Consider the following 57,671-nt stretch of genomic DNA (forward strand, 5'->3'; position numbering starts at 1 on the left):
ACGATGGCGCTGCCGAGGAAGGGCAGGAAGGTCAGCGGCAGGGGCGCGTTGCTGGCCGACTCCGGGGTCCTGGCCACCAGGCCCATTCCGGCGGCGAGCCAGGTCAGGGCGAGGATGAGCACGGTCAGCAGGCCGATGGCGGCGAGCCATTCGACGGGTGAGGCGTTGGGCCGGAAGCCGATGGCGAGGGCGACGCCGATGACCAGGGCGACGGCGATCAGGGTCTGGATGACGCTGCCGACGACGTGCCCGGTGAGGAACGCGGCGCGGGATATCGACATCGTGCGGAAGCGGTTGACGATGCCCTCGGTCATGTCGACGCAGACGCCGACCGCCGTGGCGACCGCGCCGGCGGTGGCGGCCATCAGGATGATGCCGGGCGCGACGTAGTCGATGTAGGCGCCGCCTCCGGCGCCGGAGATCCCGGCGCCGGAGATCCCGGCGCCGATGGCCCCGCCGAAGGCGTAGTTGAACAGCAGCAGCATCATCACGGGCATGATGACGGTGGAGATCGTCATCGACGGGTAGCGCTGCGCGTGCTTGAGGTTGCGTCGCAGCATGGTCAGGGAGTCGCTGACCGCGTACGTGAGGGTGCTCATCGGGCCATCTCCGTCGTGGAGTCGGGCGTCCCGTGACCGGTGAGGGTCAGGAAGACGTCGTCGAGGTCGGGCGTGTGCACGGTGAGGGACTCGGCGGCCAGCGCCGCGCCGTCGAGGACGTCGAGGACGGCCCGCAGGGTCGGCAGGGTGCCGTCGCCGGCGATGCGGAGGGTGAGCTCCTCGGGGTCGCGGGCGGCGGCGCCGAAGTGACGGGCGGCGGCGTCGAGTTCGGCGACGGAGCCGAAGCGCAGCCGGATGTGTCCGCCGGGTATCAGGGCCTTCAGCTCGTCCGGGGTGCCCTCGGCGACCAGCCGGCCCTTGTCGAGGACGGCGATGCGGTCGGCGAGCTGGTCGGCCTCCTCCAGGTACTGGGTGGTCAGGAAGATGGTGACGCCGTCGTCGGCGACCAGCCCGCGGATGATCTCCCACATGGTGCGCCGGCTGCGCGGGTCGAGCCCGGTGGTCGGTTCGTCGAGGAAGATGATCCGGGGGTCGCCGACCAGGGTCATCGCCAGGTCCAGCTTGCGGCGCATGCCGCCGGAGAGGGTGGAGACCGGCTTGCGGGCGGCCTCGGCGAGTTCGAACCGCTCCAGGAGCGCGGCGGCCCGGCGACGGCCCTCGGGCCGGGGAAGGTGCCGCAGGTCCGCCATCAGGTGGAGGTTCTCCTCCGCGGTCAGGAGGTTGTCGACGGCGGCGAACTGGCCGGTGACGCCGATCGCGGCGCGGACGCCGTCGGGCCGTTCGGCGAGGTCGTGGCCGGCGATCCTGGCCCGCCCGGCGTCGGGCCGGACGAGCGTCGAGAGGATCTCGACGGTGGTGGTCTTGCCGGCCCCGTTGGGGCCGAGGAGGGCGAAGACCGAGCCCTCGGGGATGGTGAGGTCGATGCCGTCGAGGACGATCTTGTCGCCGTACGACTTGTGCAGGCCGAGAGCGGAGATGGCGGGCGGGGCCGTGGTGCCGGCCCTGTCCGTGGTGGTCGCGGTCATGGGCTGCGCTCTCCCTTCCGGGGAGGTCAGGCGCGGCGGATCACGATGTCGCCGACGCTGGTACGGGCGTGGATCTCGACGGTCTCGTCGGAGGTGCCGGGGTTGTCGGCGGCGTCGAGGGAGTTGCGGAGCGTGCCGAACTTGGAGTGCGCGTCGAGCCAGGCGGCGGTGGACGCGCGGATGCCGACCTCCAGGTCGCCGACGGCGGTCTGGAGGTTGATCACACCGCGGGCCACCTGCTGCACGCCGATGGCGCCGTTGGCGGACTTGGCGTCGACGGAGGCGTGCGCGACGCCGATGGTGATGCGCCCGTTGGACGCGTTGGCCTTGAGGTCGCCGGTGATCTCGCCGATCACGGTCTCGCCGTTCCCGTTCTTGACGGTCGCGGCTCCGTCGATCTCGCCGATGTCGACGCGGCCGGCGCCGTGGATCTCGGCGTCGCCCACGGCCCGGTCGATCCGGATGTCACCGAAGCCGGTGCGCAGGCTCACGGCGGCGGCCTCGTCGATCCGGATGTCGCCGAACGAGACCTTGATCCGGCACTCGCCGAGCGGTCCCTCCGCGACGTAGTCGCCCATGGGCGCGGTGCTGCGCAGGTGGGAGCCGGCGGGGAGTTCGACCGTCACGTCGATCGAGCCCTGCCTGCCGAACAGGCCGCGCTTCTTGGGGCCCTTGAGGCTCAGGACACCGTTGGCGTACCCGACCGTGGTCTGCTGGGCGGCCCGGGCGTCGGCGTCGTCGGCGCCGTTGCTCGGCTGCACCTCGACGACCGTGGTCCCGCGCTTGCTCGCGGTGAGCCGCACGTTGGCGACCTCGAACTCGAGGACCGCGGTGATGGGCTCGGGGGTCTCGTAAGAAGGCATGGCTGTCCCGTCCTCTTGACTCTGGTGGGTGTTTCCGCAGGTGGGGCGCTGTGCGTGGGGGAGGGTCGGGGGCTGCTGCTAGCGGACCCAGCCCTGGTAGCTCTGTCCGTGACCCGAGGGGCGCGGGGTCGGCCTGGCCGGGGCGGCCCCCGGCTCCAGGGCGGCGCCCACCGCCCGCACGAGCCACGCGTTGACGGACAGGCCGTCGCGGCCGGCCGCCTCCTCGACGCGGGCCTTCAGCGGTGCCGGGAGCCGGAAGTTGATCCGGGCCGTGGCCCCGTCCTCGCCGTCCGCCAGGGATGGCGCCACTGGCGCCATCGGCGCCACGGGTGGCGCCATCGGTGTCGTCAGGCTCGCGGGCTCCACGGCGATGTTCTCGGTGGCCGGCGGTGCCGTCACCACGAACTCGGGGTCGAGCCCCCGCAGCCGCACGTCCACCGAGCCCGGGGCGAGGTCGCGGGTGATCTCGTCCGAGGCCGCGGACAGCGCGTTCAGCAGGGTCAGCCGGGCGGCCGACTCCAGCGGCGCGGTCAGCCGCTCGGCCAGGGCGCGGGCCTCGTCCCCGCCGGCGCTCGCGGCGACCGCGAGCTCTCGGCGGAGGTGATCGACGAAGGGGGTCAGGTCCATGTGCACCATAGTGGCACCAGAATGGCGCCATGGCAAGCCTCTGTGGCGCCACATGGCTCCGAGTGGCGCGAGATGGTGCGCGAGTGGCGCGCGGATGGCGCACTGGCGGTGCAGAGGCGGCGCCTGTGTGGCGCCACCCGCGCCCGTGTGGCGCCACACAGGCGCGCTTGGCGTCACCCCTGCAACGCCGTGACCCCGTGGGACGCACGCTTGGCGCCACCCGTGCGACGCCGTGATCCCGCGTGACGCGGTCCCACCGGTGCGCCGAGTGCCCCGGTACCACCGTGCCCCGTCAGGCCGCAGGTCTCCCGGGCTGGTCGTGGGTGGCGCAGTGGATGCCGCCGCCGCCCGAGGCGATGGTGTCGATCTGCAACGGCACGACCTCGCGCTCGGGGAAGTGCTCCTGGAGGATCGACTGGGCCCGGGCGTCCGCCTGCGCGTCGCCGAAGCGGGGCAGGAAGACCGAGTCGTTGGCGACGTAGAAGTTGGCGTAGCTGGACACGAAGTCGTCGCCCTCGCCGGTGATCCTGTCCAGGTCGGGCTGGGGCAGGTCGACGATCTCGAAGCGCCGGCCCCGGGCGTCGGTCGCCTTCGAGAGCACCGAGCGGGCCTGGTCGGCCGAGCGGGACCAGGAGTCCGGGGGCGTGCCCGGGAACGCCTGGTCCAGGAGGACGACACCGGGGGCGACGAACCGTACGAGACTGTCCACGTGGGCGTCGGTGATGTCCTCGCCGCGGACGCCCGCCAGCCAGACCACCGTGTCCACGCCCAGCGTCTCGACGAGTTCGTCCTCGATCCGGTCCCGGCTCTTCCCCGGGTTGCGGTTGACGTTGACGATCGAGCTCTCGGTGACGAGCAGGGTGCCCTCGCCGTCGGTCTCGAAGGAGCCGCCCTCGGCGACGAGCGGGGCCTGCTCGCGGGGGATGTGGTACCGGGCCGGCAGCTTGCGGCCCACCTGGGCGTCGTTGGCGTGTTCCTGCTTGTCGCCCCAGCCGTTGAAGTCGAAGTCGACGCCGACGAGCCGGCGTCCGTCCTCCACGAAGACGGGGACGGTGTCGCGGGCCCAGAGGTCGTCGACGGGCAGCGGGATGACCTCGACCTGCGAGCCGCAGGCCCGCTGGGCCGCCGCCACCTGCTCCGGGCGGGCCGTCATCACCACGGCCTCGAACTCCCCGACGGCGCGGGCGATGCGCGCGATGTCCTCCCGTACGGACGGCAGCTCGTCCCCCCAGACGGAGGCCAGGGCCGGCCAGGACATGAAGGTGCGGGTGTGGCCCTCCCACTCGGCACCGAACCGCCGCCCGCCGCCCGCTCCGGAGGGCACGGTCGAGCCGCTCGGCCCGGTCGTGGCCCCGGAGTCGGCGGAGCCCTCGGGCCCGCAGGCCGTGGCGCCGAGGGCGACGGCCCCGCCGAGTCCGGCGAGGGTGCGCAGGGCGCCGCGCCGGGTGGGGGAGGGAGGGGACATCGGTGCTCCGATCATGGGACCGCGAGGCTAGCCGAGGCCGCCGGCCGGGGGCGCGGGGGCGCGCGCGACGGCCGGCGCCACGGGAGCCGGCTTCACACGGGCGGCGGCGTCGCCGGCGCCCTGCCGACGTCTCCGGCCCCCGCCCCTCCACCGGCCGCGTCATCGGGATTTCATCGCCCCTCCGTAGCCTGACCGCGTTCGGACGCAGGCCGCGAGGGCGCAACCCAGGGGAAGGACGGCTCGATGGCGCGGAGGAGATCAAGGACGAGGCTGCCGCTGGCGGTCATGGCCGCGGTGGCGGTGATGGGCACGACGGCGGTCGCCGGGCCGTCCGCCGCCGAGGCGGCGCCGGACAAGCCGACGATCCGTTACACCGAGTACGGGATCCCGCACATCGTCGCCTCGACCTGGGAGGGCCTGGGGACGGGCTACGGCTACGCGGCGGCCAAGGACAACATCTGCACCCTGGCCGACACGTACCTGATGGTCAACGCCCAGCGGTCCCGCTATCTGGGACCCACGGGGAAGGCGAGCCCCGGCCAGAGCCAGAACAGCACCACCAATCTCAACAGCGACCTGTACTTCCAGCGGATCAACGACAACCGGGTCGTGGAGCGGCTGCTCGAACAGCCCGCGCCCAACGGGCCGGAGCCGGAGGTCAAGGAGGCCATCCGAGGCTACGTCCAGGGGTACAACCGGTACCTGGCCGAGACGGGCGTCGGCAACATCACCGACCCCGCCTGCCGGGGCGCTGCCTGGGTGCGGCCCATCACCGAGCTCGACGTCTACCGGCACGCGCACGCCGAGATCATCATGGGCACCGCCGACCCCCTCCTCGACGGCCTGGTCAACGCCGTTCCTCCCGGGGCCTCGGCCGCCGCCGCGGCCGCGGCGAAGCCGCCCACCGCCGCGCAGCGCGCCAAGAGCGCGAAGGAGACCGGGCGGAGGATCCGCGAGGCGATGGCGGCGAGCCGGCGCGACGGCATGGGCAGCAACGCGCTGGCGGTCGGCGCGCAGGGCGTGTCCGGCGGCACGAGCATGCTGCTCGCCAACCCCCACTTCCCGTGGCAGGGCAAGAACCGCATGTGGCAGAGCCAGCTGACGATCCCGGGCAAGGTCAACGTCACCGGAGCCAGCCTGCTCGGACTGCCCGCGGTGAACATCGGGCACAACGACGACGTCGCCTGGAGCCACACGGTCGCCACGGTCGCTCCGTTCGGTCTCTTCGACGTCCAGGTCGACCCGCTGAACCCGACCATGTACCTGGTCGACGGGGCCTGGGAGAAGATGACCTCCCAGCAGGTCTCCGTCGACGTCCTCGGCGCGGACGGCTCCGTCGGCAAGGTCAGCAGGACCATGTGGTCCACCCGCTACGGCCCGGTCACCGCCTCGGTCCAGGGCATCGGGCTGCCCTGGCTGGTGAGCGCCCACGCCGTACGCGACGTGAACATGGACAACCTGCGCGCCCTGAACACCTGGTTCCACCTGGACCAGGCGAAGGACGTCCACGACGTGGTGAACACCCTGGAGACCACCCAGGGCGTCCCCTTCTTCAACACCATCGCCTCCGACCGCAAGGGCGACGCGCTCTACGCGGACATCCAGGCCACCCCCAACATCACCGACGAGCACGCCCGGTCGTGCCTCACCGAGACCGGCAAGATCCTCTTCAACCAGACGCTCCGGCTGCCCAACATCCCGCCGGTCTCCATCTTCGACGGCAAGCGCAGCGCCTGCGACTGGCCCGCCGACCCCAACGCGGTCGCGCCGGGCCTGCTGGACCCCCGCAAGCAGCCGCGCCTGATCCGCTCGGACTTCGTCGGCAACGCCAACGACAGCGCCTGGCTCGCCAACCCCGAGCAGCCGCTGTCCTTCCCCCGCGTCATGGGCGACACGGCGGCGCCCCGGTCGCTGCGCACCCAGGAGCTGATCCTGACCGCGCAGAACCGGATCAACGGCACCGACGGCCTGGCCGGCCGGGGCTTCACGCCGGAGAACATGCGCCAGTTGCTGTTCGCCGACAACAGCAGGGCGGCCGACCTGGCTCTGAACGCCACCGTGAAGGCGTGCCAGGACGTCCTGTTCGGGCTCGTCCTCGTCGACGGCAACCTGGTCAACGTGAGCGAGGCCTGCCCGATCCTGGCCGCCTGGAAGAGCCACGACTTCACGTCGGACAGCCGGGGCTCCTGGCTGTTCGAGAACTACTGGTACCAGCTGGCGGGCGGCAAGGGCGTCGAGTCGCTGCCGTGGAAGGTGCCCTTCGACCCCAAGGACCCGGTGCACACGCCCAACTCGCTCGACCCGGGGAACAACGCCGTGCGCGACTCGCTGGCACGGGCGATATTCGCCATGCGCAACGCGGGCATCCCGCTGAACGCGGCGCTCTCGGACGTCCAGAAGGTCACCCGCAACGGCGAGCAGATCCCCGTCCACGGCTCGATCCACGAGCTGGGCGTCCTGAACGTCGTCACTCCCGGCCTGGTCGACGGAAAGACGGACATCACCTTCGGCTCCAGCTTCATCCAGCAGGTGCGCTTCACCGCCGACGGCCCGCCGCAGGCCTCCACCCTGCTGACCTACTCCCAGTCGGCCGACCCGACCTCGCCCCACTACGCCGACCAGACCCGGCTGTTCTCGGCCGGCCAGTGGGTGACCGAGCGCTTCACCGAGGAACAGATCGCGGCCTCACCGGCCCTGGAGACCAAGGTCCTGGACTGAGCCGGCCGCTCCGCCCGACACCGGCCTCCCGGCCGGTCGACACCCAACGACGCAGCGACCCACGAGGGGGAACACCGTGACGAGGACAGCGAAGAGATGGCGGCTGGTGGTGGCGTGGACGGTCGCGGCCGTCGCCATGATCACCCCGGCGGCCGGTCCGGCTCAGGCCGCCGACGCCACCAGCCCGCCGCCGATCACCAACGGATTCGGACTGACCCAGGTGGAGGCGGCGAGCGGCAGCGCCACCGACTTCCACCTCACCGTGACCACGCCCGAGGTGACGGGCCGGCACCACATCAAGATCATCCTGCCCCGCGGCTACTACGACGACCCGAACCGGCGCTATCCGGTGCTCTACTTCCTGCACGGCTCGCCCGACGACCCGGTCCAGCAGAACTACCCGGCGCTGAGCACGTCGAACGACATGATCACGGTCATCCCCGACGGCGGCGCCCGCGGCTGGTACGCCAACTGGCTCAACCAGAAGACCGTGCTCGGTGCCCAGAACTGGGAGAACTTCCACCTCAAGCAGGTCATCCCGTTCATCGACGCGAACCTGCGGACCATCGCCACCAAGAAGACCCGGGCCGTCGCGGGCGTCTCCATGGGCGGGTTCGGCGCCCTGCACTACGCCCAGGTCCGCCCCGACCTGTTCGGCCAGACCGCGTCCCTGTCGGGCGACATCGACCTGTCGGTCAAGTCCATGGACCTGCGGCTGGCCGTCGTCGCCTCCCTCATCGACGCGACGGGTGCGATCTGCGGCTCCTCGTCCGGCTCCTGCGACCCGAACGACTCCCCGTACAAGCCCGGCGTGGACAGCGACGCCGCGTTCGGCTCGCCGTACCCGATCTTCAACGCCGACTGGCGCTGGAACGAGGTCGACCCGGCGGCCCACATGGACAAGCTCAGGACCGTCGGTGTCTCCATCTACGTCGGCAACGGAGGCGGCTCGCCCACCGAGACCGAGTTCTGGCTCGAAGGCGCGGCCAAGCACGTCAAGGACAGCATGGACGCCCTCGGCATGTCGTACTACTACGTGGACTACGGCGACGGTTCCGCCTGGGGCAGCAACTGCAACGGCGGCCACAACGCCTGGTGCTGGGAGCAGGACCTCAGGGACCTGATCCCGCGCCTTGAGCGGTCCTTCACCTCCTGACAGCACAGCACAGCACAGCACAGCACAGCACGGAACGAGACGGCCCGCGGAGCCGTGCACGCAGCCTCCGCGAGCCGCTCATCCCGCGAGACCCAGCCCGTGACCGAGCCGGAGACTCCGACCGAGCCCGGACTCGTCCCCGCGCAGGATCATCTGGTGCGTCCGCCGCAGCATCCGGCTCGGCGCGACCCCCAGGTCGTCGGCGAGCCGGCGGCGCGCGCGGTCGAACACGGCCGAGGCGTCCGCCCGACGCCCGTCGCGGTACAGCGCGCCCATCAGGAGCGCGGCCACCGGCTCGTTCAGCGGGTGTGCGGCGAACAGGGCGAACAGTTCGGCGAGCGCCTCGGCGGACCGGCCGAGCCGCAGCAGGCCCTCCGCCTTCCGCCGTACGAGGGCGATCCTGCGCTCGGTGAGCCGCAGCCGCTCCCGTTCGGCCCGCGGCCCGGGCAGGCCGGCCAGCGGCTCCTCCCCCCGGAACAGGTCCAGCGCCCGCGAACAGAGCCGGACCGTCTCCGCCGTTTCCCCCGACCGGTCCGCCGTCTCGACCCGGCCCAGCAGCTCCTCCAGGCGGACGACGTCCACGTCGACCACGCCGGGGACCAGCCGGTAGCCGCACCGGTCGTGCGCGATGACCGCGTCCGGGCGCTCTCCCCCACCGAGGGCCTTGCGCAACCGGTACACGTACACCGGTACCACGTTCGCGGCCGGCGGCTCCACGCCCCAGACGCCGTCCAGCAGTTCCCGGCGGCTGACGGTCCGCCCGCCGCCCAGCGCCAGCGCCGCCAGGACGGCCTGCTGACGCAGGTGCCCCAGCCGCAGCGGCCGCCCGTCCTGCCAGGCCTCCAGGGGGCCGAGCACGGAGATCCCGATCCGCGGCGCGGGCTCCCGGCCGACCGCGGCCAGGGTTGCGGGGACCGCCCGCCGGGGGCGCGGGCCGTGGCCGGGGACGACCAGTCCGCAGTCGAAGGCGTGGACGATGGCCGCGGAACGGTCGCGCAGTCCCAGCCGTACGAGGATCCGCGCGAGCTGTTCGGCCACCGAGGCCTCGGGGACCGCAAGCGCGGCGGCGATCTCGTCGTCCCGCAGCCCGCTGCCCACCGCCGAGAGCAGCGCGCGCTCCTGGTCCCCGAGCGTGGTGGCGGTCGTCGGCATCGCTGCTCCCCGGTCTCCAGATCGGTCTCCTGGCGGACGTCGCCGACAAGGTACGGGTGGGGATGCCGGGCGAGGCATCCGGAAGCATCCGGAGTGACACCGGCGGACCGGACCCGCGGACCGGACCCGCGGACCGGACCGTACGGCCCGGCGGATCACTCGGCCGGGCGCGCCCTGCCGTCGCGTCGCGGGCGGACGGCCGGGTTACGGTCGCCGACATGGCGGAGGAGCGGCAAGGCTGGCTGAAGTGTCTGCTCGGCGGCGCGGTGTTCGTCGTGTGCATGGCCGGAACGACCCTGCCGACCCCGCTCTACCCGCTCTATCAGGAGAAGTTCGGCTTCTCCGAGCTCACGGTCACCGTCGTGTTCGCGGTCTACGCGTTCGGCGTGATCGGCGTGCTGCTCCTCGCGGGCAACGCCTCCGACACCATCGGACGGCGCCCGACGCTCTGGTGGGGCCTGGCGTTCGCGGCGGCGAGCGCCGTCTGCTTCCTCGCCGCCGACTCCCTGGGCTGGCTGTACGCGGGCCGGCTCCTGTCGGGCGTGTCGGCCGGCCTGTTCACGGGCGCCGCCAGCGCGTACGTCATGGAGCTCGCCCCGCCCGGCGGCGCGTCGGGAGCCACGCTCGTCGCGACCGCCGCCAACATGGGCGGACTGGGCTGCGGGCCGCTCCTGGCGGGACTGCTCGCGGAGTACGCCCCCGAGCCGCTGCTGCTGCCGTTCGCCGTGCACCTCGGGCTCGTCGTGCTCTCGGCCGTCGTCCTGCTGTTCCTGCCCGAGACGGTGCCGGACCGGCAGCCGCTGACCGCCGTGCGGCCACGGAAGCCCGCGCTCCCGGCCCAGGTGCGGGCCGTCTTCGTGCCGGCGGCGGTCTCCTCCTTCGCGGGGTTCGCCCTGTTCGGAGTCTTCACCTCCGTCAGCCCCGCCTTCCTCGCGCGGTACCTGCACGTGGACGACCACGCCGTCAGCGGAATCGTCGTCGCCCTGGCCTTCTTCGCCTCCACCGGCGGACAGGTGGCCGCCGGCCGCCTCGGCACCGCGCGCTCGCTGCCGCTGGGCTGCGCCGTGCTCTTCGCGGGACTGGTCCTGCTCGGCTGCGCGCTCGCCACGGACCTGCTCGTCTTCGTCGTGCTGGCCGCCCTCGTCGGCGGCGCCGGACAGGGCCTCGCCTTCCGGGCGGCGCTCTCCGCCGTCGCGGCGGCCTCGCCACCGGACCAGCGCGCGGCGGTCATCTCCGCGCTGTTCGTCGTCGCGTACGCGGGCATCTCGGTCCCGGTGATCGGCGTCGGCCTGCTGGCGGATCCGCTCGGCCTGGAGGGGGCCGGGCTCGTGTTCATCGCCTGCATGCTGGTCCTCGTCGCGATCGCCGGCGCCTACCTGCTGCGCCGGATGGCGCCGGCGGACCGCTGACGGCGGCGACGGGCCGCGGCCCGCCCGGGGCGTCACGTGTCCGCCGAGGGCTTCCATCCCCACACGGTCATCATCCCGGCCGACAGGGCGGCGCAGTCGTCCGACTCCAGGTAGCGGACCGCCGCGTCGACGGCGGCGTCGTCGACCAGTCCGGTGGCCAGCATCGCCGCACGGCTCCGCTGCCACGTGTCCGCCCAGAAACGGCTGAGGGGACTGCCCGGCTGCAACGGCGGCACGTGCAGCTCGGCGCCGACCCGCCCGAGCCCCGCCCGGCGCAGCAGCCGGGGGTACGAGGGGACCCAGGTGACGTCCGTGCCGATGGTGGCGCGCAGCCCCTGCCACATCGCCCGCATCGCCTCGGAGTACGGGGTGACCGGCGTCCCGTCGCCGGTCAGGTCGATGGCGTCGCTGAGCACCAGGACGCCGCCGGGCTCCACGAGTGCGGCCAGCTCGGCGACCAGCCGCTCGCGCTCGGGGAGGTGCATCAGCACGAAGCGCGCGTGCACGAGCCGGAACCGGCCGGGGACGGCGCCCGGGGCGGTGATGTCGGCCTCCAGCACGTCCAGCCCGGGCACCGGCCGCTCGGCGAGGAACCGTACGTCCCGGTCGACGGCGAGGACGCCCGCCACCCCGGCCTCGTCGAGCAGCCGGCGGGAGACCGTGCCCGTACCGGCGCCCACGTCGAGGCAGTGCCACCCCGGCCCGGCCCCGAGGGCGCGCAGCCGGGCCAGGGTGATCCCGTCGTAGGCGAGGGCGCCGAAGTCGATCCGCTCGCCCTCGCCGGCCTGTCCGGGCCGGAACACGGCCTCGCCGTAGCGCCCGCCGGACGCCGACCGCTCCGTCCCGTCGAACCGTTCCATGGCCTGACCCCTTCCCACGCCGGCGCGGTGGCGGGCGGCCCGCGGCACGGCACCGCCCCGGTGATCCTGCACCCCGGCGGATCCCGCAGCCCGCCCGCCGGGCCCGGACGCGCCGGACCTGAGCCGATCGGCCCACCGGCCCACCGGCCGGCGGGCCGCGCCCGCGGGCCGCCCGGGGTCAGTCCGCCGCGACCTGCCGGACCCCCGTGACGAGGTCGGGGCGGATGCGGACCACCCGGTCCGACGGGCGGTCCGTCCACGGCCGGATCGCCGCCCGGTAGCGGGCCGCCTCCTCGGGGTCGGTCACCAGTCGGCAGAAGCCGGTGACGACGACGCTCCAGCCGAGGCGCGCCTCCACGTCGATCAGGTCGGCCTCGTACGCGACGACGACGCCGTCGGTGCCGCCGACCCGGGCGAGCAGCGCGAGGGCGGTGTCGTCGTGCGTGCGGACGAGGATGTCGCCACCGTCCACGAGGTGGTTGACGGGGCGGACCGTGGGCAGCGCCCGCTGGGTGAACACGATCCGGCCCAGGGGCACGGAGGCCAGCAGACGCAGCGCCTCCTCGGTGTCCAGGCGGAGGGTGCGCCGCGCACCGGCGCAGGCCGGGGGAGCGGCGGGACGGTGCGGGACCGGAACGGGGGCGAGAGCGGCGTCGTCTTTCACGGTGCCTTCCAGGGGAGGGGACTTCCCCGCAGTACAGACCCCCGGGGGCGGCGCGGAAAGGGCCGTTCGGCCCCTGCCCGTCCCGTCCCTCCCGGGCGGCGGGCGGGTCCTGGACGCACCGGCGCGGCGACGGCCCGGGGGACGGCCGGGCCGTGCCCGGCCGGTGCGTCCCGGGCACGAGGCCGAGTCGATCACGGGCGCGGGGGCGGCGCACAGGGCCGTTCGGCCCTGCGGGACCAGGGCCGAACGGCCCTCGGGGCCCGATGCCATACTGACGCCGCCTCAGCTCCCGCCCCTGCCCAGGAGACCGCTGTGAATTCCGTCCCGCCCCTCCGGGTCTTCCTGCTCGACGACCACGAGGTCGTCCGTCGCGGAGTCCGGGACCTGCTGGAGGCCGAGCCGGACATCGAGGTGGTCGGCGAGGCCGCGACCGCCCGGGAGGTGCTCGCCCGGGTGCCCGCCGTACGGCCGGACGTCGCCGTGCTCGACGTACGGCTCGGCAGCGCGACCGGCGGCGACCACGAGGGGGTCGAGGTCTGCCGGGAACTGCGCGCGGCCATGCCGGAGCTGGCCTGCCTGATGCTGACCTCCTTCGACGACGACGAGGCCCTGTTCGACGCGATCATGGCGGGGGCGGCCGGCTACGTCCTCAAGCAGATCGGCGGCTCCGACCTGGTCCACGCGGTCCGTACGGTGGCCACCGGCAAGTCGCTGCTCGACCCGCGCATGACGAGCCGCGTGATGGCCCGGATCCGGGGCACCGAGCCCGAGCCGGAACCCCGCACCGCCTCGACGGCCGAGCTCGACCGGCTCTCGCCCCGCGAGCGGGAGATCCTGGACCTCATCGGCCTGGGACTGACGAACCGGCAGATCGCCGAGCGCCTGTTCCTCGCCGAGAAGACGGTGAAGAACCGGGTCTCCGCCATCCTCGGCAAGCTGGGCGTCGGCCGCCGCATCCAGGCGGCCATGCTCGCCGAGCGGCTGCGCGACCAGTAGGCGGGCCGGAGGCACGGCGGGGCGGCCCACCCGGGCAGGAGGTCGGCCGGTCCGGCGGGGCGGCCGGTTCCCGTACGGTCCGGCAGCTCGGCCGACACCCTGCCCGACCGGCCGGTGCGGCGGCGAGTCCCGGTCGGCCGGTGCGGCGGGCAGTCCCGACCGGCCGGTCCGTCAGTCCTGCCGCAGCGGCACCGTCCACACCAGTCGGGTGCCGCCGCCCTGCGGGGCCTGGAGCTCCAGCGTCCCGTCGTACTGCTCGGCGCGTGAGCGCATGTTGCGCAGGCCGCCGGTCGGCTCGGCCGACCCCAGGCCGATGCCGTCGTCGGTGATCGTGAGCACGATCCGGTCGCCCGGCTCCGGGACGGAGAGGACGACGTCGGCGCGGCTCGCCCGGGCGTGCCGGGCACTGTTGCTGAGGGACTCGACCGTGACGGCCAGCACGTGGTCGGCGAGGTCCTCCGGGACGGCGGTGTCGACCGCGCCGGCGATGCGCAGCGAGGGCGGGAAGCCCAGGGACTGGGCCGACAGCTGGACGGTCTCCGCCATGCGGCGGCGCAGCGCGGGGCCGCCCCTGTCCTCGGCCGTCGTGCGGAGCTGCAGGATCGTGGAACGGATGATCTGGATGGTGGCGTCGAGGTCGTCGACGGCCCGCGACACCCGCTCGGCCGCGGCCGGCTCGCCGATCAGGCGGGTCGCGCTCTGCAGCGTCATCCCGGTGGCGAAGAGACGCTGGATGGCCAGGTCGTGCAGGTCGCGGGCGATGCGGTCGCGGTCGTGCAGCACGGCCAGCTCCTCGGACTCGGCCCGCCTGCGGGCGAGTTCGAGCGCGATCGCGGCCTGGTCGGCGAAGCCGCTGAGCAACTCCACCTCCGTGGCGTCGAACCCGGGGCGCCCCGCCCGCCGGGCCAGCCGCAGTGCCCCGCACACGGCGTCGTCGACGGGCAGCGGCACGGCCACCACGGGACCGTGCTCCGGCGGGGCGCCGGCGTCCGCGCGCAGCGGCCGGGCCCGGGCGTCGGTGCGGACGTCCGCCGTGACGGCGGGCCGGCGCGTGCGGGCGGCGAGCCCCGTCAGCGAGCCGTCCGCCGGAAGGCGCGCACCGAGCACCGCGCCGGCGGTGTCGCCGTCCGCGACCTGGACCACGAGCTGACCGTCGGGGCCGGCCGGCAGCAGGATGGCGGCGAGATCGGCGTCGGCCACCTCCCGCGCCCGGCGGGCGATCAGCCGCAGCACCCGGTCCGGGTCGGTCCCGGCGAGCAGCGCCCGGGTGATCTCCGCGAGCGCTTCGAGCCGGTGCTCGCGGCGCCTGCTGTCGTGGTAGAGGCGGGCGTTGTCGATGGCGACGCCCGCGGCGGTCGACAGGGTCGTCAGGACCGCCTCGTCGTCGGCGTCGAAGCCGCCGACGCCGCGCTTCTCGGTCAGGTAGATGTTGCCGAACACCTCGTCCCTGACACGGATCGGCGCTCCCAGGAACGTACGCATCGGCGGATGGTGCGCGGGGAAGCCGAAGCTGCTCGGATGCCGGGTGAGGTCGTCCAGGCGCAACGGGACCGGGTTGCGGATGAGTTCGCCGAGGATGCCGTGTCCGCAGGGTGCGGGACCGATGCGCGCGGCCTGCTCGTCGGCCATGCCCACGGGCAGGAACTGCGAGAGCCGGTCCCCGTCGCCGATCACCCCGAGCGCGCCGTACTCGGCGTCGGTGAGGGTGACGGCGGCCTCCACGATGCCGTGCAGGACCTGGGGGAGTTCGAGGTCGCGACCGAGGTCCATGACCGCGGCGAGGAGGGCGTGCATCCGCTCGGGGACGTCGAGCCGCGGCCACGGCGTGCCCGGGGGTTCTGCGGTGTCGGACATGCCTGCCTGCTCTGCCGGTGCGTGCTTCCTGCCGCAGGTTACGTCACGGGGGCGGCAGGACCGCAGGGGCCGTTCGGCCCTGGTGCCGCCCGCCCGCGGGGACTGTTCGACCCTGTCGGGCCCCCGGCGGGGGCGAGGACCATGGGCCGCGGCCGGGAGGCGGCACGCCCATCCCCCGCGTTTGACGTCTCCCGGCCCCTTGGTACCGACGTGGACATGGAGGCCGTCGTCCGGTGGGCGAGGCAAAGAACGTGCGGAGGCGGACCCGGCGCCGCGTGTCGGGACGGGCCGGTGCCGCCCGCATCACCAGGGCCGTCACGCCGCCGACGCAGAAGAAGAACAGCGCCGCCACCAGGCTGGGCCGCCCGGGACGGCCGCGCCACCAGGCTGGGCCGCCCGGGACGGCCGCGCCACCAGGCCGGGCCGTCCTGGACGGCACCCGCCCCGCCCGCGTACGCCGGCGGATCTTTCGGCGACAGGGTCGAACGACCCCGGTCCGGCAGGGCCGTTCGGCCCTCCGCCGGGGCCGGACGGCGGTGGGGGAGCGGTGCGAAACTGACGTGCCTTCAGGTGGACCCAGCAGGGAGAGAGCCGGCACGTGAGCGCCACCACGAGCGACAGCTACGACGAATACCACACACTCCTCGCGCGGCGGGACGCCATGCGGCTGCGTCAACGGCTGCTGGCCCCGTCCGGCGGGGAGCGGCGGGCGCCGGACCCCGCCCGCCCCGTCGAGGGGGCCGGGTCCGGCGACCGGGAGACGATCCTCCGGACGCTGCCGCTCGTCACGCCGTTCGGCACGCTCATCGACCACCTCTACCGGGCGATGTTCGCGCAGCACCCGTACCTGCGCGGGCTGTTCCCCGAGTCGATGGACTTCCAGCGGGCCCATCTGGAGCAGGCGTTCCGCTACCTGATCGCGCACCTGGACCGCCCCGAGGAGGTGACCGCCTTCTGCTCCCGGCTCGGCCGCGACCACCGCAAGCTGGGAGTCCGGCCCGTGCACTTCGCGGTGTTCGAGGCGGCGCTCGCCGAGGGCCTGCGCCGCAGCGCCGGACAGCACTGGTCGCCGGAGCTGGAAGGCGCGTGGCTGCGGATGGTGCGGTTCGCCGTCTCCGCCATGATCGACGGAGCGAACCGGTCCCTGACCGAGCCGGCCTACTGGAACGCGACCGTCACGGACCACGCGCTCCAGGCACCCGGACTCGCCGTCCTCCGGGTCCGCACCGCCGAGCCCTACCCGTACCGGGCGGGCCAGTTCGCCACGATCCAGTCGCCGCTGCTCCCGCACGCCTGGCGGCCGTACTCCGTCGCCCGCGCGCCCCGCCCCGACGGAGAGCTGGAGTTCCACGTCCGCCGCACCGGCCCCGGCGGGGTGAGCGACGCGCTGGTCGCACGGACCCGCGTCGGCGACGAGCTGCGCCTCGGGCCCGCACAGGGGACGATGACCCTCGACGACGCCCCGGGGCGGGACGTCCTGATCGTCGCCGGCGGCACCGGGTGGGCCACCGCCAAGGCGCTCGTCGACGCCCTGGCCCTGCGCCGGCCGCCGCACCGCGCGGCGCACCTGTTCCTCGGCGCCCGCACACCGGCCGACCTGTACGACACGGCCGCCCTCACCGGACTGGAGAAGCGGCACCCCTGGCTGCGCGTCGTCCCGGTCGTCGGCGCGGGCACCGGGACGGAGGGCGACTCGCTGCCCGACGCACTGACCCGGCACGGCGACTGGTCGCGCCACCTCGCCTACGTGAGCGGCCCGCCCGCGATGGTCGGCGCCGTCGTGCGGCGGCTCGTGGAGACGGACCTGCCGGCCGAGCGGGTGCTGCACGACCCGGTCGGCGGGCTCCCCTGGACGTGAGCCGGCCGGCACCCGACCTCCGTCACCCCTCACCCCGGTGGAGGACGCGGAAGCGGGCCGCGTCCCCCGGGTCCCGGTCGACGACCTGGACGGGCGGCCACACCCACTGCCACACGCCGATGCCCGGCGCGCGGGAGAAGCGGATCGGCCCTCGGGAGCCCTCCACCGCCACGTGCGGCCACGCCCCGGCGACGGCCGCGCGGTCCGTTCCGTACGAACGGAACACCTCGGCGAGGACGGCCACGGTGTCCCAGCCCTCGAAGGCCACGAACGACGGTGCCTCGCCCAGCCGCTCGCGGAGCTCCTTGCCGACCCGCTCGCCCAGCGGACCCGGCCGCTCGGGCAGATAGCGCAGGAACGGGATCCCGGCGCCGTCCGCGCCCAGCGCCTCCGCCCAGCCGGCGAACTCCGGCTGTCCGGCCGGGGCGCCGACGAGGAGCTCCGCGAGCCGCGGGTCGCTCCGGACGGCCCGGACGAGCGGCACCGCCGGCTCCGGCTGGCCGACCAGCAGGAGCAGCGCGGTCGCCCCGTGCTCGACGAGCGCGTCGCACAGGGCCTCGGGGCCCAGCGCGTTGGCGTCCAGCTCGACGACGGATCCCCCGTGGGCGGCCAGCTGCTCCCGCAGAAGGCGGGTCCCGGACGCCCAGTAGACGCTCGGCTGGACCGCCACGGCGACCCGGCTCCGGCCGGCGCCGCGCAGGAAGTCCGCGTAGGTCCGCCAGCCGTGGGACTGCGCCGGGGGCAGCCGCGCCACCCAGTCCGTCGGCTCGTCGGTGAGCGCGTCGAGCACCGCCGACGAGCAGAGGAACGGCAGGCCGAGGGCGTCGGCCCGGGTGGCGGCGGCCCGTGCGACGACGCTGTGGTACTCGCCCGCCACGGCGGCCACGCCCAGGCCCGCCAGCTCCTCCACGGCCTTCGAGGCCCGCTCCGGATCGGCCGCGGTGTCCCGGACCAGCAGCTCCAGCGGGCGGCCGCCGATTCCGCCGGCTTCGTTGACCTCGCGCACGCCCAGTTCGAGCCCGGCGAGCAGGTGCCGGCCGGCCTCGGTCCAGCCGGGCGGGGTCAGCGGGACGAGGGCGCCGACACGGAGGGGCGGCGCCCCGTGCGTCCACGCGGCGCCGGACGGCGACGGCCACGGCGATACGGGACCGGACGGCGACGACGGCGATCGCGGCGATGACGGCGATGACGGAGGTGGCGGCGTGGGCATCGGGTGGCGTCCCCCCTGGACGGCGCGGTGCGGTGCGTACCCGGTCCGCACGGCTCGTGCGGCGGGCGGTGCCCGCGTTCGCGATCATCATAGGAGCGCCCGCGAGACGGTCAGGATTCGAGAAGCGCCGGACGGGGGCAGGTCCCTACCTTGGAGTCATGGCAACCACGACTTCCTCCGCAACCGCGTCCCTCACCTCCGTCACCCTCGAGGTGGCCGACCTGGACGCCGCCCAGCGCTTCTACTCCGCCTTCGGCGTGGACACGCGCATCCGCCTGCGGGCCTCCGACGCGCCGTCCAGCGGCTTCCGGGGCTTCGCCATGGCGCTCACCGTCTCCGGGCCCGCGACCGTCGACGCCTTCGTCGACGCCGCCGTGTCCGCCGGCGCCACCGTCCTCAAGCCCGCCGCCAAGTCGATGTGGGGCTACGGCGGCGTCGTCCAGGCTCCGGACGGCACGATCTGGAAGCTGGCGACCTCGGCGAAGAAGGACAACGGCCCGGCCACCCGCGAGATCGACGACACGGTCCTCCTCCTCGGGGTGGCGGACGTGAAGGCGAGCAAGGAGTACTACGTCGGCCAGGGCCTGACCGTGGCCAGGAGCTTCGGCGGCAAGTACACCGAGTTCGCCGCCGGCCCGTCGAGCCCCGTCAAGCTGGCCCTCTACAAGCACCGCGGCCTGGCCAAGGACCTCGGCGTCCCCAGCGACGGCTCCGGCGCGCACCGCATCGCCCTCGGCGGCACGGGGAGCGCCTTCGCCGACCCGGACGGTTTCGTCTGGGAGGCGTAGGACCCCTCGTCCCCCCGCCCTCAGTCCTCGGTGCCCACGCCGGGGGCGCCCCAGAGGGGGAACCAGCGTTCCAGGTCCGGCTCGATCGCGAGGTCACCCGCGAGCAGGGCCCTGACCTGGAGCTCCAGGGCGCTGTCCCGGCGGGTCGTGCCGTCGGCCCGGGGGGCGAACGGGTAGAACGTGCCGCGCTTGTAGAGGTAGACGAGCGCGAGCTCGTGGTCGACCTCCGGTGCGTGGAACGCGGTCAGGGAGCAGAGCAGGTGCGGGCCGAACCCCGACTCCTGGAGCAGGGTGTTGACGGCGTGCAGGTCGTTCACCAGGGAGACGAGGTCGTCGGCGGCGCGCCGGGCACGGAGCCAGGTGTATCCGTACGCGTCCCGGGAGAACGTGACCGGGTCGCCGTCGACCGCGACGTCGAGGAGCTCCCGAACCTCCTCCTTCAGCCGGGTGAACGCACCGCCCTCCACTCCGGCGAAGCAGACCGACCCCTCGCCGGTCGGGACGAACCCGGTGCCCGCCTGGAGGGTGAGCGCCGCCGAGGGAAGGGCGAAGAGCCGGTCGAGATCGGGCCGCACCGGCTTGCTGCGTCCGAGGATGCTGTCGAGGATTCCCACCGGCCCCTCCGATTCCCGTGTCCGATTCCCGTGTCCGATTCCTGTCCGATTCCTGCGTCCGACTCTTGCGTTCGCTTCCCGCCGCTGCTTCACGTGTCCGCGGTCGCGCTCGTCCTCAGACCTGCCCCAGCCGTTCCGAGATCCGGGCGAGCTGGTCGAGACGCTGCTCCAGGGTGGGGTGGGTGGACAGCAGCCGGCCCAGGCTCTCCTTCGAGGAGAAGGCCGGGGCGAACCAGAAGGCGTTGTACGGCTCGGCCTTGCGCAGGTCCTGGGTCGGGATCCGCGCCATCTCCCCGGACACCTTGGTGAGCGCGGAGGCCAGCGCCGAGGGACGGCCGGTGAGCAGCGCCGCGGCCCGGTCGGCGGCCAGCTCGCGGTAGCGGGAGAGCACCCGGGTGAGCAGGAAGCTCAGCACGTACACCGCTCCGCTGATGACGGGTACGAGGATGAGGGCGGCGGCCGCGTTGGCGTCGCGGCTGCGGCCGAGTCCGCTGTACAGCGCGACCCGGGTCATCATCCCGGCGAGGACGCCGAGGAACGAGGCGATCGTCATCACGGCGACGTCCCGGTGCGCCACGTGGGACATCTCGTGGGCGAGGACGCCCTCCAGCTCCTCCGGCTCCAGGCGGCGCAGCAGCCCGGTGGTGACGCAGACCAGCGCCGTCTTCTCGCCCCTGCCGGTGGCGAAGGCGTTGGGCATGTCGCTGTCGGCGATCGCCACCTTCGGCTTGGGCAGGCCGGCCAGGGCGCAGATCCGGTCCACCGTGCCGTGCAGCTCGGGAGCCTGCTCGCGGGTGACCTCGCGGGCGCCCATGCCCAGGGCGGCGATCTTGTCGCTGAACCAGAACTGGCCGACGAACAGGAGGCCGACGATGAGGAGGATGACGGGCCAGGAGCCGCGCAGCAGCACCAGCAGGACGCCGACGAAGACCACGTACAGCAGCCCGATGAGGAACATCGTCGTCGCCATGCGGGCCGAGAGCCCCGGGTCGGGGGCGTAGCGCGACCGGGACCGGTTCCTGGCCATCCGGACACCTTCTTCCGGGCCTGCGGGCGCGCGAGGCGCGCGCCCCCCACAGCCAGTGTGCCGCAGTGCGGAGCCGCGGGAGGGGCCGTGCGGGAGTCGGTGCGGGGAGCCGTGCGGGGGGTGGTGCGACGGGGGTGTCGTTTGGGTCGTGCCACGAGGTCTGGCGGCCGGGATCGGGGGCATAGTAGTGGCGTGATCACCAAAAGTGACGAGTCCGGTGGCGGCCGCGACGGCGGCCGAGGGGGATCCGAAGGTGCCGCCGACGAGGAGGCGCAGGTCATCGTCGTGGGGGCGGGACCGGCGGGTTCCGCGGCCGCGGTGCACCTGGCCCACGCCGGTGTCGACGTGCTGCTCCTGGAGAAGAGCGGCTTCCCCCGCGAGAAGGTGTGCGGGGACGGTCTGACACCGCGCAGCGTCCTCCAGTTGATCCGGATGGGCGTCGACATCGACGCCCCCGGCTGGATGCGCAACAAGGGGATGCGCTGGGTCTGCGGGGGGCATCAGGTGGAGCTGGACTGGCCGCGGCTCGGCGCCCATCCCGACTTCGGGCTCACCCGCAGCCGGCACGACTTCGACGACCTGCTCGCCACCCACGCGCGCGACGCCGGGGCGCGTCTGCGCACCCACGTGAAGGTGACGGGCCCGCTGACCGACCGCTCGGGTCAGGTCGTCGGCGTGGCGGCCGTCCGCGGGCCCGAGGCGGAGCCGGTCCGGTACCGGGCCCCGCTGGTCGTCGCGGCCGACGGCGCCTCCGCGCGCACGGCGCTCGGCCTGGGGCTCGTACGGGACGAGAAGCGGCCCGTGGCGGCGGCGGCCCGGCGCTACTACCGCAGCGAGGCCCGTACCCACGACCCGTACCTGGAGCTCTGGGCCGACCTGCGCTGCCCCCGCACCGGTCTCGACCTGCCCGGCTACGGGTGGGTGTTCCCGCTGGGGGACGGGCGCGTCAACGTGGGCCTCGGCGCCCTGCCGCAGCAGCGCCGGCGCCGGCCCGTGGACCTGCGCGCGGCCCTGGAGCACTGGCTTGCCCGGCTGCCCGAGGAGTGGGGGCTTCGCGAGGAGAACGCCGAGTCCCCCTTGCGCAGCGCCCCGCTGCCGATGGGGCTGAACCGGCGTCCGCAGTACCGGCGGGGTCTGCTGCTGGTGGGGGACAGCGCGGGCATGGTCAGTCCGTGGAGCGGTGAGGGCATCGCGCAGGCGATGGAGGCCGCCGAAGTGGCCGCGGAGACCATCGCCTTGGCACTGGCCCGCCCGGCCGGGCCGCGCAGGGAGCACGCCCTGCACCAGTACCCGGTCGAGATCCAGCGGCGTTGGGCGCGGTACTTCCGGCTCGGCAACCTCGCGGGGGACCTGCTCTTCTCGCGGTTCGGCTACCGGCCGGTGCTGCATCCCCGGGTGATGGCCTCGCCGCAGCTGCTGAAGGTCCTCGCCCGGCTCCTGACGCACGTGAGCGACGAGCCCGCGCAGGACCGGGTCGACGCCGTCCTCCACGGACTCCTGCGCCTCGTTCCCGTGCCGCGCCGGTGAACCGGCACCCGCGCCGTGAACGCGGGTGCGGGTGCGGGTGCGTCGGGGTCGGGTCTCGGGTCGGTCGGGGTGGGGCCGGTGCGGAAGGGCTCAGCGGCGGGCGCGGCGGCGGTAGGCCATGAACATGCCCATCATGATCCCGACGAGGAGAGTGACCGTCAGGACGATCCACAGGGGGAGGGTGACCTCGGGGATCCACAGGCGGATGGTGACCGAGCCGGTGTTGGCGGCGATGAACCAGATGGCCAGGGCCGCGAGCACCAGCAGGCCGAGGGTGCGGAGCCGGACGTCCCTCCCCTTGACCGTCATGGTGGGCGGTGTGTGCGCCTTCTCGGAATGCCGGGACATATGTCCAGTATGGTGAGGTTCGCCCGAATGAGCGACCTCGGGTCGGCCTCGCCGTCGCTCCGGCCGGTCCGGGTCGCCGGGCGGCCCGGGGCCGAGTCCAATGGCCTGGACCGCTCGGCGGAGGACAGGGAGGCGGGATGTCGTTGGCGGCCCGGATGCGCGGCATCCGGAGTGCGGCGGAGCGCCGCTTCCCGGTGCTCTCGGAGCTGACGGCCCGACTGGTCGGCGGGAGCCTCCTCGACGCGGCCACCCGGCTCGCGGCCCAGGCGTTCCTGGCCGCCGTCCCCCTGCTCTTCGCCCTGGCCGCCTTCGCCCCGACCGGTGTGCGCGACCAGCTGCACGACTCCCTGCGCGCCATGTTCGGGCTGACCGGCTCCTCGGACGCCCAGCTGCGGCAGGTCCTGGACGGCTCCTCCGCCGAGGGCCTGCGGGAGACGACCGGGCTCGTCGGCGCGTTCGTGGCGCTGGTCTCCGCCACCAGCTTCAGCCGGGCCATGTCCCGGGTCTGCGAACGCGCCTGGGGTCTGCCCAAGGCGGGGACCCGGATCGCGGCCTGGCGATGGGTCATGTGGCTCCTGGCGCTGTGTCTGGTGGTGCTGTTCCAGGCCCCGATCCGGGAGGGCTTCGGCGTGGGGGTGTGGCTGGGCGTCCCCGTGTACTTCGTCGTGGGCGTCGCCCTGTGGCTCTGGACCCAGCACCTCCTGCTCGCCAACCGGGTCCCGTGGCTTCCCCTCCTGCCCGGCTCCCTGCTGGCCGCTGCCGCGACGACCGCCCTCGCCCTGACGGCCCGGCTCTACATGCCCGGCGCGCTCGACCGCGCCCTCGACGAATACGGCTCCCTCGGGCTGGTCCTGACCATGCTGTCGTGGCTCATCGGGGTGTGCGCGGCGCTCACGTTCGCGGTCACCATCGGCGCCGTACTGGCACAGGAGCCGCCCCTGGACCGGTACCTCGGGACGCGGGCCGGGGCCGGGGCGCGGGTCGCGACGCCCGGCCGGGGGCTCGGGCCGGGGTCGGACCCGGACGCCTGACCGGCGGCGCGGGGGCCGGGCCGGCGGCGCGATGCCCGTGCAAAGCCGTGGTGGGGGCACCTAGATTTTGCCCTTCCGTGGTTGCCGCCCCGACGCCTCCGGCGGACTCTTGGTCACCATGCCCTCGGGCAACAGGTACTGCTGGTCACGGGGGGTGCAAGGGGCCCTCCGCCCTGAGCGGGGATTCTTCATGCACCTCGAGTTCCGGCACCTCCGTGTCCTGCTCACCGTCGCCGAGTCCGGCAGCATCCGCAAAGCCGCCGCGCGGCTGCAGCTGTCCCAGCCGGCCACCAGCGCCCAGCTGAAGCGGATCGAGCACGAGCTGGGCGGTCCGCTCTTCGTCCGCAGCGCGGAAGGAGTGCAGCCCAACGAGAACGGGCAGTACGTGCTCCGCTGCGCACGCGACCTCGTGGTCGGCTTCGACCGGCTGCGCGAGCACGCGCGGTCGACGGCCGAGGCCGACCGGGAGACCGCCGCCCCGCTGCGGGCCGGCGGCACCGCGGGCCCGCTGGTCTCGCTGCTGATCCCGGCCCTCTTCGAACTCGTCCCGGAACGCCGGCTGAGCATCGACGCCCGGCGTTCGGTGCACACCCTGGTGAAGGCCCTGAGTCAGGCGAAATGCGACATCGCGGTGTTCGGCGAGTTCCCGGGGTTCCCTCTTTCCGTCGGCGAATCGGTGGCGACGCGCACGCTGCTGCGCGAACCCGTCTTCGTCCTGCTCGCCGAGGACCATCCGCTGGCCCGCCAGGAGACGGTGAGCCTGCGTGACCTCGCCGACGAGGAATGGGTCATGCCGGAGGCCGACGAGAGCGGGGTGCACGCCTACCTCCACCTCACCTGCCAGTCGGCGGGCTTCACCCCGCGCATCGCCCATGTGACCTCGGACCTCTCGGTGGCCCGGATCCTCGTCGCCGGCCGGCGCGCCGTCTGCGGGGTGTGGCCGACCGCCGACGTCCCCGCCCAGGGCACCGTGCAGCGCCCGCTCGCGGACGTCCCGTTCCACCGGCGGCTCCAGCTCGCCTGGAACACGGACACGGTGCCGCCCGGGCTGGCCGACGCCGTGGCCGAGCGGCTGCTGGCCGCCTATCACGCGCTGGTGCGGCAGCGGCCCCGGTACCTGGCCTGGTGGGAGGAGGGCGGCGAGGCGTTCGCGCTCGGCGCGGACGCGTGAGCGGGCGAGGCCGAGTTGCCCGCCCGACGACCGGCCCGGCCCCGGCGTCCCGTACGGCTCCCCGCGCACCCCTATAACTCCCGGCGCCCCCTATAGCTCCCCGGTTGTACCCCACCTGGGATCACGTCAGGAACATGTCACCTGGTGAACACTTCGCGTCAACGTCCCAGGACGTCGTCACCCCCCACGACGAGCGAAGGAACACCGCGCCATGTCCCGTCCCCTGCTTGCCCTTTCCACGATGGTCGCCGCCGGCGCCCTCACCACCGGTGTGCTGGCCGCCCCCGCCTACTCGCAGCCCCACGCCGCGCAGCACGGCATATCGGTCCGCGACACGGCGATCGCCCGGGCCCAGGCCAACGTGACCCGGCACGCCGACACCTTCGGCTTCGGCGCGGGCCAGGCCCTGCAGGTGAAGGACGTCGTGATCGACGCCGACGGCACCCAGCACGTGCGCTTCGAGCGCACCTACCGCGGCCTGCCCGTCGTCGGCGGCGACTTCGTCGTCCACCAGAAGGCCGACGGCGCGCTCAAGGGCTCCACCCACGCCCGCGCCCACAAGGTGGCGCTCGCCTCCGTCACCCCCGCCGTCGACGCCAAGGGCACCGCCGCCGGCGCCATGCGGCGCTCGCACGGACTGGTCCGCAACGCCCGGTCCACCCCCGAGCTCATCGTCTGGGCCGCCGACGGCACCGCCCGCCTGGCCTGGCGCACCACCGTGCAGGGCCTCGGCGACAAGGGCCAGCCGCACGGCGAGGTCTTCGTCACCGACGCCAAGAGCGGCGCGGCGATCGAGAACTACGACACCGAGCGCGAGGCCACCGGCACCGGCCATTCCGAGTACACCGGCGACGTCGCCATCGACACCACCCAGCAGGCCGACGGCACCTTCGCCCTGATCGACCCGATCCGCAAGCACGTCACCAGGGACGCGCGCAACGCCTCCGCCTCGTCCCTGAACAGCTCGTCGGGCACCCTCGTCACCGACGCCGACAACGTCTGGGGCGACGGCCGGAAGTTCTCCACCGACCGTTCCACCGCCGCCGTCGACGCGCACGTCAACACCGCGAAGACCTTCGACTACTACAAGAGCACCTTCGGCCGCAACGGCATCAAGAACGACGGCCGCGGCGCCACCGTCTTCGTCCACGTCGGCACCAACTGGGACAACGCCCAGTGGTCGGACTCCTGCTTCTGCATGATGACCGGCGACGGCGACGGCACCACCGACCCCGAGCAGGTCGACCTCGACACCATGGGCCACGAGATGACCCACGGCGTCACCTCCGCCACCGCCAACCTGCGCTACAGCGGTGAGTCCGGCGGCCTCAACGAGGCCACCAGCGACGTCCTCGGCACCATGGTCGAGTGGTACGCCGCCAACGCGGTCGACACCCCCGACTACCTCTTCAGCGACCAGTCCACCCCGCCGTGGCTGCGCCGCTTCGACAAGCCGTCCCTGGACGGCCGCTCCGCCGACTACTGGTCGAAGTCCGTCGGCCGGCTCGACGTGCACAACTCCTCCGGCGTCGGCAACCACTGGTTCTTCCTCGCCAGCGAGGGCAGCGGCACCAGGACCGTCAACGGGGTCACGTACAACAGCCCCACGTACAACGGCTCCACCGTCACCGGCATCGGCAACAAGAAGGCCTCCGCCATCTGGTACCGGGCGCTGACCGTCTACATGACCTCCACCACCGACTACAAGGGCGCCCGCACCGCGACCCTGAACGCGGCCAAGGACCTCTACGGCGCCACCAGCACCGAGTACGCCACGGTGGCGGCCGCCTGGAGCGCGGTCAACGTCGCCTGACCCACCGCCACCGGCTCCTCAGCCCGGCCGGACCAGTCCGCTCTCGTACGCGAAGATCACCGCCTGCACGCGGTCCCGCAGCCCCAGCTTGGCCATGACCCGGCCGAGGTGCTTCTTCACCGTGGGCTCCGCCAGACGCAGGGCGGCGGCGAGTTCGGTGTTGGTCAGACCACGGGCGGCGCCGAGGAGGACCTCGCGCTCGCGCGGGGTCAGCAGGAGCAGACGCTCCCCGTCGCCGTCTTCGGCGGCGGCGGGGAGCCGGTGGGCGAAGCGGTCGAGCAGACGCCGGGTCACGCGGGGGGAGACCACGGCGTCACCGCGGGCGACGTCGCGGATCGCGGCCAGCAGCTCCTCGGGCCTGCTGTTCTTGAGCAGGAACCCGGAGGCCCCGGCCCGCAGCGCCTCCAAGGCGTACTCGTCCAGGTCGAACGTGGTGAGGACGAGCACCCGCGTCCCGGGCACCTCCCGGACCAGCCGTCGCGTCGCCTCGATGCCGTCGGTGCCCGGCATCCGCACGTCCATCAGGACCACGTCGGGCCGCAGCCGACGTGTCAGCTCGACGGCGGCGTCGCCGTCCGCCGCCTCGCCGACCGGCTCCATGTCGGGCTCGGCCCGCAGGATCATGGTGAACGCCAGCCGCAACAGCTCCTCGTCGTCGACGAGGAGCACCCGGACGCTCACGGGGCACCGCCCGGATCGAGCCGTACGAAGACCCGCCAGCCGCCGCCCGGCAGCGGACCGGCGTGCAGCACCCCGCCGTAGGCCGCGGCGCGCTCGCGCATCCCCGTCAGACCCCGCCCGGGGGCCGGGACCGGCACGGCAGGCCCGTCGTCGGTCACCTCGACCGTGACGGCCCGGGGCGCGCAGGCGACCCGGACCTCGGCGGACGTGCCGTCGGGCGTGTGGCGGAGCGCGTTGGTCAACGACTCCTGCACCAGGCGGTGGACCGTCAGCTGCGCCGTCGCGGGCACGCGGGTGGCGTCGCCGTCCACCCGCAGACGGGTCGTGAGCCCCGCCGCCCCCATCCGCTCGCACAGCGCCCCGAGCTGGGCGACGCCGGGCGGCGGATGCCGTCCCGCGTCGGTTTCCGCGTCGGGTCCGGCGTCCTGGAGGAGGCCCAGCGAGCGCCGCATCTCGGTCAGCGCCTGCCGTCCGGTCTCGGCGATCCGGCCCGTCACGGCGGGCGCGTCGGCGGGCCGCGCGTGCACGACCGCGTCGGCGAGCGCCACGACGACCGACAGGCCGTGCGTGACGCTGTCGTGCAACTCCCGTGCGATGCGGGCCCGTTCCGCGGCCACCGCGAGCCGCTCCCGCTCGTCGCCCGCCCGCTCCAGACGGGCCACGCGCTCCTCCTGGGCGGCGCGCCGGATCCGGGTGTTCGCCCCCAGGAGCGCGCTCGCGGCGACCGCGGAGACCAGCGCCCCGGCGGAGGCGAGGAACCGGCCCTCGGGCGCCCAGCGCGCCGCTGACAGCACGGCCCCCGCCACCGCGACGAGCCCCGCCGTCCACGCGGACCGCCCGGGGGACCGGGCGGCGACCGTGCCGAGGGCGATCAGCAGCGCGACGTCGGCGGGCAACTGGACGCCCAGCAGCCACTGCGCGAGCGCGACGGCGGCGATCACCCCGAACACGGTGCGGGGCGCCCGGCGCCGCCACACCAGCGGCAGCACCAGGGCGGTCTGCAGGGCGATCCCCATGGCACCGGCCAGGCGCCCCGGCCCGAACGTCACCAGCCAGAGCGCCACCGCCAGTGACGCATCCCGCACCAGGGGCGGTACGCGCGCCAGGAGCCGGCCCGGGGACCCGGGCGGACCCGTCCGTACCGCGGCTTCGACCATCGTGTCCGTCCTCGCAGTCGGGGCGCATCTCCGTGGTCCACGCTAGGGCCCCGCTCCCGGGAGCACGTCAGCCCACCGGTGGAGAAGCGGCATGCGCCCCCGGGATGCGCGGACTCCTCCCGAGGGAGGAGGCGGCCGCCCCTCGGGAGACCGGCGCCCACCGGCCGGATCGGCCTTCCGCACGTCGCCCCGGACGTCGGGCCGTTGGAAGTCTGGACGTGTTCCCCAGGGCGTGGCCGACCGTTCCCGCCGGATCGGGCCGGGTCGTCCGGCACGCCCTGACCCACCCCGCACCAGGAGCCGGCCCATGCCCCTCACCCGTCGCCGACTGCTCAGCACGCTGGGCGCCGCCACCGCACTCGCCACCACGGGCGCCGCCCGCCCGCCCGCGCGGACCGCCGCCGCACCGGGAGCCCACCCCGGCGCGACACCGGCCCCCGTCACGCTCCGCCTCCCGCCGCCCACAGGGCCCTGGCCGGTCGGCACCGTCGAGCTGCACCTCGTCGACCGGACCCGTCCCGACCCGCTCGTACCGGCGCGGCCCTTCCGCGAGCTGATGGCCGGGGTCTGGTACCCGGCGGATCCGGGAGGGACGTACCCGACCGCGCCGTGGCTGCCCCCGGCGGCCGCCGCCGACTGGGACGAGCACTCCGCACCCGCCCTGGGAATCCGGACCGGGGCGGTGGGCTGGCGGGGGATCCGCACCCACGCGAGAACGGGCGCACCCGTCGCCCGCGCGGCCGGAAGGCTGCCGGTGGTGCTGTTCTCCTCCGGCGACGGCGGCACCCGGGCGCTCGGCACCACCCTGGTCGAGGAGCTGGCGAGCCGCGGCTACGTCGTGATCTCCGTGGACTCCACCTACGAGGCCGAGCAGGTCGAGTTCCCCGGCGGGCGCGTCGAACGGGCCCTCCCGCTGCCCGACGAGCTCACCCCGGAGGTCGTCGCCGCCCTCCTGGCGCAGCACTCCCGGGCCCGCCTCGCCGACGCGGCCTTCGTCCTCGGACAGCTCGACAGCCTGGCCCGCGGGCACAACCCCGACGCCGGGCGGCGGCCCCTGCCCACCGGACTGCCCCAGGCGCTCGACGTGGCGAGGACCGGCGTGTTCGGGCAGTCCCTGGGCGGCTCCGTCGCCGCGCAGCTCGCCCACGACGACCCGCGCGTCCGCGCGGCCGCCGGCCTCGACGGCGAGTTCGTCGGCCCGGTCGCCCGCAGCGGGGTCGCCACGCCGTTCCTGCTGATGGCGTCCGGTACGAAGACCCTGGCCACCGAGCCGAGCTGGGCGACGTTCTGGGCCGCCTCGACCGGCTGGAAGCACGCCCTGCGTCTGCGGGACGCCGCCCACGGCTCGTACACCGACCTTCAGGTGCTCCTTCCCCCGCTCACCGGCCGTCTGCCGGTCCCCGCCACCGAGCTCGTCGGCACCATCGACCCCTGCCGCTCCCTGGCGGCACAGCGCACCGCCGTCACCGCCTTCTTCGATCTGCACCTCAAGCGACGGCCCACGGCCTTCTTCGAGTACCCCGGCGACCGGCACCCGGAGGTGGAGGTGCTGGGCTGAGCCGACCGGCGCGGCGGGACGGTGCCCGGTAGCGTGGGCGCGGGGAGGGGCAGACGACACGTCGGCGCGACCGAAGGACGGACTCGGCCCGGTGCCCTCCCGCGACCCCCGCGACCCCCACGACGCCGAACCCGCCGAGCGGCGGCACGACGGCACCGGAGGCCCCACGCCGCGGAGCCGGTGGCGCGGGCCGATCGGCACCTGGCCGGCGGTCGCGCTCACCGTGGGCGTGCTCGTCGTCGCCAACGTGCTCATGCACCGCTGGTCGGGACCGGCCGAACTCGCCGCGGCCGTGGCGGTCACCGCCGTGCTGCTCGGAGTGCTCCGCTGGGCGGGCGGCACGCGGGCGGACGCGGGCCTGGCGCCCGGCACGCTGGGGCGCGGCGCCCGGTGGGCGCTGGCCCTGATCGGCCTGGTCGGCGCCGTCTACCTGGCCGGGGCGCTGCTGCCGGCCACCAGGGGCCTCTTCGAGGACCGGCGCTACGCGGGGATGGACGGCGCCGAGGTGGCGCTGCGCGTGCTCGTGTACGTGCCCGTCGGCACCGTACTGCTGGAGGAGACCGCCTTCCGCGGGGTGCTGTACGGGCTGGTGGCCCGGGCGCGGGGCGCCGTCTGGGCGACGACCGTGTCGAGCCTCCTGTTCGGCCTGTGGCACGTGCTGCCGTCGCTGCACCTGTCGACGGCGAAACCCGCGCTGACCACGGTCTTCGGCGATTCGGCGCTCGGCGCGGGCGTCGCCATCGGGGCGGCCGTGCTGTTCACGGCCGCCGCGGGCGTCCTCTTCTGCGAGCTGCGCCGCCGCAGCGGCAGCCTGCTGGCGCCGATGGGCCTGCACTGGGCGGTCAACGCGCTCGGCTACGTCGTCGGCTTCCTGCTGCGCTGACCCGAACCGCGCCCCGCCCGGGCCCGCCCGAACCGCGCCCCGCCCGGGCCCGCCCCGCCCGGGCCCGCCCCGCCCGGCCCCGCGTCGCGGACCGGCGGCGCCGTTCACTTCGGCGGGCTGACGATCTCCTTCAGCCGGTCCAGGTCCTGCGCGGTGAATCCGGACGGGCGCATGACGGCGTTCCAGCCGTCCACGTACGCGGCCTTGTACACGTGCCCGTGACCGTCCGGCACTCCCGTGGAGAACGGCAGGTCGGCGGTGACCTGCCAGAACGTCACGAACGGGATCCAGACCATCGAGCCGAGCACGTCGGTCCCCGGCGTCTGACCGATCCAGTCGGGTTCGCTCAGAGCCAGGTCCGGACTCCACCAGACGATCGGGTCGGAGGGGTGCATGAGGTACAGGACCCTCGTCCCGTCCCAGGCGCGGCCCGCCGGGGGGATCCCGGTGGCCGGGTCGTCGGTGAACCGGACGGTCCGCCCCTCCTGGTAGACGGGCTCGATCTCCGGGCTCCCCGGCTCCCGGTGGTCGCTGAACTCGCGGAAGAGCGTGTTGAAGTTGGGCGGGCCCGCGAACAGGGTGCCGGCGGTGCGGTTGCGCAGGTCGTACTCCCCGCTGAAGGCCGCCTCGCCGCCGAACGAACCCAGGCTCTCGCCCGCCACGAACAGCCGCGGGCGGTGGTCCTGGGGCAGCTTGGACCACACGTCGTACACCGCGTCGAACAGCTCGCGGCCGGCCTCGCGGGCCTTGGACTGGTCGACGAGGTACGACATCCACGACGGCAGGTACGAATACTGCATCGACACGGTCGCCGCGTCCCCGTCGCCGAGGTACTCGAACGAGTCCACGGCGGCCGGGTCCACCCAGCCACTGCCCGTGGTGGTGATGACCAGCAGGTTCTCCCGGTCGAAACCGCCCGCCCGCCGGAGGTCCGCGACCGCCCGCTCCGCCCGGCCCTCCGCGCTGTCGGCCGTCTCCAGACCCGCGTACGCCCGCACGGGCTCCTGCGCCGCGCGGTGCGTGAACGCGCCGATCTGCGCGGCCGTCGGACCGCCGCCGGTGAAGGCCCGGCCCTGGTAGCCCAGCGAGTCCCACGGCACCAGCGAACCCGGCCCGCCCGAGCGCAGGGCGGAGGTGGGCTGGTGCACGCCCTGGGGCGTCTCCGTGTCCCGCAGCGAGAAGGCCTCGTTCATCGCGTTCACGAAGCCGGCGAGCAGCACCCCGCTGAACACGGACCACGCCAGGGCCGCCACCAGGGTCCAGCCGACCACCCGCGCGGCCTTCGGACCCACCCAGCGCCCGAGCAGGCGGGCGGCCCAGTGGTACGCGCGCCGCAGGCCCCGCCCGAGGAGCAGCAGCAGCCAGAAGACGAGGACGGCGACGAACGGACAGGCGACGGCGCCGGGGACGCTGTAGTCGGGGTTGCCCATGAGCCCGCGGATCTCGTGCTGCCAGTACTGCCCGAGCCCGAACGCCACGCCGAACAGCACGACCGCGGCGACGATCAGCACCTGCCAGGAACGGCGCGAGGCGGTCCGGGCCTCCCGGTCGGCGAACGCCCGCCACACATGGGCCGCGACGACGCCGAGGCCGTATCCGATGGCCCCGCTGATCCCGGCGATCAGCCCCTGGAGGACTCCGCCGCGAGGCAGCAGCGACGGCGTGAAGGACAGACAGGCGAGGAGGAGCCCGCCCCAGCAGCCCGGCACCGTGAGCCGCGGCCACCAGCGGCGACGCCTCCCGGGCTTCCCGGCCTCCGGCTCCGGCTCTTCGGCACGGGTCCGGCGCGCGGGCTCGGGGCGTTCCTCCGGCGGGGGCGCGGACGGACCGCGGGGCGGGGTCTGTCCGTCGGGCGGGGGCGGGGTCTGTCCGTCGGGCGGGGGCGCGGACGGACCGTCGGACGGGGGCGCGGTGTGTCCGTCGGGCGGGGTCGGTCCGTCCGGCGGGGGCTCGTCGGGCCCGTCCGACGGGGCATCCGGCGGGCCGGCGGGTGAGGCGCCGGGCGGCGCTTCCTCCGGCGGGCCGGCGGGTCGTTCAGGAGTCATGGCGTCCTCCGCGGTCATGGTCCCCTGGCCGGGCCCCGGCTGCCACTTGGGCCGTCACGCGGCCCTGGCCCGGTTCGCACGCCGGGCCGGCAGGGTCAGGGCCGACAGGAGGACCGCGGTCGTCCGCTCCTGGACGCGTGCGGGGACGACGGCGGAGACGACCCCGGCGGCCATGGGCGCGAGCTGCGGGCGGCCGCGGTACCGGCCGAGGAACCGGCGCCGGGCGGGGGTCGGTCCGCCGGTCCGGTCATGGTCCCGCCTCCAGTGCTCGGCCGGGTCCGTCCCCGCGGACGGCGTCGAGCTCCTTCCGGGACCGCCGCTCGATCAGGATCGGGAGGTACGCCCTGATCCTGGCGTGCTCGAAGTGCGCGCACGCGCCCCGCACCACCGTCTCCACGGTGGCCACGTCGACCGAGGGATAGGAGGCGACGAGCCGGACCACGAGCTCCGCCAGGGGCACCGACTCGTCGACGGTTCCCTCCGGATCGACCTGGGCAGCGCGCTGTTCCACCGACATGCCGCACCGTTCCTCGCGAGAACGTCCGTCGTCCCTCATTGTCGGCGCGCCCGGACAAGATCGCCCTCCGGGAAGCGTCCTCAGGGCCCTCCGGCTACCTCGGGGCGCGCCCGCGGGGCCGGTGTACGGCGAGCAGGGCCATGTCGTCCGTCGCCAGGCCGCCCGTGAACCGGGTGACGTCGCCGACGAGCGTGCCGAGCAGCCGGGCGGGCGAGGAGAAGACGGGGCCTTCGAGGCGGTCGGCGGGATCGTAGAACGTGCCGGACTCGTCGCGGGCCCCGGACAGCCCGTCGGTGTACAGCAGCAGGGTCGCTCCGGCGGGGAACGTCCACTCGTCCGGCTCCGGCGGCGCGGGGGAGAGGTCGGAGAGGCCCAGGGGCACGCCGAACGAGCGGGGCGAGAGCGTCGAGACGCCGGCCAGCCGCAGTCCCTCGATGCGGTCGGGCGGGGTCGGCAGGACGGCGCGCTGGGCCGCCTCCGCCACTCCGCGGGCCGCGGCGAGCCGGGCGCGGCGGCCGCCCGGCCCCGAGCGCGCCGCCCCCGACGTCAGGGGCACCTGGCGCGCCGCCCTCGCCGCGGGGACGGGAGGCCGCCGTGCGCGGCCCGGGCGTTCGAGGAGCCGCGGGTCGCCGACGCTAGCATCGGCACGTCGCCGACAACTGGAGTTCACCGTCATGCCCTTGCCGCGCATCGGAGTCGTCATCGTCACCATGGGCAACCGCCCGCGGGAGCTGGAGGCGCTGCTCGCTTCGGTGGAGAAGCAGGACGTCCCCGCGACGCGCGTGGTCCTGGTGGGCAACGCGACCCCGCTGACCGACGTCATGACGGACGCGACCAAGATCCCGCTGACCGAGAACCTGGGCTGCCCCGGTGGCCGCAACGTCGGCCTGGAACTGCTGCGCGACTCGGGCGAGGTGGACGTCGTCGTCGAGCTCGACGACGACGGCCTGCTCATCGCCGACGACGTGTTCCGCACGGTCCAGCGGCTCTTCGCGGAGGATTCGGAGCTGGGCGTCATCGGCTTCCGGGTCGCCGACGAGCACGGCCACACCGAGCGGCGCTGGGTGCCCCGGCTGCGGGCGGACGACCCGATGCGCGGCGGCCCGGTGACCGCCTTCCTCGGCGGCGGTCACGCCTTCTCGATGCCGATGCTGCGTCAGACCGGCCTGTGGGCCGGGGAGTTCTTCTTCGGCCACGAGGAGTCCGACCTGGCGTGGCGTGCCCTGGACGCCGGCTGGAAGATCGTCTACGAACCGGCGCTCGTCCTCCAGCACCCCAAGACCTCCCCGGCCCGGCACGCGGTCTACTACCGCAACACCGCCCGGAACCGCGTGTGGCTGGCCCGCCGCCGGCTCCCGGTCCCGCTGATCCCGGTCCACCTCGGCGTCTGGATCCTCATCACCCTGCTCCGCACCCGCGAGGCCGCGGGCCTCAAGGCCTGGTGGGGCGGCTTCTTCGAGGGCGTCAGGACCTCGTGCGGCCCGCGCCGGGCGATGCGTTGGAGCACGGTCTGGCGCATGACCCGGCTGGGCCGCCCGCCGATCCTCTGACGGGTCGGCCCAGCGGCGCCTTGATAGAAGAATTTTGAATGATCTAATGATCGACGGCTCCGCAGGTGTCGGCGGTCGTCATTGCCATGGCCGTGGCGAGACGAACGATCCGGCCGGGCGAGGCTCGTTCCCCATGCACCCCCGCCGAGGGGTGCATTTTTCTCGTTCGACGGCAAGGGATGTGAAGAGCTGGATGAGGAGACCTTCCATAGCAGTGGGCTCGGCCGTGCTGTGCTTCGCTCTGCTCGGCCTGTTCACGGGCACGGGTAGCGCGACCGCCGCGCCCGGGCAACCGGCAGGGACGGCCACGGCATTCGACGGCACGGCGGTGGCGCCGACCATGGGGGCGGCCGAACCGGGCACCGGTGTCCGGTCGGCCGGCACCGGTGCCCGTCACGACTACAACGGTGACGGCCGCAGCGATCTGGCCGCCTGGTACGACTACGCGGACGGGCACGACGCCGTACGCACCTTCCTCGCGGGCTCGAACGGCGCTTTCGCCGCGCCCGGGGTGGGCTGGGAGACCCTCGCGGGCAACTACTGGGTCGAGAACATGAAGCGCCTCACCGGCGACTTCAACGGGGACGGTGTGGGCGACCTCGCGGCCTTCTACGGTTACGAGGACGGCCGGGTCACCCTGCTGACCTGGGTCGGCCGTGGAGACGGCACATTCGCGAGTCCTCTCCATTCCTGGACCGCGGCGCCGGGCAACTGGAACTTCGACGCCATGACCGCCCAGGCCGGCGACTTCAACGGGGACGGCCGTGACGACGTCGCCGTCTGGTACGCCTACGGAGACGGCAGCGACAAGCTCTTCACGATGCTCGCCCGCCCGGACGGCGGTTTCGGCGCGCACTTCTCCTCTTTCCAGCGGGCCCCTGGGGACGGCTGGTACGTCAACCGCATGAAGTTCGCCACCGGTGACTTCAACGGGGACGGTCGTGACGACCTCGCTGCGCTGTACGGGTACCGGGACGGCAGTGTGAAGCTGATGTACTGGGCCGGGAAGACCGATGGCGGGTTCGCCGAGCCCGTGCACGGCTGGGAGTCCACGGGCTGGACGTTCCGGCAGGCGAGTCTGCACGCGGGTGACTTCGACGGTGACGGCCGTGACGAACTGGCTGCCTGGTACGACTACGCGGACGGACACGACGCGGTGATCGGCTTCCGTCTCGGCACGGACGGGAAGTTCGGCGCCCGGCGGGACATGCTGACCCTCCCGGTGGGCTCGTACGATCGTTCGCGCATGAAGATCGTCACCGGTGACTTCAACGGGGACGGCCGCGACGACCTGGCCACTCTCTACGGCTACGCCGACGGACGGGTGAAGACGATCACCTTCACCGCCAAGTCCGACGGTGACCTCAACGGTCCCCTGCACAGCTGGGAGTCCGAGCCCGGGAACTGGACCTTCAGCCAGGTCCACATGATGGAGGGGTACACCAGCCCCACCCTGCTGCCCTACTGTCCCGCGGTGTTCGGGCACGGCGGGTGGCCCACGGAGGCGGATGGCTGGCAGGAAGACCAGATCCGTGCAGCGAACCACCCCAGGGGCCTCGCCCAGGAGAAGAGCTGGGGCGCGGCCGGGGTGGAGGCCGATCTGCGGCTGACCAAGAACGGCGCCAAGGCCGTGATGTGGCACAACAGAACCACCTACGGGCTGACCGGATCGTCCGATTCCATCTCGGAGCTGACGTGGGCGAGCGGGCCGAACCCGCTCGACGGACGCACCATCACGCGCGGCCCCTACACGGGTGAGACCGTGTACACGTTCCGCGAGTGGCTCGACAGCGCCAAGGCCCTCGGCATGGTCGTGCTGGTGGAGGTGAAGCCGGAGACGAAGGAGTTCCTCCTCAGCAGCGACTCGTCGATCCAGGAGACGGCCTGGAACGAGGTGCTCGCACCGATCGCGGAGCGCATCGCGTCCCAGGAGATCATGATCTACACGCAGGACAAGGTTCTGGATCAGGTGCTCCGCAGCCGGGTCAGCGCCGCAGGCCTCTCCGCGGCCCTCACCGGCCTCCCCGACTGGTACGACGTCGTCGACTGGCAGGAGCCGCCCCCGCCGGCCTCCGGCAACTACGCCTCCTGGCAGCGGGCGCTGGACGCCGACGCGACCCGTCTGGCCACCTCGTGGACGCCGGGCCTCACCGACTGGATGGACGGACGCTGCGTCTGACGTTCGCACCGGGCCGCGGGGGAGACGGTACGGTTCGCCTCCCCCGCGGCCCGGTGCTTTCCGCATGCCGCTCCACAGCCGGAGGGACTCCGTCCGCCGTCTCGGCAAGAGTCGGCTGCTCGATCTCCGGGTCGGGGACGGTGTCGACACGCACGTCGGCGGTGCCGTGCCGGGTCAGCGCTCTCATCGCGGTCCCTCCTCGCCCGCCGCGGCCCGACCACGACCGCCGGGCATGGCTCGACGGTGCTCCTGTCCGGCGCGAGTGCCCCGTTCCCGGCCGAGTACGCCCGGAGTCCGTGAGGGATCGGGGGCGGGGCAGCCAGGGATCGGGGGACGCGAGAGGAGGAACCGGTGTCCAGGGCCCGGTTTGCGCGAGGACTGCAACTGGCTGTCATTCTCTTGCGCTCCTTGCGCTAGTCTTGCGCGCATGACGCGACGACTTGCTCAGGTGGCGAAGAAGGTGGGGGTCAGCGAGGCGACGGTCAGCCGTGTCCTCAATGGCAAGCCGGGGGTCTCCGAGGCCACCCGCCAGTCGGTGCTCACCGCCCTGGACGTGCTGGGCTACGAGCGGCCCACCCAGCTCAGGGGCGAGCGCGCCCGACTCGTCGGCCTCGTCCTGCCCGAGCTGCAGAACCCCATCTTCCCGGCCTTCGCCGAGGTCATCGGGGGCGCCCTCGCCCAGCAGGGGCTCACCCCCGTCCTCTGCACCCAGACCAAGGGCGGCGTCTCCGAGGCCGACTACGTGGACCTGCTGCTCCAGCAGCAGGTCTCCGGCGTGGTCTTCGCGGGCGGGCTCTTCGCGCAGGCCGACGCCCCGCACGACCACTACCACCAGCTCGCCGAGCGCAACATCCCGGTCGTCCTGATCAACGCCTCCATCGAGGGGCTCGACTTCCCCTGCGTCGCCTGCGACGACGCCGTCGCCGTCGAACAGGCCTGGCGCCACCTGGCCTCGCTCGGGCACGAGAAGATCGGCCTGCTCCTGGGCCCCGCCGACCACGTGCCCTCCCGGCGCAAGCTGGCGGCCGCGCTCGCCGCCGCCGAGGCGGCCGGCACGCCGCTGCCCGAGGAGCGGATCGTGCGCTCGATCTTCTCGCTCGAAGGCGGCCAGGCCGCCGCCAACGGCCTCCTCGACCAGGGTGTCACCGGCATCGTCTGCGCCAGCGACCCCCTCGCCCTCGGGGCGATCAGGGCGGCCCGCCGGCGCGGACTCTCCGTCCCCGGCGACGTGTCGGTCGTCGGCTTCGACGACTCCGCCTTCATGAACTGCACCGAGCCGCCGCTGTCGACGGTCCGTCAGCCCATCGAGGCCATGGGGCGGGCCGCCGTCGAGCTGCTCTGCTCCCAGATCCAGGGCGTCCACTCGCACCCGGGCGAGCTGCTCTTCGAGCCCGAGCTCGTCGTGCGCGGTTCGACCGCCCCGCCGCCGGCCCGCTAGCGGGAGCGCCGCACCGCTTCCTCCTCATAGGCACCGTTTCCTGCCGTCGCCCGACGGCTCCGGAAGCGGTGCCTTTGTCATTTCCCTGCCCGTTCCGTTGACACGGCCGTCATCCAGTAGAAACCTGTGCCACCAGAATCCGCAAAACATTGACTGTATTACTCAAAAGATTGCGAGTCATTGTGTACGGACGACTGGCCAGACTGGTACGCCCGGTCACGGGGCTGCTGGCCGCGGCCCTGATCGCCCTCGGGCTCCTGCCCTTCACCGCGTCCGCCGCCACGGCGGCGGACCCCGACCTCGCCCTCGGCAGACCAGTCACGGCCTCCGGGACCCTCGGCGGCTACCCGGCGGCCCACCTCACCGACGGCAGCCAGGCCACCTACTGGGAGGGACCGGCCGGCGCCTTCCCGCAATGGGCGCAGGTCGACCTCGGCGCGGCGGTCCGCGTCGACCGCGTCGTCCTCAAGCTGCCCACCGGCTGGGAGGCCCGCGACCAGAACCTCGCCGTCCTCGGCTCCACCGACGGCAGCGCCTTCACCACCCTGGCCGGAGCCCGGGCCCGCCGCTTCGACCCGGCCGCCGCGAACGCCGTCACCCTCACCCTCGACGGCGGCCAGGTCCGCTACCTGCGGGTCCACATCAGTGCCAACACCGGCTGGAACGCGGCCCAGCTCTCCGCCCTGGAGGTCTACGGCGTGCCGGGCTCGGTCGAGCCCCCGCCCGGCGGCACCAACCTGGCCCGGGGCAAGCCGGTCGAGGCCACCTCCGTCACCCAGAACTACCAGGCCGCCAACGCCGTCGACGACTCCACCGGCACCTACTGGGAGTCGGCCGGCCTCCCGGCGAGCCTCACCGTGAAGCTGGGCGCGGACGCCGACCTCGCGGGCGTCGTCGTCAAGCTCGACCCCGACCAGGCGTGGGGGCCGCGCACCCAGTCCTTCGAGATCCAGGCCCGCGCCGCCGGCGCCACCGCCTTCACCACCCTCAAGGCCCGCGACGACTACGCCTTCAGCCCCTCCTCCGGACAGAACGCCGTGACCGTCCCCGTCACCGGCCGCTACGCCGACATCCGGCTCGCCTTCCACTCCAACACCGGCGCCCCCGGCGCCCAGGTCGCCGAACTCCAGGTCCTCGGCACCGCCGCCCCGGCTCCCGACCTCGTCCTCACCGACCTCACCTGGACCCCGGCCGTCCCCACCGAGTCCGACGCGGTCACCGTGCGGGCGACCGTCCGCAACGCCGGCACCGCGACCGCCCCCGCCTCCGCGGTCGCCGTCAGCGTCGAGGGCGCCGTCGCGGGCACCGGACCGGTCGCCTCCCTCCCGGCCGGGGCCTCCGCCACGGTCGACGTCCCCGTCGGGCGCCGCTCCGTCGGCGCGTACACCGTCTCCGCCGCCGCCGATCCGTCGAACGCCGTCCCGGAGCTCGACGACACCAACAACAGCCGGACCGCCGCCTCGAAGCTGACCGTCGGCCAGAGCCCCGGTCCCGACCTGACGGTCACCGGGATCACCGCCAACCCCTCGACCCCCGCCGCCGGCGCGCCCGTCTCCTTCACGGTCGCCGTGCTCAACCGGGGCACCACCGGCGCCCCGGCGGGCACGGTCACCCGGCTCGTCGCCGGCACCACCACGCTGAACGGCGCCACCGGCGCGGTCGCCGCGGGCCAGACCGTGAACGTCGCCGTCTCCGGCACCTGGACCGCGGTCGCCGGTGCCGTCGCCCTCACCGCCACGGCCGACGCCACCGGCACCCTCGCCGAGACCGACGAGACGAACAACGTCTTCAGCCGGTCCCTGGTCGTCGGGCGCGGGGCCGCCGTCCCGTACACCGAGTACGAGGCGGAGGACGCCCGCTACCAGGGCACCCTGCTCACCGCCGACCGCCTGCGCACCTTCGGGCACACCAACTTCGCATCGGAGTCCTCGGGGCGCAGCTCCGTCCGGCTCGACGCGAACGGGCAGTACGTCGAGTTCACCTCGGTCAACCAGGCCAACGCCCTCACGGTCCGCAACTCCGTCCCGGACTCCGCCACCGGCGGGGGAGCGGAGGCCACCCTCAGCCTCTACGCGAACGACGTCTTCGTGCGGAAGCTGACGCTCTCCTCGAAGCACAGCTGGCTGTACGGCACCACCGACGACCCGGAGGGACTGACCAACCGGCCCGGTGGCGACGCCCGCCGGCTCTTCGACGAGTCGCACACGCTGCTCGCCCGGTCCTACCCGCCGGGCACCCGCTTCCGGCTGCAGCGCGACAGCGACGACCGGGCCTCCTTCTACGTGCTCGACCTCGTCGACCTGGAGCAGGTGGCCCCGCCCACGACCCAGCCGGCCGGCTGTGTCTCCATCACCGAGTACGGGGCCGTGCCCAACGACGGCATCGACGACACCGACGCCCTCCAGCGGGCCGTCACCGCCGACCAGAAGGGCGAGATCGGCTGCGTCTGGATCCCGGCCGGGCAGTGGCGCCAGGAGCAGAAGATCCTGACCGACGACCCGCTGAACCGGGGGCAGTACAACCAGGTCGGCATCCGGGACGTCACCCTCCGCGGCGCCGGCATGTGGCACTCCCAGCTCTACACGCTGACGGCGCCGCAGGACGCGGGCGGCATCAACCACCCGCACGAGGGCAACTTCGGCTTCGACATCGACGCGAACACGCGGATCTCGGACCTCGCCATCTTCGGCTCCGGCACCATCCGCGGCGGCGACGGCAACGCCGAGGGCGGGGTCGGGCTCAACGGGCGCTTCGGCGCGGGCACGAAGATCAGCAACGTCTGGATCGAGCACGCCAACGTCGGCGTCTGGGTCGGCCGCGACTACTCCAACATCCCCGAGCTGTGGGGGCCGGGCGACGGCCTGGAGTTCAGCGGGATGCGGATCCGCAACACGTACGCCGACGGCATCAACTTCGCCAACGGCACCCGTAACTCCATCGTCTCGAACTCCTCCTTCCGCAACACCGGAGACGACGCCCTGGCCGTCTGGGCCAGCAAGTACGTCAAGGACACCTCGGTGGACGTCGGCCACGACAACCACTTCCGCAACAACACGATCCAGCTGCCCTGGCGTGCCAACGGGATCGCGGTCTACGGCGGCTACGGCAACACCATCGAGGGCAACGTGGTCTCCGACACCATGAACTACCCGGGGATCATGCTGGCCACCGACCACGACCCGCTGCCCTTCTCCGGACAGACCCTGATCGCCGACAACACCCTGCACCGCACGGGCGGCGCCTTCTGGAACGAGGACCAGGAGTTCGGTGCCCTCACCCTCTTCGCGCAGGGGCAGGACATCCCGGGCGTCACCATCCGGGACACCGACATCCTCGACTCGACCTACGACGGCATCCAGTTCAAGACGGGCGGCGGGAACATGCCCGGAGTGAGGATCGACGACGTCCGCGTCGACGGCACGGTCAACGGCTCCGGGCTCCTCGCCATGAGCGGGGCCCGCGGCAGCGCCACCCTGACCGGGGTGACCTTCGCGCACACGGCCGAGGGCGACGTCCTCGTCGAACCCGGCTCGCAGTTCGTCGTGAACCGCGGCTGAACCAGGGCCGGAGCGGCGGTCCGCGGAGGTGCGGACCGCCGCTCCGGCATGCCCGCGCACCGGCCCTGACGCCTTCTCGACTCGCCCTGCCCAGGCGGTAGACGGTCCCACGATCCTCTGGAACTCTCTGAGCGTCCCGCGCAAGTAGTCGACATTCTCGCGCGATTTCTGGACTACCCCCCTGAGTGAGAACCGAGGAGCGATGAGCATCCGCAACTGGAGATCACAGTGCCTGAGCGCCGTGATCGCGACGAGCCTCCTGGCGCTGGGCGGTCCCCTGACGCCCGCCCACGCCGCGGGCGGCCCCAACCTCGCCCTGGGCGACGCCACCGCGGCGAGCAGTGCGCACACCGAGTTCGGCGCCGCGAACATCACCGACGGCAACCAGGGCACGTACTGGCAGAGCTCCGGCTCCGCCCTCCCGCAATGGGTGCAGGCCGACCTCGGCACCGCCACCCGCATCGACGAGGTGGTGCTCAAGCTGCCGGCCGGCTGGGAGAGCCGCGACCAGACCCTCTCCGTCCAGGGCAGCGCCGACGGCACCGCCTTCACCACCCTGAAGTCCTCGGCGCGCTACGCCTTCACCCCGGGCGCCGGGAACACCGTGACCATCGCCTTCCCGGCCGCCCAGGCCCGCTTCGTACGGGTCGACATCACCGCCAACACCGGCTGGTCCGCCGCCCAGCTCTCCGAACTGGAGGTGCACGGCGCCGACGGCACCTCCCCGAACCTCGCCGCCGGCAAGACCCTCACCGCCAGCGGCCACACCCAGACCTACACGGCGGCCAACGCCAACGACGGGAACCGCGCCACCTACTGGGAGAGCACCGGCGGCGCCTTCCCGCAGTGGCTCCAGGCCGACCTCGGCGCCGCCCTGCGCGTCGACCGGGTCGTGCTGCGCCTGCCCGACACCTGGGAGGCACGCAGCCAGACCCTGAAGATCCAGGGCAGCACCGACGGGAGCTCCTTCACCGACCTGACCGCCGCGCAGGCCCACGCCTTCGACGCGGCGAGCGGACGCAGCGCGACGCTCACCTTCGGCGCCACCACCACCCGGTACGTCCGCGTCCTCGTCACCGCCAACTCGGTCCAGAACGCCGCCCAGTTCTCCGAGCTGGAGGTCTACGGGCCGGCGAGCGGCGACACCCAGGCACCGAGCGCCCCCGCGAACCTCGCCTACACCGAGCCCGCCTCCGGCCAGATCCGCCTGACCTGGACCGCCTCCACCGACGACACGGCCGTCACCGGCTACGACGTCTACGCCAACGGCGCCCTGCTGACCGGCCTCGCCGGGAACGTCACCACGTTCACCGACACCCGCCCGGCGAACCAGACGGTCTCCTACACGGTCCGCGCCCGGGACGCGGCCGGCAACCAGTCCGGCGACTCCAACACCGTCACCCGGATCGGCGACGCCGGCGACACCCAGGCGCCGACCGCCCCCGCGAACCTCGCCTACACCGAGCCCGCCTCCGGCCAGATCCGCCTGACCTGGACCGCCTCCACCGACAACACCGGCGTCACCGCCTACGAGGTCTACGCGAACAACGCGCTGCGCGCCACCGTCGCCGGGAACACCACCACCTACACCGACACCCAGCCCGCCTCCGCGACCGTCACCTACTCCGTCCGCGCCAAGGACGCGGCCGGGAACCGGTCCGGCGCCAGCAACGGCGTCACCCGCAACGGCAGCGGCGGCACCGGCTCCAACCTGGCCGTCGGCAAGGCGATCACCGCCTCCTCCACCGTGCACACCTTCGTCGCCGCCCACGCCAACGACAACAGCACCGCGACCTACTGGGAGGGCGCCGGCGGCAGCTACCCGAACAGCCTCACCGTGAAGCTGGGCGCCGACGCCGACCTCGACCGGCTCGTCCTGCGGCTCGACCCCGCCGCCGCCTGGGGCGCCCGCTCCCAGACCGTCGAGGTCCTCGGGCGCGCGCAGGACGCCACCGGCTTCACCGGGCTCGTCGCCGCGAAGAGCTACTCCTTCGACCCCGGCAGCGGCAACCAGGTGACGATCCCGCTCACCGCCCGCGTCGCCGACGTGCAGCTGCGCTTCACCGCCAACACCGGCGCCCCGGCCGGCCAGATCGCCGAGTTCCAGGTGATCGGCGTCCCGGCCCCCAACCCGAACCTGCGGGTCACCGGGCTGACCGTCTCGCCCGCCGCGCCCGTCGAGTCCGACCCGGTCACGGTGAGCGCGACGGTCCGCAACGACGGCTCCGCCGCCGCCCCCGCCAGCAGCCTCGCGGTGCGCCTCGGCGGCACCAGGGTCGCCACGGCCGCCGTCGGCGCGCTCGCCGCGGGTGCGCAGACCACCGTCACGGCGTCGATCGGCGCCCGGGACGCCGGCTCGTACGAGTTCGGCGCCGTCGCCGACGAGGCGGACGCGGTCGTCGAGCAGAACGAGACCGACAACACCTACACCAGCCCCACCGCGCTCGTCGTGCGGCCGGTGGACAGCTCGGACCCGGTCGCCGCCGCGGTGACCACCTCGCCGTCCAGCCCCTCGGCGGGCGACACCGTCACCTTCAAGGTCGCCGTCCGCAACCAGGGCACGGTCGCCACCGCCACCGGCTCCCACGGAGTGACGCTCACCCTGCTGAACGAGCAGGGCGGCACGGTGAAGACCCTCACCGGCTCCTACGGCGGCGCGCTGGCCGCCGGGGCGCGGACGGAGGTCGGCCTCGGGCCCTGGACGGCAGCCGACGGCTCCTACACCGTCCGCACGGTCCTCGCCGACGACGGCAACGAGCTGCCCGTGAAGCGGCAGAACAACACCGCGACCCAGCCCCTGTTCGTCGGGCGCGGCGCCGACATGCCGTACGACATGTACGAGGCGGAGGACGGCACCACCGGCGGCGGCGCGACCGTCGTCGGGCCCAACCGCACGGTCGGCGACATCGCGGGCGAGGCCTCCGGCCGCAGGGCGGTGAACCTGGACGCGACCGGGGAGTACGTCGAGTTCACCACCCGGGCCGCGACCAACACCCTGGTCACCCGCTTCTCCCTCCCCGACGCCCCGGGCGGCGGCGGAACCGAGTCGACGATCGACGTCTACGTCGACGGGGTCTTCAAGAAGGCCCTGTCGCTGACCTCGAAGTACGCGTGGCTGTACGGCTCCGAGACGGCGCCCGGCAACGCGCCGGGCGCGGGCGGCCCGCGGCACATCTACGACGAGGCGCAGCTCATGCTCGGCGAGACCGTGCCGGCCGGCAGCCGGATCCGGCTCCAGAAGGACGCCGCGAACACCTCCACGTACGCGATCGACTTCGTGAACCTGGAGCAGGTCGCGCCGGTGGCCAACCCCGACCCGGCCGCGTACGCGGTCCCGGCGGGCTTCACCCACCAGGACGTGCAGAACGCGCTGGACCGGGTCCGGATGGACACAACGGGAGCCCTGACGGGCGTCTACCTGCCGCCGGGCGACTACCAGACGGCGAGCAAGTTCCAGGTGTACGGCAAGGCCGTGAAGGTGGTCGGCGCCGGGCCCTGGTTCACGAGGTTCCACGCCCCCCCGACGCAGGACAACACGGACGTCGGCTTCCGTGCGGAGGGGACGGCGAAGGGCTCGCTGTTCAAGGGCTTCGCCTACTTCGGCAACTACACCTCGCGGATCGACGGCCCGGGGAAGGTCTTCGACTTCGCGAACGTCTCGGACATCGTCATCGACGACGTCTGGAGCGAGCACTTCGTCTGCCTCTACTGGGGCGCCAACACCGACCGGATCACCCTCAGGAACGCCCGGATCCGGAACCTCTTCGCCGACGGCGTCAACATGACCAACGGGTCGACGGACAACCTGGTGACCAACAACGACGCGCGGGCCACCGGCGACGACAGCTTCGCGCTGTTCTCGGCGATCGACGCGGGCGGCGCGGACATGAAGAACAACGTCTACGAGAACCTGACCAGCACGCTCACCTGGCGGGCGGCGGGCGTGGCCGTCTACGGCGGTTACGACAACACCTTCCGCAACATCCTGATCGCCGACACCCTGGTCTACTCCGGCATCACCATCTCCTCGCTGGACTTCGGCTACCCGATGAACGGATTCGGAACCGGACCGACGACCTTCGAGAACATCTCGATCGTGCGGGCCGGCGGGCACTTCTGGGGCTCGCAGACCTTCCCCGGCATCTGGGTCTTCTCCGCCTCGAAGGTCTTCCAGGGGATCAGGGTCGACCACGTCGACATCGTCGACCCCACCTACAGCGGGGTGATGTTCCAGACGAACTACGTGGGCGGGCAGCCGCAGTTCCCCATCAAGGACACCGTCTTCAGCGACATCTCCATCACGGGTGCGCGCAAGAGCGGTGACGCCTTCGACGCGAAGTCCGGCTTCGGCCTGTGGGCCAACGAGCTGCCCGAGTCGGGCCAGGGCCCGGCGGTGGGCGAGGTGACCTTCAACGGGCTGCGGATGAGCGGAAACGCCGTGGACGTCCGCAACACCACCTCCACCTTCACGATCCACACCAACCCGTAGTCCGGCCGGGAGGCCGGCTCCGGAGAGGCCGGCGCGCACCGTTCCCGACGGTCCGCGCCGCCTCTTCCGCATGCCGGGTTGCGCATCACTGTCGAGCATTTACGAAATCAGCGCGATATCTTGCGTTCACTTGTCGTCGGTGGTTGAGTGTGGCGCACCCCACCCACGCACCCGAGTTGGGGTGACCTCCACGTCCAGGCCCGAAGGGGACCACCCATGAGAAGTGCCCGGCTCCGCCGTACCCGCAGACCCGCCGCGGTCGCCCTCGTCTCCGCCCTCGCGCTGACCGCGCTCGCCGCCTGCGGCACGAGCAGCAGCAGCAGCGACGACGGCGACGCCGGAGCCGGCGCGCCCTCGGACCCCTCGAAGCCGCTCGACCCCAAGACCAAGGTCACGCTCACCATCGACTGCATGCCGCCGGCCGCCAAGGCCGCCGAGCTCAAGGAATGGAAGGCGGACGTCGCCGAGTTCAACAAGACGTACCCGAACGTCACCATCGAGGGCCGCTCCACCCCCGGCCAGTGCCTCGAACCCCCGCGCTTCACGGCGATGCTCAAGGCCAAGTCGCAGCCGGACGTCTTCTACACGTACTTCACCGACCTGCCCCAGGTGCTCTCCGAGGACGGCGCCGCCGACATCACCGCCTACGTCAACCCGGCGTCCGTTCCGGCCCTCAAGGACATCGACACCGACGTCCTCGGCTCCCTCAAGCACGACGGCAAGCTGTACGGCCTGCCCACCAGCAACTACACGATGGGCCTGCTCGTCAACCGCAAGCTGTTCAAGGACGCCGGCCTCGACCCCGACAACCCGCCGCGCACCTGGGACGAGGTCCGGGCCGCCGCCAAGAAGATCGCGGGCCTCGGCGACGGCATCGCGGGCTTCGGCGAGTACAGCGCCGGCAACACCGGCGGCTGGCACTTCACCGCCCAGATGTACAGCCTCGGCGGCGACGTCGTCGACGCGAGCGGCAAGAAGGCCGCCTTCAACGACGAGCTCGGCCGGAAGGTCGCCAGGAACCTCCACGCCATGCGCTGGGAGGACGACAGCATGGGCAAGACCCAGCTGCTCAAGTGGGGCGACCTCCAGAAGCAGATCGCCACCGACAAGCTGGGCATGTTCCTCGCCGCCCCCGACGACATCGCGTACATGGTCCAGCAGCTCGGCGCGACGTACGGGAACTTCGGCATGGGCCCGATCCCCGGCGGCCGGAACACGCTCGCCGGCGGCAACAACTACATGGTCAAGAAGGGCATCTCCGGCGACAAGATCAAGGCCGCCGTCGCCTGGCTCAACTTCAAGAACCTCACCGTCGGCAAGGGCCAGTTCGACTGGGCCCGCGCCAAGACCGACGGCCTCCCGGTCGGCGTCCCACAGCCCAACTTCTGGCTGAACGGCTCCAAGGCCGAGGACGACGCCAACCGCGTCCGGAACGCGACCATGCCGGTCGCCAACTTCAAGTCCTTCATGGACAACCCGGTCGCCGGCAAGGCCGAGCCGCCGAAGGCCCAGGAGGTCTACAAGGTCCTGGACAACGTGATGTCCGCGCTCCTCACCAACAAGGACGCCGACATCGACAAGCTGCTCGCCACCGCCGAGACCCAGGTCAACCAGGTCCTGTCCCACCAGTGACCCGCCCGGGCGGCGGCGGACCCGCCGGGTCCGCCCCGCCCGTCAGCACCCTCCGCAGCGGCACCCAGCACCAAGGAGCGACGATGCCGGCCCTCAGCACGATCCCGAGCGAGGCGGGAGCCCGCCCCCGCCCCGCGCCTCCCGGCGAACCCGCCCCCCGCCGGGCCACCGGACACCTCGCCAAAGCCCTGCGGCGCAACCTGACCGCCCACGGCTTCCTCATCGGTGCCGTCCTCTGCTTCGCGGTCTTCTCCTGGTACCCGATGGTCCGCGAGTTCCTGCTCGCCTTCCAGAAGACCGAGAGCGGCCGCACCACCTGGGTCGGCCTCGACAACTTCCGCACGGTCGCCGACGACCCCGCCTTCTGGCAGGCCTGGGGCAACACCCTCCTGTTCACCGTCCTCGCCCTGGTCCTCGGCTTCGCCGTCCCCTTCGTCGCCGCCCTGGTCATCAACGAGTTCCGGCACGCCCAGAGCTACCTCCGGCTCCTCGTCTACCTGCCGGTCATGCTGCCCCCGGTCGCCTCGGTCCTCCTCTTCAAGTACCTGTACGACCCCGGCTACGGGCTCCTCAACGAACTCCTCGGCTTCCTCGGCCTGCCCGAACAGCAGTGGCTCCAGGACCCGGACATCTCCATGCTCGCCGTCGTCATCGCCTCGACCTGGATGAACATGGGCGGCGCGACCCTCATCTACCTCGCCGCCCTCCAGTCCATCCCCGGCGAGCTGTACGAGGCCGCCGAACTCGACGGCGCCGGCCTGCTCCGCAAGATCTGGCACGTCACCGTCCCGCAGACCCGGCTCGTCCTCTCGCTGATGCTGCTCATGCAGGTCATCGCGACCATGCAGGTCTTCGTCGAGCCGTTCCTGCTCACCGGCGGCGCCGGACCCGAAGGATCCACCACCACCGTCGTGTACCTCATCTACCAGTACGCCTTCAGCTTCAACGACTACGGCGCCGCCGCCGCCCTCGGCCTCATGCTGCTCGTACTCCTCGCCGGGTTCTCGGCGGCGTACGTCAAGCTCAGCCGCGCCGAGGACGAGTAGGACCGGGGAGACACACATGTCCACACGCACGCTCATCGCACCGGCGCGGCTCGCCCGGCCCGGCGGCAAGGCCGCCTACCGGATCGTCCTCGGCCTCGTCCTCCTCGGCTCCACCCTGGTCTTCCTCGGCCCCCTCTACTGGCTGGCGTCGAGCGGCTTCAAGGACGCCCAGGAGGTCGTCCAGACCCCGCCCACCCTCGTCCCCGGCTCCTTCACGCCGGAGAACTACACCCGGGCCTGGGAGGTCATGGACCTCGCCACCCTCCTCCTCAACACCCTCTACTACGCCTTCGGCGCGCTCGCCTTCCAGCTCGTCCTGGACGTTGCCGCCGCCTACTCGCTCTCCAAGCTGCGCCCCGTCCTCGGCAAGGCCGTCCTCGGCATGATGCTCGCCACCCTGATGATCCCGGCGACCGTCCTCGTCGTGCCCCAGTACCTCACGGTCCTCGACGTGCCGATCGTGGAACGCAACCTGCTCGACAGCCCCTGGGCGATCTGGCTCCCGTCCGTCACCAACGCCTTCAACATCTTCCTGCTGAAGCGCTTCTTCGACTCCATCCCCAAGGAACTCCTGCACGCCGCCTCCATCGACGGCGCGGGCCCTCTGCGGATCCTGTGGTCGATCGTCCTGCCGATCTCCCGGCCGATCCTCGGCGTCGTGTCGATCTTCGCGGTCGTCGGCGTCTGGAAGGACTTCCTCTGGCCGATGCTGACGCTCCCCGACCCCACCAAGCAGACGCTCAACGTGGGCATCTACTCCCTCTCCAACGGGGTCCCGGTCAACGTCCTCATCGCCGCCCTCACCATCGCCTCGCTGCCGACGCTCATCGTCTTCCTGGTCTTCCAGCGGAACATCATGAGCGGCCTCACCGCCGGCGGCCTCAAGGGCTGACCGCCCCGCCGCCCCCACCCCTCACCTCCGCCGCGCACCCCTGCCCGAAAGGACCCTCACGTGGCAGCCCCCAACCCGTCCCGCACCACCGACTGGTGGCGCGACGCCGTCATCTACCAGGTCTACCCGCGCAGCTTCGCCGACGGCGACGGCGACGGCACCGGGGACCTCGCGGGCGTCCGGGCGCGACTGCCCCACCTCGCCGAACTCGGCGTCGACGCCGTCTGGTTCACCCCCTGGTACGCCTCCCCGATGGTCGACGGCGGCTACGACGTCGCCGACTACCGCGCCATCGACCCCGCCTTCGGCACCCTCGACGAGGCCGAGAAGCTCATCGCCGAGGCCGCCGCACTCGGCCTGCGGGTCATCGTCGACATCGTCCCCAACCACGTGTCCGACCGGCACGCCTGGTTCCGGGCCGCCCTCGCCGCCGGGCCCGGCAGCCCCGAGCGCGCCCGCTTCCACTTCCGCCCCGGCCGCGGCACCGACGGCGAACTCCCGCCCAACGACTGGCCCTCCCAGTTCTCCGGCAACACCTGGACCCGCGTCCCCGACGGCGAGTGGTACCTGCACCTCTTCACCCCCGAACAGCCCGACCTCAACTGGGCGCACCCCGACGTGCGCCGCGAACACGAGGACGTCCTCCGCTTCTGGTTCGAACGCGGCGTCGCAGGCGTCCGCATCGACTCCGCCGCCCTCCTCGCCAAGGACCCCGGACTCCGCGACTTCGTCGAGGGCGTCGACCCCCACCCGTACATCGACCAGGACGAGATCCACGACGTCTACCGCTCCTGGCGCGCCATCGCCGACATCTACGGCGGCGTCTTCGTCGGCGAGGTCTGGCTCCCCGACGCCGAACGCTTCGCCCGCTACCTCCGCCCCGACGAGCTCCACACCGCCTTCAACTTCAACTTCCTCGCCTGCCCCTGGGAACCCGGACGGCTCCGCCGCACCATCGACGACACCCTCGCCGAACACGCCCCCGTCCACGCCCCCGCCACCTGGGTGCTCTGCAACCACGACGTCACGCGCACCGCCACCCGCTACGGCCGCGCCGACACCGCCTTCGACTTCGCCACCAAGCGCTTCGGCACCCCCAGCGACCTGGAGCTCGGTACCCGGCGCGCCCGCGCCGCCGCCCTCCTCACCCTCGCCCTGCCCGGCTCCGTCTACCTCTACCAGGGCGAGGAACTGGGCCTGCCCGAGGCCGACATCCCCCCGGACCGCGTCCAGGACCCGATGCACTTCCGCTCCGGCGGCACCGACCCCGGCCGCGACGGCTGCCGGGTGCCCCTCCCCTGGGAGGCCGAGGCCCCCGCGTACGGCTTCGGCGCCGGCCCGGGGGAGCCGTGGCTGCCGCAGCCCGCCGACTGGGCCCGCTACGCCGTCGACCGGCAGAACGCCGACCCCGACTCCATGCTCACCCTCTACCGCACCGCCCTCGCCCTGCGCCGCACCGTGCCCGGCTTCGGCGACGGCCCCCTCACCTGGCTCCCGGCCGCCGACGGCGTCCTCGCCTTCACCCGCACCCAGGGCCTGACCTGTGTCGTCAACCTCACGCACACCCCCGCCCCCCTCCCGCCCCACACCGAACTCCTCCTCACCAGCGGCCCGCTCACCCCGGACGGCACCCTGCCGCCGGACACGGCGGCCTGGCTCCGGGCCGACTGAACCGGCGCCTGCCGCCGGGGTACGGGGACACCGGCGGGGGTGGGGGTGGGAGTGGGCGGTCAGAGGACGACGACGGTCGTCTCCGTCGCCTTGACGCTGGACCAGACGGCCACCCCGTCGGCGAGGCCGAGTTCGGCGGCGGCCTGCGGGGTGATCTCCGCGACGAGGTCGGGCGCCGCGTCCGAGGTGATGAGGACCCGCAGCCTGCTCCCGCTCGCGGTGATCTCGCGGACGGTCCCGGGCCAGACGTTACGGGGGCTGCCGGCCGGCCTCTCCCGGTGCAGGGACACCGCCTCCGGCGCGACGATGGCGAGGGCGGGGCTGCCGGCGGGCGGCGGCTCGGCCGCGACCAGGGTGCCGCCGCCGTCGAGCGCGAGTCCCTCGGCGGTGGCCGTGCCCGGCCAGGCGTTGCGGCCGAGCATGCGGGCGACCCAGGGGGAACGGGGGTGGCGGGTGACCTCGGCCGGTGCGGCGTCCTGGAGGGCGCGCCCGTCCTCCAGGACGAGGACGCGGTCGGCGAGGGACACCGCCTCGACCGGGTCGTGCGTGACGATCAGGCAGACGCCGCCGAACCCGGCGAGGTGGCTGCGCAGCGTGTGTCGCACATGGGCCCGGGTGGTCTGGTCGAGTGCGGCGAGCGGCTCGTCGAGGACGAGGAGCCGGGGGCGGGCGGCCAGCGCGCGGGCCAGGGCGACGCGCTGGGCCTGCCCGCCGGAGAGCTGGGCGGGGCGGCGCTGAGCCAGGTGCCCGACACCGAGGCGGTCGAGCCAGGCCTGCGCCTCGCGCCGGGCCTCCGCCCGCGGTACGCCCTGGGCGCGGAGGCCGTACGCGGTGTTGGCGAGCGCGGTCAGGTGCGGGAAGAGCGCGCCGTCCTGCGGGACCCAGGCGACCCGCCGCCGGTGCGGCGGCAGGGAGGTGACGTCGGCGCCGCCGAGGGTGAGCTCCGCGTGGGCGCGCGGAGTCAGCCCCAGCAGGGCCCGCAGCAGCGTGGTCTTGCCCGCTCCGTTCGGACCCACGACGGCGATCGTGGTGCCGGGTTCGGCGTCGAGGGTGAGCCGCGTGAAGCCGCTGACCTCGGCGTGCAGCGGCCAGCGTTCGCCGGACGGCGAGACGGCGGGCGGCGTGCCGTCGACCGCCGGGGCGGCGGCCTGGGCCGGGGCCGGGGCGGCGTCCGTGTCGGGCGCGGGCGGCTCGCGGCGGGCCCGGTCCGTCGGGGTGCCCGTCCAGCGCCCCCGCAGGGCGATCAGCACCCCCATGGCGATGGCGAGGAGCAGCAGCGAGACCGAGGTCGCGGCCTCGGGCGCGTCCTGGAGCAGGAGATAGACCTGGAGGGGCAGGGTCTGGGTGGTGCCGGGCAGGTTCCCGGCGAAGGTGATGGTCGCGCCGAACTCGCCGAGCGCCCGCGCCCAGGTCAGCGCCGCGCCCGCGACGACCCCGGGCGCCACCATCGGCAGCGTGACGGTGAAGAAGACCCGCACCGGTGACGCACCCAGCGAGGCCGCCGTCTCCTCGTACCGCGGCCGCAGCCCGCCCAGCGCGCCCTCCAGGCTGATCACCAGGAAGGGCATGGCGACGAACGTGGCCGCGAGGACGGCGCCGGAGGTGTGGAACGGCAGCGTGATCCCGAAGGTCGACTCCAGCCAGGGCCCGAGGAGCCCGCGCCGCCCGAACGCCAGCAGCAGCGCCACACCGCCGACGGTCGGCGGCAGCACCATCGGCAGCAGCACGAGCGAGCGCACGAACGCCTTGCCGCGGAAGGGCACGCGGGCCAGCAGCCAGGCCAGGGGCACCCCGAGGAGGAGGGACAGTCCGAGGGCGTAGAAGGAGACGAGAAGGGACAGCCGCAGGGCCTCGACGGTGCCGGGCGAGGTGAGGTGGGTGGCGAGTTCGCTCCACTCGGTCCGTACGAGGATGCCGAGGAGAGGCAGTCCCAGGAACGCCACGGCCGCCAGCGCGGGCAGCGCCAGCAGGAGGGGCGGACGGGCGCCGGACGTACGGAGGCCTGCTCGTTTCATCGATGGATCCCGATGTGCGCTCTGGTGGGTCACGGCTTCCGGAAGCCGGTGTCCTGGAGGATCTTCACGGCTTCATCTTCGACACCGTAGGGCGCTCGGCCTCGCATCTGCAAGAAACCCGTACGAGTCTCCATCGCGAATGAGAGCGGGCTTGGAGGAACGGACAGGGCCCGGTCGCGACGGGCGGCGAGGGCGCCCTCACCGGCGCGGGGCGCGGGCGGTGAGGCGGACGGCGCGTCCGGGAAATCCGTCCGGCCGCCGCCGGAAACACCCGGCTCGGACACTGGGCGCCATGCCGCCCCTCCCGCACGTGCTCCCCTCGCCGCCGGCCGCCCCCGCCGCGCCCGTACTCCCGCCTCCCCCCGCACCACGGGCGGTGGCCTGGGCCGAGGCCAGAATGCTGGCGCACGGCGCGGCGCGGCGCCCGCTGCGGAGCGTCCCCGTCCCGCTCCGGGAGGCGGCCGGGTCGACGCTCGCCGACGACCTGCGTACGCCGCTGCCCGTCCCGGCCTTCGACACGGCGGCCATGGACGGCTTCGCCGTGTCCGGCCGGGGGCCGTGGACGATCCGGGGGGTCGCTCGGGCCGGGGCCGCGTGGCCGGGCGAACTGGGAGCGGGCGACGCCGTGGAGATCTCCACCGGAGCCCCCGTGCCGTGCGGGGCGGACGCGGTGCTGCCGAAGGAGCTGGCGGGGCGCGACGGTGACGGCCGGGTGCGCGGACCCGTGCAGGAGGCCGGCCGGCACATCCGGCGGACGGGCGAGGACGCGGCGGCCGGCGCGTGCCTCGCCCCGGCCGGAACGCGGGTCGGCCCGGCGCTCATCGGGATCGCGGCGGGCTGCGGTCACGACACCCTGTCCGTCCGCCCGCGGGCCCGCGTCGCCCTGCTGGTGAGCGGCGACGAACTGGACCTCACGGGGGTCCCGGGGCCGGGCCGGGTGCGGGACGCGCTGGGCCCGCTGCTGCCCGCCCTGGTGGCCGAACTCGGCGGCGAGACCGTGGCCACCCGACACGTCCCCGACCGGCCCGAGGGCGGCCTCGCCTCGGCCGTGCACGCGCGACGGGACGCCGAGGTCGTCGTGGTCACCGGCTCGACCTCCGTCGGCGACACCGACCAGCTCCGGCGCCTGCTCGCCGACGCCGGAGCCCGCATGGTCGTCGACACGGTCGCCTGCCGCCCGGGCCACCCGATGCTGCTGGCCGAACTGCCCACCGGGCGCCTGGTGGTGGGGCTTCCCGGCAACCCGTACGCGGCCCTGGTCGCCGCCCGCACGCTGCTCGGCCCGCTGATCGCCGGTCTGGCGGGGCGGCCCGCGGCTCCCCTCCCGTGCCTGCCGGTGCGGGGCGGGGCGCGGACCGCCCCGGGGTCCACCCGGCTGGTCCCGGTCGCCTGGGAGGGTGGCGAGGCCCGGATCGTGGCCGGTCACGGCGCCGCGTTCCTCCAGGGCGCCGCCGTGGCGGACGCGCTGGCCGCGCTGCCGCCGGGATGGCGCGACGGGGACCCGGCGCCGCTGCTGCCGCAGCACGGCTGAGGGTCCCGCGCCCGCGTCAGCGCCCGAGCTGCGTGTCCAGCCACGAGAGGACCTCGGGGGTCACGGGGTCGGTGATGTCGGCGAACTCCTCGTGCTTCTTGAGGAACTTGGCCACGTACGGGCAGACGGGGACGATCCGCAGCCCGGCCGCGCGGACGTCGTTCAGGGCGTTCTCGACGAGGACCGAGGCGAGGCCCTGGCCCGCGTAGGCGTCGTCGATCTCGGTGTGGAAGAACACCCGGCGGTCGTCGCGGTCGCGGTACGCGGTGAGACCCGCGCGCTTCTCGTCGACGAGGATCTCGTAACGGTGGCGGGCGTCGACGCGACGGACGACGGGGGTGGCGGCGGGAGTGCTCTGCTCGCTCATGGGGGGCTCGGGTCCTTCCGGGGTGGGGGTGGGTGTGGTGCGTCCGCGCGCGGGTCGGCGCGCAGGGTCAGGAACGGGGTGCGTTCCGCGGGGTCCGCGGGTTCTTGCGGGGGCTGATCACGGCGTTCGGCAGGGCGGGCGCCGGGAGGCGGTCGCCGGGGTAGCCGTCGACCTCGCCGAAGCGGTCGGAGGCCCGTTCCCACTCCTCCCGCGCCGTCACGACGTCCTGGTGGCTGCGGCCGATGAAGTTCCACCACATCACGATCTCCTCCTCGAACGGCGGGCCGCCGAGCAGGACCGTCCGGGCCGGGCGGCCCGAGTCGTTGGTCAGGGTGACCGAGGTGCGTCCGGGGGCGGCGTAGCCGAGTTCCGCCGGGCGGAGCGGCGTGCCGTCGAAGCGGACGTCGCCCTCGTCGACGAGCAGACCGTGCTCGAAGTCCGGGTCCACGTCCAGGGTGACGGTGGCTCCGGCGTCGAGCAGGAGCTCGGCCCCGAGGAGCGGCGTGAAGGTGCTGACGGGTGAGGTGTCGCCGGCCAGGGTGCCGAGGAAGACCCGGACCTCGGCACCGTCGACGCGGAACGGCTTCGGCGCGTGGTGCTGGAAGTCGCGCGGCGCGTGCCGATGCGCGTCGGGCAGGGCCACCCAGAGCTGGACGCCGTGCAGGACGGTGGTGGAGGGGGTGGAGACCTCGGTGTGGGCGATGCCGTGACCGCCGGTCATGAGGTTGATCTCGCCGGGCCGTACGAAGGCGCGGGTGCCGAGGCTGTCGCGGTGCTCGATCTCGCCGGTGAAGAGCCAGCTGACCGTCTGCAGGCCGGTGTGAGGGTGCGGGGCCACGTCCATGCCGCCGGACTCGGCGACCAGGTCGGGTCCGTAGTGGTCGGCGAAGCACCAGGCGCCGATGAGCGTCCGGGCCCGCTGGGGCAGGGTCCGCCGTACGGTCATCGCCCGCGGTCCGCCCAGGGGGACATCGCGGGCGGTGAGGACCTCGACCTCCGTATGATCCATTTCTCCGGCCCTCTCTCCACCATGTAGTTGGATTTTCAACAATCGTGAGTGATCATAGTCCCGACGGCAACCTACGACAACACGCGAAGGAGCACAGGGTGACCGAGACGCCACGGACCACGGCGGCCGCCCACCGGGCGAGCGGCCGGATCCACCTCGACAAGCAGAGCCCCGCCGCGTACCGGGCCTTGGTGGGCACCGCGGACGCCGTCCGCGCGACGGCCGCCGACGCGGGCCTCGACCGGATCCTGGTCGAACTGGTCAACCTGCGCGTGTCCCAGTTGAACGGCTGCGCCTCCTGCCTCGACGTGCACACCCGGGCCGCGCTGCGCGCCGGGGAGTCCACGCGGCGCCTCGGTGTGCTCGCCGCCTGGCGGGACACCGAACTCTTCACCGCCCGCGAGCGCGCGGCCCTCGCCCTGGCCGAGGCCACCACCCACCCGTCCGACGCCCTCGCCCAGGAGCGCGCCTACGCGCAGGCCCGTGAGGTCTTCACCGACGACGAGCTGTCCGGCGTGCTCTGGGTGGCCGTCACCATCAACGCCTTCAACCGGGTCTCGATCCTCAGCAAGCACCCGGTCCGCGAGGTTCCCGGCCGCTGAGCCGGGCCTGACGGTCCCTCGGCCGCGGGCACGCCCGTCGAGCCGCCCGCGAAATGCGAGCTAGGTCACGTCCCCGGTCGTGCATCCCTGGGAGCCGCTCGTGCATCTTGTGTGCG

At 73.6% G+C, this 57,671-nt stretch carries 44 protein-coding genes (1 of these 44 running past the window's edge); 23 read left to right on the forward strand and 21 right to left on the reverse strand.

The genetic code is table 11. The features are described from left to right. The 5 genes from OG309_RS33705 to OG309_RS33725 form a co-directional block, all read right to left on the reverse strand. A protein-coding gene (locus OG309_RS33705; RefSeq protein ID WP_329426747.1) for an ABC transporter permease crosses the window boundary here: on the reverse strand, positions 1 to 599 show its 5' portion. The gene continues 202 nt to the left of window position 1, outside the view; the window shows 599 of its 801 coding nt (coding positions 1-599); its start codon is at positions 597 to 599; its stop codon lies off the left edge, out of view. Then, the gene (locus OG309_RS33710) at positions 596 to 1,585 is read right to left on the reverse strand and encodes an ATP-binding cassette domain-containing protein (protein WP_329426749.1); all 990 of its coding nucleotides are present in this window, start codon (positions 1,583 to 1,585) and stop codon (positions 596 to 598) included. Before OG309_RS33710 ends, OG309_RS33705 begins: the two co-directional genes overlap by 4 nt. 26 nt (positions 1,586 to 1,611) lie before the next feature. Then, on the reverse strand, positions 1,612 to 2,448 hold the full coding sequence (locus OG309_RS33715; RefSeq protein ID WP_329426750.1) for a DUF4097 family beta strand repeat-containing protein: 837 nt from the start codon (positions 2,446 to 2,448) through the stop codon (positions 1,612 to 1,614). 78 nt (positions 2,449 to 2,526) lie between these two features. Then, positions 2,527 to 3,075 (reverse strand): hypothetical protein, encoded by a 549-nt coding sequence (locus tag OG309_RS33720; RefSeq protein ID WP_329426753.1) that lies wholly within the window; start codon positions 3,073 to 3,075, stop codon positions 2,527 to 2,529. 292 nt (positions 3,076 to 3,367) lie between these two features. Next, positions 3,368 to 4,540, reverse strand: a complete 1,173-nt coding sequence (locus tag OG309_RS33725) for an agmatine deiminase family protein (RefSeq protein ID WP_329426755.1) — start codon at positions 4,538 to 4,540, stop codon at positions 3,368 to 3,370. A gap of 243 nt (positions 4,541 to 4,783) precedes the next feature. On the opposite strand from OG309_RS33725, the gene OG309_RS33730 reads away from it, so the two are divergent. After that, positions 4,784 to 7,258, forward strand: coding sequence for a penicillin acylase family protein (locus OG309_RS33730; RefSeq protein ID WP_329426756.1), 2,475 nt, complete (start codon positions 4,784 to 4,786; stop codon positions 7,256 to 7,258). 136 nt (positions 7,259 to 7,394) lie between these two features. Beyond that, positions 7,395 to 8,414, forward strand: a complete 1,020-nt coding sequence (locus OG309_RS33735; protein ID WP_329428680.1) for an alpha/beta hydrolase — start codon at positions 7,395 to 7,397, stop codon at positions 8,412 to 8,414. A gap of 78 nt (positions 8,415 to 8,492) precedes the next feature. On the opposite strand, the gene OG309_RS33740 is transcribed toward OG309_RS33735, so the two are convergent. Next, on the reverse strand, positions 8,493 to 9,566 hold the full coding sequence (locus OG309_RS33740; protein ID WP_329426758.1) for a BTAD domain-containing putative transcriptional regulator: 1,074 nt from the start codon (positions 9,564 to 9,566) through the stop codon (positions 8,493 to 8,495). Between the two features lie 218 nt (positions 9,567 to 9,784). On the opposite strand from OG309_RS33740, the gene OG309_RS33745 reads away from it, so the two are divergent. Continuing rightward, a complete protein-coding gene (locus OG309_RS33745; RefSeq protein WP_329426760.1) occupies positions 9,785 to 10,975 on the forward strand; it encodes an MFS transporter in 1,191 nt (396 codons plus the stop codon). Positions 10,976 to 11,007: 32 nt separating this feature from the next. On the opposite strand, the gene OG309_RS33750 is transcribed toward OG309_RS33745, so the two are convergent. After that, positions 11,008 to 11,835, reverse strand: a complete 828-nt coding sequence (locus OG309_RS33750) for a class I SAM-dependent methyltransferase (protein WP_329426762.1) — start codon at positions 11,833 to 11,835, stop codon at positions 11,008 to 11,010. 178 nt (positions 11,836 to 12,013) lie between these two features. Next, positions 12,014 to 12,499, reverse strand: a complete 486-nt coding sequence (locus tag OG309_RS33755) for a pyridoxamine 5'-phosphate oxidase family protein (protein ID WP_443067608.1) — start codon at positions 12,497 to 12,499, stop codon at positions 12,014 to 12,016. A 312-nt stretch (positions 12,500 to 12,811) separates the two neighbouring features. Between OG309_RS33755 and OG309_RS33760 the strand changes: the two genes are divergently transcribed. Further along, positions 12,812 to 13,495: a response regulator transcription factor gene (locus OG309_RS33760; RefSeq protein WP_329426764.1), complete on the forward strand. Its 684-nt coding sequence runs from the start codon at positions 12,812 to 12,814 to the stop codon at positions 13,493 to 13,495. Positions 13,496 to 13,666: 171 nt separating this feature from the next. On the opposite strand, the gene OG309_RS33765 is transcribed toward OG309_RS33760, so the two are convergent. Continuing rightward, positions 13,667 to 15,289, reverse strand: a complete 1,623-nt coding sequence (locus tag OG309_RS33765) for a sensor histidine kinase (RefSeq protein WP_329428684.1) — start codon at positions 15,287 to 15,289, stop codon at positions 13,667 to 13,669. Between the two features lie 658 nt (positions 15,290 to 15,947). Between OG309_RS33765 and OG309_RS33770 the strand changes: the two genes are divergently transcribed. Further along, positions 15,948 to 17,207, forward strand: a complete 1,260-nt coding sequence (locus tag OG309_RS33770) for a globin domain-containing protein (protein ID WP_329426766.1) — start codon at positions 15,948 to 15,950, stop codon at positions 17,205 to 17,207. A gap of 22 nt (positions 17,208 to 17,229) precedes the next feature. Here the strand turns inward: OG309_RS33770 and OG309_RS33775 are convergent, their stop codons facing one another. Continuing rightward, entirely contained in the window at positions 17,230 to 18,417 is a 1,188-nt protein-coding gene (locus tag OG309_RS33775; RefSeq protein WP_329426769.1) for an ABC transporter substrate-binding protein, read from the reverse strand. Positions 18,418 to 18,575: 158 nt separating this feature from the next. On the opposite strand from OG309_RS33775, the gene OG309_RS33780 reads away from it, so the two are divergent. Next, a complete protein-coding gene (locus OG309_RS33780; protein ID WP_329426771.1) occupies positions 18,576 to 19,205 on the forward strand; it encodes a glyoxalase in 630 nt (209 codons plus the stop codon). 20 nt (positions 19,206 to 19,225) lie between these two features. Here the strand turns inward: OG309_RS33780 and pspAB are convergent, their stop codons facing one another. Together pspAB and htpX are read right to left on the reverse strand one after the other, a co-directional pair. After that, a complete protein-coding gene (gene pspAB / locus OG309_RS33785; RefSeq protein ID WP_329426772.1) occupies positions 19,226 to 19,819 on the reverse strand; it encodes a PspA-associated protein PspAB in 594 nt (197 codons plus the stop codon). Between the two features lie 115 nt (positions 19,820 to 19,934). Then, entirely contained in the window at positions 19,935 to 20,846 is a 912-nt protein-coding gene (gene htpX, locus OG309_RS33790; protein WP_329426774.1) for a zinc metalloprotease HtpX, read from the reverse strand. A 192-nt stretch (positions 20,847 to 21,038) separates the two neighbouring features. Here htpX and OG309_RS33795 point away from each other — a divergent pair, with 192 nt between their 5' ends. Continuing rightward, the gene (locus tag OG309_RS33795; protein WP_402543882.1) at positions 21,039 to 22,373 is read left to right on the forward strand and encodes a geranylgeranyl reductase family protein; all 1,335 of its coding nucleotides are present in this window, start codon (positions 21,039 to 21,041) and stop codon (positions 22,371 to 22,373) included. 90 nt (positions 22,374 to 22,463) lie between these two features. On the opposite strand, the gene OG309_RS33800 is transcribed toward OG309_RS33795, so the two are convergent. Next, positions 22,464 to 22,721, reverse strand: a complete 258-nt coding sequence (locus OG309_RS33800) for a LapA family protein (protein WP_329426776.1) — start codon at positions 22,719 to 22,721, stop codon at positions 22,464 to 22,466. 137 nt (positions 22,722 to 22,858) lie between these two features. Here OG309_RS33800 and OG309_RS33805 point away from each other — a divergent pair, with 137 nt between their 5' ends. From OG309_RS33805 to OG309_RS33815, 3 genes are all read left to right on the forward strand, one after another. Continuing rightward, complete coding sequence (locus OG309_RS33805) at positions 22,859 to 23,752, forward strand: YhjD/YihY/BrkB family envelope integrity protein (protein ID WP_329426778.1); 894 nt, start codon at positions 22,859 to 22,861, stop codon at positions 23,750 to 23,752. A 190-nt stretch (positions 23,753 to 23,942) separates the two neighbouring features. After that, a complete protein-coding gene (locus tag OG309_RS33810) occupies positions 23,943 to 24,923 on the forward strand; it encodes a LysR family transcriptional regulator (protein ID WP_329426780.1) in 981 nt (326 codons plus the stop codon). A 211-nt stretch (positions 24,924 to 25,134) separates the two neighbouring features. Beyond that, entirely contained in the window at positions 25,135 to 26,736 is a 1,602-nt protein-coding gene (locus OG309_RS33815; RefSeq protein WP_329426781.1) for a M4 family metallopeptidase, read from the forward strand. An 18-nt stretch (positions 26,737 to 26,754) separates the two neighbouring features. Here OG309_RS33815 and OG309_RS33820 read toward each other — a convergent pair whose 3' ends face one another. Further along, positions 26,755 to 27,417 (reverse strand): response regulator transcription factor, encoded by a 663-nt coding sequence (locus OG309_RS33820; protein ID WP_329426783.1) that lies wholly within the window; start codon positions 27,415 to 27,417, stop codon positions 26,755 to 26,757. After that, positions 27,414 to 28,574 carry a sensor histidine kinase gene (locus OG309_RS33825; RefSeq protein ID WP_329426785.1) on the reverse strand — a complete coding sequence of 387 codons (1,161 nt, stop codon included), beginning with the start codon at positions 28,572 to 28,574 and terminating at the stop codon, positions 27,414 to 27,416. Before OG309_RS33825 ends, OG309_RS33820 begins: the two co-directional genes overlap by 4 nt. A 307-nt stretch (positions 28,575 to 28,881) precedes the next feature. Between OG309_RS33825 and OG309_RS33830 the strand changes: the two genes are divergently transcribed. Both OG309_RS33830 and OG309_RS33835 read left to right on the forward strand, forming a co-directional pair. Then, positions 28,882 to 30,132, forward strand: coding sequence for an alpha/beta hydrolase family protein (locus OG309_RS33830; RefSeq protein WP_329426787.1), 1,251 nt, complete (start codon positions 28,882 to 28,884; stop codon positions 30,130 to 30,132). 91 nt (positions 30,133 to 30,223) lie between these two features. Continuing rightward, positions 30,224 to 31,015 carry a CPBP family intramembrane glutamic endopeptidase gene (locus OG309_RS33835; RefSeq protein ID WP_329426789.1) on the forward strand — a complete coding sequence of 264 codons (792 nt, stop codon included), beginning with the start codon at positions 30,224 to 30,226 and terminating at the stop codon, positions 31,013 to 31,015. Between the two features lie 104 nt (positions 31,016 to 31,119). Here OG309_RS33835 and OG309_RS33840 read toward each other — a convergent pair whose 3' ends face one another. From OG309_RS33840 to OG309_RS33850, 3 genes are all read right to left on the reverse strand, one after another. Beyond that, positions 31,120 to 33,060 (reverse strand): alpha/beta hydrolase, encoded by a 1,941-nt coding sequence (locus tag OG309_RS33840; protein ID WP_329426791.1) that lies wholly within the window; start codon positions 33,058 to 33,060, stop codon positions 31,120 to 31,122. A gap of 247 nt (positions 33,061 to 33,307) precedes the next feature. Next, entirely contained in the window at positions 33,308 to 33,577 is a 270-nt protein-coding gene (locus OG309_RS33845; RefSeq protein ID WP_329426793.1) for a three-helix bundle dimerization domain-containing protein, read from the reverse strand. Positions 33,578 to 33,671: 94 nt separating this feature from the next. After that, positions 33,672 to 34,133, reverse strand: coding sequence for a SpoIIE family protein phosphatase (locus OG309_RS33850; protein WP_443067609.1), 462 nt, complete (start codon positions 34,131 to 34,133; stop codon positions 33,672 to 33,674). A gap of 118 nt (positions 34,134 to 34,251) precedes the next feature. Here OG309_RS33850 and OG309_RS33855 point away from each other — a divergent pair, with 118 nt between their 5' ends. From OG309_RS33855 to OG309_RS33895, 9 genes are all read left to right on the forward strand, one after another. After that, positions 34,252 to 35,127, forward strand: coding sequence for a glycosyltransferase family 2 protein (locus OG309_RS33855; protein WP_329426795.1), 876 nt, complete (start codon positions 34,252 to 34,254; stop codon positions 35,125 to 35,127). Between the two features lie 193 nt (positions 35,128 to 35,320). Further along, the gene (locus OG309_RS33860) at positions 35,321 to 37,306 is read left to right on the forward strand and encodes an FG-GAP-like repeat-containing protein (protein ID WP_329426797.1); all 1,986 of its coding nucleotides are present in this window, start codon (positions 35,321 to 35,323) and stop codon (positions 37,304 to 37,306) included. Between the two features lie 427 nt (positions 37,307 to 37,733). Next, positions 37,734 to 38,744: a LacI family DNA-binding transcriptional regulator gene (locus tag OG309_RS33865; RefSeq protein WP_329426799.1), complete on the forward strand. Its 1,011-nt coding sequence runs from the start codon at positions 37,734 to 37,736 to the stop codon at positions 38,742 to 38,744. Between the two features lie 182 nt (positions 38,745 to 38,926). Beyond that, positions 38,927 to 42,301, forward strand: coding sequence for a CARDB domain-containing protein (locus OG309_RS33870; protein WP_329426801.1), 3,375 nt, complete (start codon positions 38,927 to 38,929; stop codon positions 42,299 to 42,301). Between the two features lie 202 nt (positions 42,302 to 42,503). Further along, positions 42,504 to 46,790 carry a discoidin domain-containing protein gene (locus OG309_RS33875; protein WP_329426803.1) on the forward strand — a complete coding sequence of 1,429 codons (4,287 nt, stop codon included), beginning with the start codon at positions 42,504 to 42,506 and terminating at the stop codon, positions 46,788 to 46,790. A gap of 216 nt (positions 46,791 to 47,006) precedes the next feature. Then, positions 47,007 to 48,422: an extracellular solute-binding protein gene (locus OG309_RS33880; RefSeq protein WP_329426805.1), complete on the forward strand. Its 1,416-nt coding sequence runs from the start codon at positions 47,007 to 47,009 to the stop codon at positions 48,420 to 48,422. Between the two features lie 83 nt (positions 48,423 to 48,505). Continuing rightward, complete coding sequence (locus OG309_RS33885) at positions 48,506 to 49,468, forward strand: carbohydrate ABC transporter permease (RefSeq protein ID WP_329426807.1); 963 nt, start codon at positions 48,506 to 48,508, stop codon at positions 49,466 to 49,468. 16 nt (positions 49,469 to 49,484) lie between these two features. Continuing rightward, complete coding sequence (locus OG309_RS33890) at positions 49,485 to 50,360, forward strand: carbohydrate ABC transporter permease (RefSeq protein WP_329426810.1); 876 nt, start codon at positions 49,485 to 49,487, stop codon at positions 50,358 to 50,360. Between the two features lie 60 nt (positions 50,361 to 50,420). Continuing rightward, entirely contained in the window at positions 50,421 to 52,031 is a 1,611-nt protein-coding gene (locus OG309_RS33895; RefSeq protein WP_329426812.1) for a glycoside hydrolase family 13 protein, read from the forward strand. 59 nt (positions 52,032 to 52,090) lie between these two features. Here OG309_RS33895 and OG309_RS33900 read toward each other — a convergent pair whose 3' ends face one another. Then, positions 52,091 to 54,046, reverse strand: coding sequence for an ABC transporter permease (locus tag OG309_RS33900; protein WP_329426814.1), 1,956 nt, complete (start codon positions 54,044 to 54,046; stop codon positions 52,091 to 52,093). Positions 54,047 to 54,338: 292 nt separating this feature from the next. On the opposite strand from OG309_RS33900, the gene OG309_RS33905 reads away from it, so the two are divergent. Beyond that, positions 54,339 to 55,577 (forward strand): molybdopterin molybdotransferase MoeA, encoded by a 1,239-nt coding sequence (locus tag OG309_RS33905; protein ID WP_329426816.1) that lies wholly within the window; start codon positions 54,339 to 54,341, stop codon positions 55,575 to 55,577. Positions 55,578 to 55,593: 16 nt separating this feature from the next. Here OG309_RS33905 and OG309_RS33910 read toward each other — a convergent pair whose 3' ends face one another. Both OG309_RS33910 and OG309_RS33915 read right to left on the reverse strand, forming a co-directional pair. Beyond that, positions 55,594 to 55,944, reverse strand: a complete 351-nt coding sequence (locus tag OG309_RS33910; RefSeq protein ID WP_329426817.1) for a GNAT family N-acetyltransferase — start codon at positions 55,942 to 55,944, stop codon at positions 55,594 to 55,596. A 67-nt stretch (positions 55,945 to 56,011) separates the two neighbouring features. Further along, positions 56,012 to 56,953: a pirin family protein gene (locus OG309_RS33915; RefSeq protein WP_329426819.1), complete on the reverse strand. Its 942-nt coding sequence runs from the start codon at positions 56,951 to 56,953 to the stop codon at positions 56,012 to 56,014. A 98-nt stretch (positions 56,954 to 57,051) separates the two neighbouring features. Between OG309_RS33915 and OG309_RS33920 the strand changes: the two genes are divergently transcribed. Then, a complete protein-coding gene (locus OG309_RS33920) occupies positions 57,052 to 57,555 on the forward strand; it encodes a carboxymuconolactone decarboxylase family protein (protein ID WP_329426822.1) in 504 nt (167 codons plus the stop codon). Positions 57,556 to 57,671 lie beyond the last annotated feature (116 nt).

The organism is Streptomyces sp. NBC_01268, assembly GCF_036240795.1.
Classification (GTDB): domain Bacteria; phylum Actinomycetota; class Actinomycetes; order Streptomycetales; family Streptomycetaceae; genus Streptomyces.

What these genes read in the sequence shown, in the direction of transcription:
- OG309_RS33710 (WP_329426749.1), bottom strand. Translation starts at nt 1,585, where the DNA reads ATGACCGCGACCACCACGGACAGGGCCGGCACCACGGCCCCGCCCGCC.
- OG309_RS33775 (WP_329426769.1), bottom strand. Translation starts at nt 18,417, where the DNA reads ATGCCCACGCCGCCACCTCCGTCATCGCCGTCATCGCCGCGATCGCCG.
- htpX (WP_329426774.1), bottom strand. Translation starts at nt 20,846, where the DNA reads ATGGCCAGGAACCGGTCCCGGTCGCGCTACGCCCCCGACCCGGGGCTC.
- OG309_RS33915 (WP_329426819.1), bottom strand. Translation starts at nt 56,953, where the DNA reads ATGGATCATACGGAGGTCGAGGTCCTCACCGCCCGCGATGTCCCCCTG.
- OG309_RS33805 (WP_329426778.1), top strand. Translation starts at nt 22,859, where the DNA reads ATGTCGTTGGCGGCCCGGATGCGCGGCATCCGGAGTGCGGCGGAGCGC.
- OG309_RS33765 (WP_329428684.1), bottom strand. Translation starts at nt 15,289, where the DNA reads ATGCACGCCCTCCTCGCCGCGGTCATGGACCTCGGTCGCGACCTCGAA.
- OG309_RS33910 (WP_329426817.1), bottom strand. Translation starts at nt 55,944, where the DNA reads ATGAGCGAGCAGAGCACTCCCGCCGCCACCCCCGTCGTCCGTCGCGTC.
- OG309_RS33845 (WP_329426793.1), bottom strand. Translation starts at nt 33,577, where the DNA reads ATGTCGGTGGAACAGCGCGCTGCCCAGGTCGATCCGGAGGGAACCGTC.
- OG309_RS33750 (WP_329426762.1), bottom strand. Translation starts at nt 11,835, where the DNA reads ATGGAACGGTTCGACGGGACGGAGCGGTCGGCGTCCGGCGGGCGCTAC.
- OG309_RS33840 (WP_329426791.1), bottom strand. Translation starts at nt 33,060, where the DNA reads ATGACTCCTGAACGACCCGCCGGCCCGCCGGAGGAAGCGCCGCCCGGC.
- OG309_RS33830 (WP_329426787.1), top strand. Translation starts at nt 28,882, where the DNA reads ATGCCCCTCACCCGTCGCCGACTGCTCAGCACGCTGGGCGCCGCCACC.
- OG309_RS33860 (WP_329426797.1), top strand. Translation starts at nt 35,321, where the DNA reads ATGAGGAGACCTTCCATAGCAGTGGGCTCGGCCGTGCTGTGCTTCGCT.
- OG309_RS33780 (WP_329426771.1), top strand. Translation starts at nt 18,576, where the DNA reads ATGGCAACCACGACTTCCTCCGCAACCGCGTCCCTCACCTCCGTCACC.
- OG309_RS33735 (WP_329428680.1), top strand. Translation starts at nt 7,395, where the DNA reads ATGATCACCCCGGCGGCCGGTCCGGCTCAGGCCGCCGACGCCACCAGC.
- OG309_RS33875 (WP_329426803.1), top strand. Translation starts at nt 42,504, where the DNA reads ATGAGCATCCGCAACTGGAGATCACAGTGCCTGAGCGCCGTGATCGCG.
- OG309_RS33885 (WP_329426807.1), top strand. Translation starts at nt 48,506, where the DNA reads ATGCCGGCCCTCAGCACGATCCCGAGCGAGGCGGGAGCCCGCCCCCGC.
- OG309_RS33720 (WP_329426753.1), bottom strand. Translation starts at nt 3,075, where the DNA reads ATGGACCTGACCCCCTTCGTCGATCACCTCCGCCGAGAGCTCGCGGTC.
- OG309_RS33900 (WP_329426814.1), bottom strand. Translation starts at nt 54,046, where the DNA reads ATGAAACGAGCAGGCCTCCGTACGTCCGGCGCCCGTCCGCCCCTCCTG.
- OG309_RS33825 (WP_329426785.1), bottom strand. Translation starts at nt 28,574, where the DNA reads ATGGTCGAAGCCGCGGTACGGACGGGTCCGCCCGGGTCCCCGGGCCGG.
- OG309_RS33905 (WP_329426816.1), top strand. Translation starts at nt 54,339, where the DNA reads ATGCCGCCCCTCCCGCACGTGCTCCCCTCGCCGCCGGCCGCCCCCGCC.
- OG309_RS33810 (WP_329426780.1), top strand. Translation starts at nt 23,943, where the DNA reads ATGCACCTCGAGTTCCGGCACCTCCGTGTCCTGCTCACCGTCGCCGAG.
- OG309_RS33855 (WP_329426795.1), top strand. Translation starts at nt 34,252, where the DNA reads ATGCCCTTGCCGCGCATCGGAGTCGTCATCGTCACCATGGGCAACCGC.
- OG309_RS33715 (WP_329426750.1), bottom strand. Translation starts at nt 2,448, where the DNA reads ATGCCTTCTTACGAGACCCCCGAGCCCATCACCGCGGTCCTCGAGTTC.
- OG309_RS33880 (WP_329426805.1), top strand. Translation starts at nt 47,007, where the DNA reads ATGAGAAGTGCCCGGCTCCGCCGTACCCGCAGACCCGCCGCGGTCGCC.
- OG309_RS33730 (WP_329426756.1), top strand. Translation starts at nt 4,784, where the DNA reads ATGGCGCGGAGGAGATCAAGGACGAGGCTGCCGCTGGCGGTCATGGCC.
- OG309_RS33865 (WP_329426799.1), top strand. Translation starts at nt 37,734, where the DNA reads ATGACGCGACGACTTGCTCAGGTGGCGAAGAAGGTGGGGGTCAGCGAG.
- OG309_RS33740 (WP_329426758.1), bottom strand. Translation starts at nt 9,566, where the DNA reads ATGCCGACGACCGCCACCACGCTCGGGGACCAGGAGCGCGCGCTGCTC.
- OG309_RS33890 (WP_329426810.1), top strand. Translation starts at nt 49,485, where the DNA reads ATGTCCACACGCACGCTCATCGCACCGGCGCGGCTCGCCCGGCCCGGC.
- OG309_RS33815 (WP_329426781.1), top strand. Translation starts at nt 25,135, where the DNA reads ATGTCCCGTCCCCTGCTTGCCCTTTCCACGATGGTCGCCGCCGGCGCC.
- OG309_RS33745 (WP_329426760.1), top strand. Translation starts at nt 9,785, where the DNA reads ATGGCGGAGGAGCGGCAAGGCTGGCTGAAGTGTCTGCTCGGCGGCGCG.
- OG309_RS33725 (WP_329426755.1), bottom strand. Translation starts at nt 4,540, where the DNA reads ATGTCCCCTCCCTCCCCCACCCGGCGCGGCGCCCTGCGCACCCTCGCC.
- OG309_RS33800 (WP_329426776.1), bottom strand. Translation starts at nt 22,721, where the DNA reads ATGTCCCGGCATTCCGAGAAGGCGCACACACCGCCCACCATGACGGTC.